The following is a 57,671-nucleotide window of genomic DNA, read 5'->3' as shown; positions in this document are numbered from 1 at the left end:
GAGGATGGTGACTTTCGTGCTCCACACTTTTAACGTGGCGTAGTTAGTCAGATCATAGGTCATGTAGCAGAAAAAGCCCATCAACGCGCCCCAGATGAGCGCAGTCTGCCACTTGCCAGTCAGTAACGCGGGCCCGACCGCAAAGATCATCGTACCCAGAATGTACAACAGATAGAAAATGATCGCCGGTCCCATTCGAAAACCGCCCTTCATGAGCAATTCGCCAATCTCTGGCTGATAGAGCCGCGTGTACATGGTCCGCAGCCAGACGCTATCGATGACCGCAAAAGCGATGCCGGTTGCGATGTAACCGACGATATATTTTACTAGCATTTCAAATTCCCCCTCATACACCGTGAAGTTGCCAAACGATGCAACCAGGGTCAAGCCAGACAAATAGCTGTAGACTAGCTCTGCAATGCCGCATCGCGAAGGCCACGCCATACTTGAATGGCCTGCACGGTTTCGGTAGCATCATGAACGCGTAAAATATGCGCGCCCTGCTCCAATGCTTTCATCGCGAGGAAGATCGACCCACCAAGGCGATCGGTTGCGCCTGCGTCATTCGCAAGCGCCGCGATCAATCTTTTGCGACTTGCGCCAAATAATAAGGCGCAACCCAATCCATGATAGATTGCCAGATTGTTGATGATCGCCAGATTATCAGCGAGTGTCTTTCCGAACCCGATACCCGGATCAACCAATATCATTTCACGCGACAACCCTGCAGCTTCGACCGCCGAAACCCGCTGTTCAAGCCAGTCGAACACATCGTACACAACATCATCATAAACGCCGTCTTTATGCGGGTCGCTGCTTTGGCTCGGGGCGTGCATCAGGACCACGGGAACATTGCTCTTGCGGGCGACTTCGACGGCGCGGTCTTCGTATAAAAGCGCGGATATGTCGTTAATCATCGTCGCGCCAGCCTGCAAAGCGCCCTCCATCACGGACGCCTTGCGCGTGTCGATGGAGATCGCGGCGCCCGCCTCAGCGAGCCGCCGGATCAGTGGCGCGACACGATTAAGCTCCTCGCTTTCCCCGATCAAAGCCGCACCGGGCCGCGTCGACTCTCCGCCAATGTCAATGATGGCCGCCCCCAAGGTCGTCATCGCGACAGCTGCTTCGGCCGCAATATCTATGTCTAAATTCTTGCCACCATCCGAAAAACTGTCTGGTGTCGCATTGATAATCGCCATGACCTGCGGTTGCTCAAGATTAACCGTACGCATGCCCATCTGCAGTGCAGCGCGGGGGGCCGTTATGCGTTCGAGCAGCAACGCGCAGCGTGCGCGCGCAGACTGCGGCAGTGCCGCCGCAAAGCCATCCCATTCGCGAACGGCGACCAACCGCCGCTGCGTCGATGCTGTGTCGCGTGTTATATATTCTATTTGCGAGAACCACAGCATGGTTCCTGCCAAACGCAAGCTCTCACCTTCGTGCCGCTGTGGGCTTTCGACAAAACCAGTCGGACGAAGATAGATTTTTGTCACGGCTCAGTTGCGAGCAAATAGGTTTGGCGCAAATCGTCAATTGGTTTCATCGCACCATCGGGCGCCGCATAATGCCAATAGGTCCACCCATTGCAGCTTGGCGCGTTTTGAATGCTAGAACCAACTTTGTGGATCGAACCATCCACGACACCGCACAAGATAGAACCGTCGGCGCGCACCGTCGCCTCAAACTGACGCTTGCGGTCGAATAGTTTCGTGCCGGGATTGAGATAACCAGCCTCGACCAATTGGCCAAAGGCGACCTTTGGCGCGGACTTGGGCGACTGCATGGTTTTGATAGCGCTTTCGTCCAGAGGCAATGCCGCTGCAATACGCTCCTCCGCGACTTCGCAATAGACGGCTTCACGCTCACAACCAATCCAGTCCCGGCCAAGACGCCGCGCAACTGCGCCTGTTGTTCCCGTTCCGAAAAACGGATCGAGCACCACGTCGCCAGGCTTCGTACAGGCCAGCAATATGCGATACAGCAATGCTTCAGGCTTTTGCGTGGGGTGCGCCTTCAAGCCATTGCGTTTCAGCCGCTCTTGCCCGCCACAAATCGGAATCAACCAATCGGAACGCATTTGAAGTTCGTCGTTCAACGTCTTCATCGCACGATAATTGAAGGTATATTTCGACTTCTCGCTTTTGGAAGCCCAAATCAGGGTTTCATGCGCATTGGTAAAGCGCGTACCTTTAAAATTAGGCATCGGGTTCGACTTACGCCAAACGATGTCGTTCAGGATCCAATAGCCTGCATCCTGCACCGCCGTGCCAACGCGGAAGATATTATGATAACTGCCAATCACCCATAAAGAGCCGTTCGGCTTCAATATGCGCCGCGCCTCCGCCAGCCATTCGCGGGTGAACTTGTCATAAATGGCAAAGCTTGCGAACTTATCCCACTCATCATCGACGGCATCAACTTTGCTATTGTCAGGCCGCAACAAATCACCGCCAAGTTGCAAATTATAGGGCGGATCGGCAAAGACCATGTCGATGGAGCAATCCGGCAAGGAGCGCATGGCCGCAATGCAGTCCATCCGCAAAATCTGATTACGCGGCAGGTCGTGTGCCGGTGCCAGCTTCGCTTTTGTTGCTGGTCTAATTTTCTCAATAACACCCATTGCCTGCTCCTTTTGGCGCGTACCAAATTGCGATGAGTCAGCGCGGCCCTTCGGTCAAGGCCATTGATGGCTCGGGATTCCCCAGATTAAAGAGCATGATGCCATCATATAGGCGGAACGAAACGAGTCCGGCACAATATGTGGAGTCTTGCGAATCTTCGCAGACTCAACCCCTAGTGGTGTTACCCGAAGGACTCACTGCCCAAAAAAAAGTTACAGCAAAAGCATTTGTGCGACTGGCGCGAAGCTTTTCCGGTGCAAAGGTGTCGGACCATGCGCCCGAAGTGCGGCCATATGGTCTGGCGTGCCATAGCCTTTGTTCTTTTCCCAACCATAATGCACATGCTGCTGCGCCGCTGCACACATCACCCGGTCCCGATGCTCTTTGGCGATAATCGAGGCTGCCGAAATACAAGGTTCTATGGCGTCACCACCTACTATCGCGCGTGCTGGCCAGCGCCATTCAGGACGGCGACCAGCGGGGGTCATATTGCCATCAACCAGCACTTCGAGGGGATCAGAACCAAGTTTTGCGCACAGGGCATCTACCGCCAGCGTCATAGCCAGCATTGTTGCGCCAAAAATGTTCAGGCGGTCAATATCCTCCACCTCGACAACGCCCACTGCCCATTGGCAACGGCGTTTGATCGTGACCTCCAGTTCCGCACGGCGCGCGGCGGTTAGTTTTTTGCTATCGTCCAGTCCAGATGGACGCGGCTTGGACAATAACACAGCCGCAGCAACCACTGGTCCCGCAAGCGGCCCACGGCCAGCCTCATCGACACCGAAAATCATATCCGCCAAGCAGGGTAACGCCTGTTTTCGCCTGCTTTATAAAGGCACACAATGTTGCCCGCAGGATCCAGCAAACGCGCCTCACGCCAGCCCCAGCTTTCATCCTGCGGCATCTGTTCAAAAGCAAAGCCTTGGCTGGCCAGCTCCGTTACCCACGCATCAAGGCGCTTACTTTCAAAATAAATTATCGTCGATGCCGCGACATCATCGCTTTGATGTATGGAAAAGGTGATACCATTGGGCGCTTCAAATCGCGCATAGCCGTTCAATGGGCTATCAACGATTAACGGAAGCCCAAGCGCCTTATAGAAGTCCAACGAGGCCGCATAATCGCGGCAAGCCACGGTTACATGATTAAGCGACGGGCCAGATACCATCGCGTCCTCCCGCACCGATGAATGTCCCATCGGGCCATGACCCTGCCCAAGTCCCGGCGCATCGCGCAAAGCCAGCCGCACGAACAGCCGCGCGCTTTCTATGGCAGGGACAAGTTCCATCCCCTGCCCAAGGCCAGTTGCGATAGCCGACGCCAATGTGCACCCTGTGCCATGCGTGCTGCGCGTGTGTATGCGCGCATCACTCCAGCGTTCGCTCTGCCCCGGCGCGAGAAGCAGTTCGTCAATTATTTCATCCCCGTCGGCATGCCCGCCCTTCAACAACAACGGAAACCTCCGTGCGAGCAAAGCATCCTTTCCGCCCAGAGCTTCCAACTCCGGCAGATTGGGCGTCGTCAGCGTGGCAAGTCGCATCAACCGCTCAAATGCGGATATGGTATCCGCATCCGCCAGCACGGCCCCGCTGGTGGCGACCATGACCGGATCGAATATAATCGGGCAAGACAGGTCCGAAAGACTGTCTGCCACCGCATGCGCGGTTTCCGCATTGCCAATCATCCCGATTTTGACAGCATCCACACCAATGTCGCTGACGACTGCGCTGATTTGGTCAATCACCATCTGCGTTGGAACCATGTGCACGGCATCGACGCCCAGCGTATTTTGCGCGGTAATCGCGGTCACCGCCGTCATGGCATGGCCACCCAGCATGGTTACCGTTTTGATATCTGCCTGAATCCCTGCGCCTCCGCCGCTGTCGGAACCAGCGATAATCAATATGCGGGCGGTCGCGCCTTTGGTCATTAGCCTGCGGCAATCCTGACCGCGTCGCAGATGCTGTCAACAAGACGCTCAACCTGCGCCGCGTCATCCCCTTCCGCCATCACGCGGATAACCGGCTCCGTTCCTGATGGGCGGATCACCAAGCGACCATTGCCCATCAGTTCGGCCTCGGCCTTTGCAATGACATCTTGAACATCTGGGTTATCAAGCGGCTTGCCGCCGGAAAAACGCACATTTTTGAGCAATTGCGGAACGGGATCGAACAAGTGTAGAACTTCACTCGCTGGCTTCCCGCTGGCGACTAGCTGGGTCAGCACCTGCAACGCGGCAATGGTACCATCGCCTGTCGTGGCGTGATCCAACATGATCATATGGCCCGATTGTTCCCCGCCTACATTGATGCCGTGCTTGCGCATTTCTTCAAGGACATAGCGGTCACCGACTTTCGCGCGAATGAGACGCAAATCCTGTGTTTCCAGATAGCGTTCAAGGCCCAAATTGGACATCACCGTCGCGACAATTCCCCCACCCGTCAACTGGCCACTGCGGTTCATGGCGCCACCAAGCAATGCCATAATCTGGTCGCCGTCTACGACGCAGCCATGTTCGTCCACGACGATCAAGCGATCCGCATCGCCATCAAGCGCAATGCCGATATCGGCGCCCGCGGCGACCACCGTTTCCTGCAATGTCACAACATGCGTTGATCCAACCTTGTGATTAATGTTCTTGCCATTGGGTTCAATGCCAATCGACGTTACTTTTGCGCCCAACTCCCAAATCGCGGTCGGCGCGACTTGATAGGCTGCACCATTGGCGCAATCGAGCACCACATGCAGACCGTCGAAACGGATATGTTCTGGCACGGATGCCTTTACCGCATGGATATAGCGGCCCCGGCTGTCTTCAATACGTCGCGCACGCCCAACATCAGCCGCGTCCGCCAATGCAAGTGGCATATCCAGCAACGCCTCAATCGCCAGTTCGTCCGCGTCCGATAGCTTAAAGCCATCGGGACCAAATAGCTTGATGCCATTATCCTCAAAAGGGTTGTGACTGGCAGAAATCATCACGCCCAGATCCGCGCGCATCGACCGTGTAAGCAAGGCGACAGCCGGCGTTGGAATCGGGCCAAATTGGACCACATCCATGCCAACGCTGGTAAAGCCAGCCACCAACGCGTTCTCAATCATATAGCCGGACAATCGCGTATCCTTGCCAATGACGACTCGATGCTTGTGTCCACCACGCAGGAAATGTGTGCCTGCGGCTTGGCCAACTTTCATCGCCATTTCCGGTGTCATGGCACCGACGTTGCTGCGTCCCCGGATGCCATCTGTTCCAAAATATTTGCGCGCCATGTGCGTCCCTGCCCTTATGCGGTCGTTATTTGATTTTTTCCTGCCGCTCAGGCTCTCCCTTGCATAGGGAGCGACGGGCTGGCAAGACCCGATGCTATGTCTAACGCTACACGTATTCTCCTCGCCCTCGTCCTTGGCCTTGCTCTTGGCATTTTCGCCGCCGCGATAGTCCCTGCCATTGGTACGCAAATTGCTTATTGGCTCGATATTGTCGGCTCCTTGTGGCTCAATGGCCTGCGGATGACCGTGGTGCCGTTGGTTGTGGCGCTGCTCATTACCGGTATCGTCAAAAGCGCCGAGGCTGCGCGCGCTGGCCCCATGGCTGCGCGAACCGTTACGTGGATTGTCGTTATGATGTGTCTTTCGGCGGCTATGGGGGCCCTGCTGACGCCGACATTGTTGTCGTTATGGCCAATGCCATCCGAAAGTGCGGCCGCATTACGTGCGGCGCTTACCGGCGCTCCAGCGGTGGCGGAGCAGCCTCCTTTGCGGGACTTTCTCGTGGCACTGGTGCCCACCAACCCCATTGCTTCAGCAGCCAATGATTCGATTCTGCCGCTTTTGATATTCACTTTAGTATTCGCTTTTGCAGTCACGCGTCTTGCGCAAGGCCCAAGGGCGCAAATGGCTGGATTTTTCAGCGCACTCGCTGACGCCATGGTCATTGTGATTGAGTGGGTTCTAAAACTCGCACCAATCGGCGTATTTGCCTTGGCCTTTGTTGTTGGCGCACGATCCGGTCTCGCAGCACTGGGCGCAGTGGCCCATTATATCGTCACAGTGTCCATCGTCGGCATTATTGTTGGCGGTTTTGCGTATCTGGTGGCGGTCTTTGCTGGCAAGGCGCGCTTTACTGATTACGCACGGCAGATCGCGCCAGTGCAGGCCTTTGCGGTATCAACCCAATCGTCGCTGGCCAGCTTGCCGCTGATGTTGAAAAAGGCAGAGGCGCTTGGTGTGCGTGAATCGACCGCAGGCTTGGTTCTGCCAATGGCCGTCGCTTTGTTGCGCGTCACTGGGCCTGCGATGAATTTGGCGGTTGCGCTGTATGTTGCCAACTGGTTTGGGGTGGAGCTCAGCGGCTTCGACTATGGCTTTGCAATCTTGATCGCTGCATTGACATCCATGGGCGCCGTGAGTCTGCCTGGCTCTGTCAGCTTCGTGACGTCCATCGCGCCTATCTGCTTGGCGCTTGGTATTCCGATTGAACCACTGGCGCTGTTGATTGCAGTCGAAACACTGCCCGATATCTTCCGCACCACAGGCAATGTGCAAATGGACGTTGCGCTGGCCACAGCCATAGAGGCATCTGAAAAGGACAAAGCTGATGCAATATCGTGAACTTGGCCACGGATTAAAGGTCTCCGCTCTGGGTGTGGGTTGTATGCCCATGATTAAGGGCGGCAACATCGTTTATGGTGAAGATGCGGACCCAGATGAGGCAATCAATACGATCCACCGCGCGATTGACCTTGGCATCAACTTTTTCGACACCGCGCAGATTTATGGCCCGTTCCAGAATGAGGAATTGGTTGGCCAAGCGATTAAGGGCAAACGCGACGGCCTCGTCATCGCCAGCAAATTCGGCTTTAAATTTGACGGCGGCAATATTGTGGGCGTCGACGGCTCTGCCATGAATGCCAAGACTGCGGTTGAAGGCACGTTAAAACGCCTCGGCATTGATTGCCTCGACCTATATTATCAGCATCGCGTCGATCCCAATATACCCATTGAAGAGACGGTCGGCGCGATGGCGGACCTGATCACCGAAGGCAAAATCAAGCATATCGGCCTGTCCGAAGCGGGACCAGACACGCTTCGCCGCGCCGCTGCTGTTGCGCCGATTTCTGCGTTGCAAAGCGAATATTCTTTGTGGGAACGGGATATTGAGGATGACATTCTGCCGACTTGCCGTGCATTAGGCATTGGGTTTGTCCCTTACTCGCCGCTCGGTCGCGGATTTCTAACAGGCGCTTTCCGTAGCCTGGATGAATTGCCCGATAATGACTGGCGGCGGCAGGACCCGCGCTTTCAGGGCGACAATTTCGCCGCCAACTTCGCGATTGTAGATGCACTGGGTGAGATTGCAGCGAAGCATGACGCGTCACACGCTCAAATCGCGCTGGCATGGATTTTAGCACAAGGCAGCGATATCGTCCCAATACCCGGTTTTAAACGCCGTGTGACGATGGAGGATAGCGCAAAGGCCAGCGATGTTTCGTTGGATACCGATGATCTTGCCAAGTTGGATGCCGCAGCCCCGCGCGGTAGCACGTCGGGTCCGCGTTATGGCGCGCAAGGCATGAAGATGGTTCGGCTTTAAAAGTCGAACCAGCGGAAGATGCCAGCGCCGCCCACGCCCCAAAAAGGGTGCGCCCATGTGGCGATGGTCCATATCAAAATGCCGGCGCCCCATGGACCGATGCCCACACGCAACAAGGCCGCAGGGCGAAAAAAGAAATGCGTCCGGCGCAGCCACTTTGCCCACTGACCGCCCATCATGTTGCGCTTCTTGATTTCTTGCGCCTTGGACCCAACCAAGGCCAAGAAGACAATGCTTCCTGAGAAGATGAAATTGTCGATGCGCGGTGCAACCAGAATATGCCCCACGCCCCACAAAGCAAAGCCCCACATCATGGGATGCCGAGTCGCCTTAAAAACCCCAGATGGCGTTTGCGCGGCCAGTGCGTCAGGCACGCCGGGGAGCGAAGGGTTGCGGATGAACGAACCTGCAAACAGCACCGCAGCCACCAGCGTAAGCGCGCTCGCGGCTATCCAAACGACGTCCCCTGCGGGCCAAAGAGCATCGGTCTTGGGTGCATGCCCGAACGCGATAATCATCCACACAAATGTAATGAGTGATATGGCCGAATAGACAGCCATAAAGCCATTAGACCCGAACCGACTGACCAAGGGTGCGCGTAACGGATGCGACATCAGAAAATGGCTACCGACGAACGACAGGCTCGCCGCAACCAATGCTAGATAATCGCCCACAACGCCACCTCCTGCTCATGCAACATCCCGTTGTTATAGCATCATTTTATTAACGGTCATATGCCTTTGGTAAATCCCCTTCTGTGGGACGCGCATATCGGTCACGCAGGCGATTCTGACGATTGGTGAGCGGTTGCTCGATACCGTCGATGATGACCGTAATGGCTGCACTCGAAAGCTCAAGCGGGTCACCATCCCAGACCACGACATCCGCAGCACGACCTGCTTTCAAGCTACCAAGACGGTCGCCGACGCCCATGATTTCGGCAGGAACCGAACTGATCGCGGCAAAAGCCTCGTCCCAGGTCAGACCCGTTGCACCGGGCACATATTGAAGGCTCACAATATTGCCCGCATATTGCGTAGTGTAGCGCAATTGGTGCGAATCCCGATCATCGATCATACCAATGGCAACTTGAACACCGGCGTCCTTCATGCGGCCAATATTACTTTGCGTAGCGCCCAGCATTTCAAATGTTGCAGGCAAATCATTGAGTGCGGACGCAATGACGGGAATGCCCGCCTGTACGAGTTCGCGAGCGACCCGCCAACCTTCGCTCACACCCACAAACACCATTTTAATCGTGGGAAATTCGCGTTTTAACTCCATAAGCCGAAGCATGTCATTTGCGCCTTCCACATGGATGAGCAAACGGGTTTCACCTTTAAGGACGGACAGCAAAGCCTTAGCGTCCTCAGCCTTCAACAAATCGTCATCAAATGTACCACGTCCAGCGGCATAATCTTGGGCCTCGCGCAGCATCGCGCGGAAGTGCAGATGCGTTCCCGCACGGCTTCCTCCTGCAGATGCGGCGCCCTCTTCACCGAACTCGGCAAATTGGAAAGCGCGGGCTTTGGTGACCGGATTACTATCTGCGCCAAGATCCGCGATTGCGCCCTGACCTGCAAAGATACTGTCCGCAGCCTGTGGTGCAACCACAGCACGGGTCACACCTGACGAACGGTTTACAGCAAAAGGCGACCGAAACGGATCAATGGCAGGCGCTACGTCTATCGCGGCAGAAAACCCACTTCGACCACCGCTCTTGTCATTGGTGCCATTGACCGCGTCCACTTCGGCTAAGCCAAGCCGGGAGAAACCGGCAAATACACCTGGTGTTACCCATTTGCCCGCAGCGTCAATCTGACGTGCGCCCGATGGTATGGCAACAGTTGCGCCAGCGGCAACGATTTTGCCGTCACGGATAACCACAGTGCCACCTTCGATAGGCGCACTGCCGTCCCCGAGGACGACACGGCCACCCGTAATGGCGATGGTTTCGGCGGCAACAGGTGTTGCAAAGGCTGCCATAGCAGCGGCGGCATAGAGGAAATGCCTCATTTTACATCTCCTTCACCTGGTTGGCCGAGTTCAAAATCGCTGACCGGACGTATTTTGGGGTTGCTTGAGTCAAACATCAAAGCGCCATCGATCCATACCTTGTCTGGACGGGCGTAGACGCTCAACGGATTGCCGTTCCACAGCACGACATCGGCCATTTTGCCAGCTTTCAAGCTGCCTGTTTTGTCCGATATGCCTAACGCCTTGGCAGGATTATAGGTCAGCCATTTGATGACTTCGGCATCGCTGATGTTGAAACCCATGCGGCGGCCATCGGCTTGCGCCTTTGCCGCTTCTTGATTCAAACGCTGGATCTGATTTTCGTCATCGGAATGGATGATAACGCAAGCACCTGTATTGTGCAGAATTGCAGCGTTTTCAGGAATGGCGTCATACGCCTCCATCTTAAAGCCCCACCAATCGGCCCAGACGGCGGAACATACTCCATTGTCGCGCAGTAGGTCGGCGATTTTGTAGCTTTCTACCGCATGGTGGAATGTCGATACCTTATAGACAAATTCCTTGGCCATATCGAGGACGAGCGCCATTTCGTCTGCGCGATAGCAGTGATTCTGGATCGAGATGTCACCATCCAGCACGCCAGCCAATGTTTCCATGCCAATGTCGCGGGTATATTCTTTGCCGCTGTCGCGCTTTTTCTTATACTCCTGCGCCTTGATCCATGTCTGCCGGTTCACGGCGATGTTACCCATGCGCGTTGAGGGCATCCTGCCCTTGCTTCCGTAGACGCGCTTCGGGTTTTCTCCGCAGGCCATTTTCATGCCATAAGGTGCGTCAGGGAATTTCATGCCCTGTACAGTGCGGGCATAAACGTTTTTCAGGACAACCGACCGGCCGCCCATGAGGTTCGCCGAACCCGGCAATACCTGCAGCGCCGTCACGCCGCCATTGGCGAGCGCACGGCTGAACCCTGGGTCTTGCGGCCATACGCTATGTTCGGCCCACACTTCGGGTGTTGTTGGCGATGTGGCTTCGTTGCCGTCGCTATGCGCCTCAACTGATGGTGTGGGATAGTCACCCAAATGGGAGTGAATATCGATGATGCCAGGCGTTACAAATTTCCCGGTACCGTCGACAACATTCACGCCCGCTGGAATGATCGTATCTGGACCGCCAACGCTGCTAATCTTGCCGCCGGTCATAAACACCACACCATTGTCGATCTTGCCGCCTTCGCCGTCATATACGGTTACGTTACGAATGGCCGTCGCGACACCAGGATAGGCCTTATATGTTGACGGAAACGGCACGGGTGCCTTTTCCGCTGGCTTCACCGCGGGGATTTCGGAAACGGTCTTTGGACCTTCGGCGTTGGAACACGCCATCAAGGCCAGTGGAGCGGCCAGGATCGACCAGCGCAAATTGCTCTTCATATGCTTATGCTGCCTTTTCTTCTGCAGTGTCTTCGTCCTTAAGTGTGTCAAGGTGCATCAGGCGCTTCACCAGAGGTGATACCAGAAGCACGACCACGCCGATGGCAATGGTGATGTAGCCGATCTGTTCATAGACGTTGATCAGGCCCTCACGGGTCATTGCGCCATCATGACCGCCTGTTGCGGCACCGATGATGCCCGCAAGGAAGTTGCCACCCGCAGTGGCGAAGAACCAAGCCCCCATGATCAGCGATGCCATGGTCGCCGGCGCAAGCCGGTTCATCGCCGACAGCCCGACTGGCGAGAGGCAAAGCTCTGCAGTTGTGGCAAACAGATAAAAGGCGAAGATGAACAACACCGGCACCAGCGTATCGGAACCAACGCTGTTCGCTCCCCAGACCAGAACGAGGTTGGCAAAGCCAATCTGCGCCAGCGCGATACCGAATTTGGCAGGGGTCGAAGGCTCCAGTCCACGTCGGCCGAGCCACACCCAAAGGCCGGCAAAAATGGGACCCAGCAGGATGATGTAGATAGGGTTGATCGACTGGAAGATCGACGCCGGCACACCCTGACGATCAACAAAGCGATCGGTGAACAGGTTCATGCTACCACCGGCCTGCTCAAACAACGCCCAAAACAGGGGCTGCAACGCCAAAAGAAAGAGTATGGCATAGATGCGGTGGCGCGCCTCTACATCTAGCTTGAACGACTGCAGCAGCACATAGCCAAGCAACAGCACACCAAGGCCAAGCAGCAACCAGCCATAAAAGCCCTGATACTGAATCAGCAGCCAGATACCGGCAACAGCAGCAAGGCCGACGCCGTAAATGCCATATTCGGTCAACTTGGTCATGGGCGCTGGCGCTTCGCCGCGGCCCATGAGCAAAGGCTTTCCGAACACGAAGACGATCAGGCCGAGCAACATGCCGAGGCCAGCTGCGCCAAAGCCATAGGACCAGCCATAGGTTTCACCAAGATAACCGGCAAAGATCGTACCAATCGCGGCACCCACGTTAATGCCCATATAAAAGATAGTATAGGCCCCGTCACGACGCACATCGGTGCGCGGATAGAGTTGGCCGACAATCACGGAAATATTAGCCTTCAGGAAGCCCGAGCCAACAATGATGAAAGCCAACGCCAACCAGAATATGTTGATCGCGGGATCCGCCTGTTTCACCAACGGGTCGGTAACGCCCGCCAAACCTTCAAATGCCATCAAGACATGGCCAAAGGTGAGCAGGACCGCACCGAATGCCACTGCCTTACGCTGGCCTAGATATCGGTCAGCAAGCCACCCGCCGAGAACCGGCGTGATGTACACAAGGCTGGTATAGGCGCCATAGATCAGGTTCGATTGACCGTCAGAAAAGAGCCAGTGCTTCGTCAGGTAAAGGATAAGTAGCGCGCGCATCCCATAATAAGAAAAGCGCTCCCACATCTCTGCAAAAAAGAGAACGTATAGACCGCGCGGGTGGCCGGCAAATTCAGGCTCCTTGCGTGTCGCGATATATGCCCCGCCGAGCAGGAAGAAAGCCAGAACTGCAGCCGCGATCGCTGTAATCCAATCCTGCTCCTGCCAAAGCGCAATGTCTTTCAGACCCATGTGCAATCCCCTCGATAATCTTTAAATAGTCGGTCTTCGCCGCCTGTTTCTCTGTTGCGTCATCTAACTGAAAAATCGGGTCTGTGAAGAATTTTGTTGCGCTTGTTGCTGCTTTTCGACGAACAGCAGGGTCATGTTCAACGATCTTTCCTTTGTCACCGCCTATCTAGAAACGCGCCGTTCCGGCAAGCCACGCGATATGATTGCGCCTGGCCCCGACGCCGCGAAGCTCGACCTGATCCTAAAAACTGCCATGCGCACACCCGACCATGGAAAGTTATTCCCCTGGCGATTTGTCGAGATTACCGATCGCACCGCCTTTGCTGAGTTGTTGAAAAAGGCGTTCTGCACCGCCAACCCGGATGCCCGCCCAGTGCAAATAGAAGCGGCGATTGCCCCAGCGCATATGGCCCCGACTCTCATCTTACTGCTGTTTGCACCTCAACAAAGCTTGAAAATTCCGCTGTGGGAGCAGGAGATGAGCGTGGGCGCGGTTGGTATGAATTTACTACACGCGGCGCATGCCCACGGCTTTGTCGGTAGCTGGATCACAGGCTGGGCAAGTTATGATTCGATTGTGCAAGCCGCCATTTGTAATGGCGAGGAGCGGATAGCGGGTCTTTTCTTCATCGGCACCCCAGCGCTGGACTTGGAAGAGCGCCCCCGCCCTGCGCCAAGCGACATCATCCGCAAATGGCCCTGACTACATAGTATCACCCATGCTTGACGCGCCCTACTGTATTATGGCAGTAAGCATGTAATGAAAAATGATGTAAAACCAGTCTATCTAAAATTGCGCGACGTGATCGCTGCAGCCATCCTTGACGGCAAATATAAAGAGGGGGAAATGCTGCCCTCGGTGCGTGCATTCGCAGCAATTCAGGGCGCAAATCCGCTGACTGTCGCCAAGGCTTATCAGCTATTTCAGGACAGCGGCTTGGTCTATGTCAAACGTGGCGTTGGCCTTTTTGTGGCCTGTGGAGCCACGGCAAAACTGCGGAGCTTTGAACGCGACAATTTCGTTCAGAATGTTTGGCCCGATATAAAGGCGCAGATGCAGCGTGCAGGCATTGATCCGGCAGAGTTGCTCGCGCTGACCTAAATACTGTCGGCAGTGGGCTTCAGGCCAGTTGATCAAAGGTAAATGGCGACATACCCCGCTCGCGTTCATTGAATACCAGCACGCGGCCAGCGGGCGGCGCGCTTCTTTGAGGGCATTCTGGTCGTGTACAAGCTGAACAGCCAAGCCCGATGGCCGTCGCCACGCCATTTATCAGGTCCATACCACGGGCAGCGGCTAAAGGTGCGGCAAGCTTTGCGTCCAAGCCGAGGCAAATCGCAAACTCCGCCTCCACGGCGCCGCTCACCGCGGTTTGCGGGTGCACGGTGCGGGACAAAGTGAACCAGCGACTGCCATCCTCCAATTCCACCAGATGCGGCAACAACGTTCCGGGCCGCGTAAATACATTATACACATTCCATAAGGGACAACGCCGATCAGTCGCCACCATTGGCGATGCGCTGGCACCGGCATAACGCTTGCTGCTTTGCCCTGCCCTATCGATGCGCAACATGAAAAACGGCAGGCCGCGTTGGCCGACGCGCTGCAACGTCGTCAGGCGGTGGGCGATCTGTTCAAACCCTGCGCCAAAGCGCCGCTGCAAAAGCATAATGTCATAACCCGTTGCCTCACACGCCCGCAGGAAGCGCGCATAAGGCATCATCACGGCAGCGGCGAAATAGCTGCTTAAATGGCGCCGATAGAGCCGTTCGGCGGCCCGCTCTGTGAAAGATGCTCCAGCAACCAGCGCGTCAATCTCCGCCTTTGCCTCTAACATACCAAGCTGCAAAGCCGCGGCAAAGGTGCGACTGGCAGGGTCAAGCAGCTCGGACAATTGCAACTGCCGTGCGTGCAGGTCTAGGCGGCGAAGCCTGTCAGGCATCACGTCAAACGGTAAAATCCTTATGGAAAGCTGATGCTTTATGCGGAGCCGTTCGGTAATCGCGCCATAAAGGTCCGCATTTGCGAGCCGCAGTTCATCAGCAAGGGTTTCCGCCTGCGAGTCCAAGTCGGCGAAATGATTGCGCCAACGCTCAATTTCACGCCGCGCGGATGCAATGGCTTCGGGTTCAACCTGCGCGCCGCCTGCTGCGGCACTGGCTCCGCCGTGTGAACCGCCCGAAAGACGGTCAAACGCCCGCGCAAACGCCTCGGCCGCATCGGGGCTGGCCGCGATCCATTCTTCCACTTGTGCACGGTCAACGGCCAAATCTGCAAACAACGGATCGCTGAGCCGGCGCCGGATTGCATCAACGCCGCCTCCCGGCGTTACACCCGTTAATGTGCGCGGATCAAAGTCATAAGACTGCGCCAGTTTCAACAACAAGGTAGCGGTTAAAGGTCGTTGATTGCGTTCAATCAGGTTGAGATAGGACGGCGAAATCGCAAGCGTGTCAGCCATCGCCCCTTGGGTCAGACCATAAGCGCGACGGATCCTGCGCACGGCATGTCCTGCATATAGTTTTTCTTCAGCCATATTTATATTGTCAATATCATTACAAAATTACAATTAAATGATAGAGTTTTACGACGATAACACAACAAATATTACAAAATTGACTCGGCTTTTCCGCGTAAGTAGCAGAACAGGAGGACATAAATCCCCACGAATGAAGGAATTGAACATGTCATATCAGACACTGATAGCCACAAATAGCGCGCAAATTGCCGCGCATAAAGGAACGTGGGATTCCATCAGCGCCGAATCCGTTGCGCGGATGCAACTGCAAAACCGCTTTCAGACAGGTCTCGATATCGCCCGTTACACCGCCAAGATTATGCGCGATGACATGGCAGCTTATGACGCGGATCCTGCACAGTATACGCAGTCTTTGGGTTGCTGGCACGGGTTCATCGCGCAGCAAAAGATGATCTCCATCAAAAAGCATTTCGGCACCACCAAGAAGCGCTATTTGTATCTGTCAGGCTGGATGATCGCCGCCTTGCGCAGCGAATTTGGTCCCCTGCCCGACCAGTCGATGCATGAAAAGACAAGCGTCCCTGCGCTTATCGAAGAACTCTACACATTTTTGCGCCAAGCCGACAGCCGCGAACTTAACATCCTCTTTCGCGACCTCGACGATGCGCGCGGACAAAAGGACACTGCACGCGCCGCCGCCATCATGGACAAGATCGAAAACCATGAAACCCATGTCGTACCCATCATAGCGGACATCGACGCCGGGTTCGGTAATGCCGAAGCCACATATTTGCTCGCAAAGAAGATGATTGAGGCGGGTGCCTGCGCGCTGCAGATCGAAAACCAAGTGTCCGATGAAAAGCAGTGCGGCCACCAAGACGGCAAAGTGACCGTGCCGCATGAGGATTTCCTCCAGAAAATCCGCGCGTGCCGTTATGCCTTCCTCGAACTCGGCGTGCCAGACGGCATCATCGTTGCGCGCACCGACTCGCTTGGCGCTGGCCTGACCAAACAGATTGCGGTGTCCACCGCAGCTGGTGACTTGGGCGATTTGTATAACAGCTTCCTCGATTGTGAAGAAATCGACCCCGCAACGGCGCAAAATGGCGATGTCATTTTGAACCGCAACGGCAAGTTGCTGCGTCCAAAGCGTTTGCCGTCCAACCTTTTCCAATTCCGTTCTGGCACTGGCGAAGACCGTTGCGTCTTAGATTGCATTACGTCTCTTCAGAACGGCGCCGACCTTATTTGGATTGAAACCGAAAAACCGCATATCGAACAGATTGCTGGCATGGTTGACCGAATCCGCGAAGTCGTTCCCAATGCAAAGCTGGCCTATAACAACTCGCCAAGCTTCAATTGGACACTAAACTTCCGCCAGCAAGTATTTGATACTTGGTCCGCAGATGGCAAAGACGTGTCCGCATATGAACGCGCCAACCTGATGAGCGCAAGCTATGATGAAACGCCTTTAGGTGTTGAGGCGGATGTTCGCATCCAGAACTTCCAGCGCGATTCCGCAAAGCGCGCCGGCATTTTCCACCACCTCATCACGCTACCAACCTACCACACGGCAGCCCTCAGCACGGACAATCTTGCGAAGGATTATTTCGGTGAAATGGGCATGCTGGGCTATGTTGCGGGTGTCCAGCGAAAGGAAATCCGTCAAGGCATCGCCTGCGTCAAGCACCAGAATATGTCGGGTTCGGACATTGGTGATGACCATAAGGAATATTTTGCCGGAGAAGCCGCTTTGAAAGCAGGCGGCAAAGACAATACGATGAATCAGTTTAACCAATCTGCATAAGGAGCAATCGATATGGCTGAACCGCAGCGCGCACGCGCCGTCCTCTCTACCGAGGACCTAACGCTTCTTCGGCAAGCATTGGTGCATTATCTTGAAGTCATTCAGGACAAGCCTGAATCGGTCAAGTTTGCGCGGCTGTATCACCGCCTTGGTAGCGCCGGCGGCAAATAAACCAGCCTATTCATTACAGTTTTTTCTGGGGAGGAAAAAAACCTTACCGCCGGCAGCAATGCCGGCGGTTTTTTTATTCCTGTAGGTCTCAAAATGCGCCTTTACTGGGCGGTCCAACCACCATCGACCGACAGGTTTGTGCCGGTAATCGCGCTCGCCTCATCTCGGCACAAAAACACCGCGAGGGCGGCCAATTGTTCGACCTGCACGAATTTCTTCTGCGGCTGATTGGCCAGCAGCACATCATTGATGACCTGATCCCGGGTTAGTCCGCGGGCTTTCATGGTATCAGGGATCTGGTTTTCGACCAACGATGTCCAGACATAGCCTGGGCAGATGTTATTCACCGTGATGCCTTCAGTCGCCACTTCAAGCGCAACCGTCTTGGTAAAGCCCGCAAGGCCATGCTTTGCCGCATTATAGGCCGATTTGAACGGCGATGCGACCAAGCTGTGCATCGATCCTGTATTGATGATACGGCCCCAGCCCTTGGCCTTCATCGCGGGCAAGGCGGCCTTTGTCGTGTGAAATGCCGAGGACAGGATGATGGACAGGATATCATCCCATTTGTCCTCTGGAAATTCGTCAACCGGCGCAACATGCTGTATTCCGGCATTATTGATCAAAATATCAGGCGATCCCAATAGGTTATTGCATTCAGAGACCATGGCCCGGATGCTGTCGGGTACAGTCATGTCGGCCGCGGAATAGTGCGCCTTTCCGCCGCTCACCTTGCTGAGTTCGGCAACATAGCTTTCTATCAGGTCAGCATCGCCAAAACCGTTTATCATCACATTTGCGCCTTGCGCGGCTAACGCCCGGGCATAGCCCCATCCGATGCCGGAGGTTGAACCAGTTATTAGTGCTGTTTTGCCTTTGAGGAACATAAGAATATGCCTTTACATTTAGGATGAGCTTGTCTTGCGCAATGTCCAGCTAAACGCAATGTTCCATCAGGACAATATACGGCGCGACGACCACGGACCGGGCGCCATGCAAACGGAGAATCCAAATAGATGCAATTATGTGCAAGGTCTGTCATAAACCCAGTATGCGTTTACAAGATTGTCATAATGTCGCCGATTTCCGCCGCCTAGCAAAGTCGCGCCTGCCTTCACCTATCTTTAATTACATTGATGGCGCTGCCGACGATGAACGCACCAAAATGCGCAACACTTCGTCTTTTGACGATTGCGATCTGGTGCCCAATGTCCTGGCGGGCGTGTCGGAGATCGATATGGGCGTGACCGTGATGGGGCAACGGATCGATATGCCGCTGATGCTCTCACCAACAGCCTTACAGCGCCTGTTCCATTGGCAAGGCGAGCGTGCCGTTGCGTCCGTCGCGCAGCAGCATAACACCTGGTTTGGTATCTCCTCATTGGCCACCGTCAGCATTGAGGAAGTCGGCGCGACCATCAAAACGCCAAAAATGTTCCAACTCTACATCCACAAGGATAAGGGGCTGAACACATCGATGATCGAACGCTGCAAAGCGGCGAAGTTTGATGCCATCGCGTTGACGGTCGATACGATAGTGTCCGGAAACCGCGAGCGATGCTTGCGCAGCGGGTTCACCTCACCCCCGCGCTTCACGCCCGCATCTGTGTTAAGCTATGCCATCCACCCAATGTGGGCCCTGAATTACCTGTTCCGCGAAAAATTCGCTCTGCCCAATCTGCAGACGCATGTCGATGCAGGTACCAATGTCGCTGTATCCGTCGCTGAATATTTCAACACTATGCTCGATACTTCAATGGACTGGACAATGGCCGAAAAGGTCCGTTCGGATTGGGGTGGTGAATTCTGCCTGAAAGGCATCATGTCCGTTGACGATGCAAAACGCGCCGTCGACATTGGCGCGACCGCAATCATGGTATCCAACCATGGCGGACGGCAATTGGACGGGTCGCGCTCCCCGTTCGATCAAATCGCCGAAATCGCCGATGCCGTGGGCGGCAAAATTGACATCATTTGCGACGGCGGCGTGCAGCGCGGAAGCCATGTATTGAAGGCACTTGCCGCAGGTGCCACTGCGTGTTCGGGCGGGCGGCTCTATCTTTACGCCTTGGCAGCAGCAGGGCAACCGGGCGTCGAGCGCATTGTCGGCAAATTGCGTGACGAAATCGCCCGCGATATGCGGTTGATGGGCGTGACATCACCGGCGCAACTTGACCGGTCCATGCTGCGCTGGCGCTAAGCTGAGGTAATAAGAAACCAAATAGCAATACCGGCCAACAAAACAGCAAAGACGCGGCGGACAATGTGCGTCCTGTTTCCGGCGGATATCCATCCATGCGCCTGCGCCGCCAGCGCGACGATAACCAGATACACAAAGGTGGCAATCGCAACATAGCTTGCCGACAGCAAAGCCGTTTGCGGCGCAACTGGCGCATTTTGTGTGATGTAGGCTGGTAAGACGGTTATAAAGAAAACCGCTGCCTTAGGGTTCAGCAAATTCAACAACAGCCCATGGCGAAACCACGCGCCGAGCGCATTTTTGCTTATGCCGTCTGCAATTGCTTCATCTTGCCCCGCCCATGTCTTCCACGCCAGCCAGAGTAAATAAGCGACGCCAGCATAGCGCAACAGGCTGAACAAAGCTGGAGAACGCGTTGCCAAAGCCGCAAGGCCAACAGCCGATGCCGCAGCCAATATCGCGAGGCCAAGCGCAATCCCGGCTACGGCCGCAAATCCAGACCTTTTTCCTTCGCTGGCGCTCGTCAGCGCCAACCATGCCATATTTGGACCGGGGGTAAGCTCGATCAGCATTGTTGTTATAAGGAAAGGTATAAAAAGTTCGGTAATCACATCACCGCATATCGCACGGCGCGACGAAATAGTCGATTGCGCTTGGCTTTGGAACGATAAGCCACCATTTAAGCGCTATGACATCCTACTCTTTTCTTGATCTGGTGCCGGTTGTGGAAGGCGGATCGGTCGCAAGCGCGCTCGCCAATGCGGCTGACCTTGCTGCAGTTGCCGAAAAGCTTGGCTTTACCCGTTATTGGGTCGCCGAACATCATGGCATGCGCGGAATTGCGGGCGCGGCCACCAGCGTCGTGATCGGGCATATTGCCGCTGCGACGCAGACCATCCGCGTTGGCTCCGGCGGCATCATGTTGCCCAACCATTCGCCCTTGGTCATTGCCGAGCAGTTTGGCACGTTGGACGCGCTGTATCCGGGGCGGATTGATCTGGGGCTTGGCCGCGCACCTGGTAGCGACCAGCGCGTCGCAGCTGCGATCCGGCGAACGCTCGACAGCGATCCCAATGCATTCCCGGGCGATGTGATGGAATTGCAAAGCTATTTCGCCGATGATGGCAAAACCGGCATCGTCGCAACGCCGGGTGCAGGCGCCCATGTCCAACTCTATATCTTGGGCAGCAGTCTCTATGGCGCACAGGTGGCAGCCGCATTAGGCCTGCCCTTCGCCTTTGCCAGCCATTTTGCGCCACAGATGCTGGATGAGGCGCTGCATATCTATCGCAGCCATTTCCGCCCAAGCGCCGTGCTTGACGCACCCCACGCCATAGCCGCGTTCAACATCATCGCTGCCGACAGCGATGCGGAAGGCGAATTTTTAGCAAGTTCATTGATGCAAAGCTTCGTTGCGCTGCGCACTGGCAACCCACGCCAATTGCCCCCACCCGTAGAAGGCTATGTCGCGTCCCTGCCCCCGCATTTTGCATCTGCGCTGCATGACGTGCTGTCCGCCAGCGCGATTGGTGCGGCTGACACGGTCAAGTCAGCCGTGCAGGAGTTTCAGGCGCGAACACAGGCCGACGAAATCATCGTCGCTTGCTCGGTTTTCGACCATGAAAAGCGCAAGCGGAGTTTGGAAATTACGGCGGAGGTTTTTGCGCGGCTTTAATAGGATGCGTTAACAAGGATTTGCCGCTCAAGTGCGAGCCTTCAACACGTGATAGGCACCAGCCTACGCTGGTGTGACATGGTGTTTATCATAGAAGCTTGAAGTTACAATTTATCGTCGCCCCAGCGTAGGCTGGGGCCTATTACGTCTATCGGTTTACACAACCGCCAGAAGCGCTATTCTGAAACGCGAGATAGGCCCCAGCCTAAGCTGGGGCGACGGGTGTTCAAAATCCCGATTTTCTAAACCTCAATACACCCGCGGCTTCGGCTTGATATACTCTGCCTCGTCGGTGAGCGTGTAATCATGCACTGGGCGGTAGTCGAGTTTGACTTTACCGCCGGAGCCGCCCCAACCGTCAAACCATGACGCCGTGTGCTTCATCCAATTGGCATCGTCCCGCTCGGGGAAATCTTCGTGCGCATGGGCGCCGCGGCTTTCCTTGCGGTTGTTTGCGCTTTCGACCGTGCAAACCGCCTGTGCCATCAGGTTATCCAGCTCAAGCGTTTCAATCAGGTCCGTATTCCAGATCAGGCTGCGGTCGGTCACATGCACGTCGGCGAGACGCTTGTTGACCTTCTGCATTTCAACGACGCCTTCTTCCAACAACGCGGTGTCGCGGAATACGGCGGCATGCTTTTGCATCGTCCGCTGCATTTGCAAACGGATCTCGGCAGTCGGGGATCCGCCCTTTGCATTGCGGAACCTGTCGACGCGGGCCAGTGCGAGGTCTGCGGCATCAGCCGGCAATGCCTTGTGCGGCGCGCCGGGTGTCAAAGACGACTTCAAATGCAAGCCCGTTGCGCGGCCAAACACAACAAGGTCAATCAATGAGTTGGAACCCAAACGGTTGGCGCCATGCACCGAAACGCAGGCAGCTTCACCAACAGCATACAGGCCCTGAACGATGACTTCGGGATCATCGCCTACCTTGTTGACGACTTGGCCATGATAATTGCACGGAATACCGCCCATATTATAGTGAACCGTTGGCGTCACAGGCAAAGGTTGGCGTGTCAGGTCAACGCCAGCAAAAATCTTACCGCTTTCGGTGATGCCCGGCAAACGCTGCGCCAATACCGCAGGGTCGATATGGTCGAGGTGCAGGTAAATATGGTCCTTATGTTCGCCAACGCCGCGCCCTTCGCGCATTTCAAGCGCCATAGAACGGCTGACCACGTCGCGTGATGCAAGGTCTTTTGCCGATGGGGCATAACGCTCCATAAAGCGTTCACCTTCGCTGTTGGTCAGGTAACCGCCCTCGCCGCGTGCGCCCTCGGTGATGAGAACGCCAGCGCCGTAAATGCCCGTCGGGTGGAACTGAACGAATTCCATGTCTTGCAATGGCAAGCCAGCGCGCAAGACCATGCCGCCACCATCGCCGGTGCAGGTATGGGCAGACGTTGCGGAGAAATAAGCACGGCCATAGCCGCCGGTTGCAAGCACAACAGCGTGGCTTTTAAACCGGTGGATGCTGCCATCTTCCATGCACATGGCTATGACGCCGCGGCATTCGCCATTTTCCATGATGAGGTCGAGCGCGAAATATTCAATGAAGAAGTCCGCGTCATATTTCAGGCTCTGTTGATACAAAGCATGCAACATGGCGTGACCGGTACGGTCGGCTGCCGCTGCGGTACGTTGTACCGGCGGGCCTTCGCCCATATTCTGCATATGGCCGCCAAAGGGGCGTTGATAGATAGTGCCGTCAGCGTTGCGCGAGAATGGCACACCGGCATGTTCCAATTCATAGACTGCGGCAGGCGCCTCACGCACCATATATTCGATGGCATCTTGGTCACCGAGCCAATCGGAGCCCTTGACCGTGTCATACATATGCCAGGTCCAATGGTCTGGCGAGTTGTTGCCCAGCGATGCCGCAATCCCGCCCTGCGCCGCAACAGTGTGCGAACGCGTTGGGAAGACTTTGGTAATACAAGCTGTTTTCAAACCTGCTTCCGCACTGCCCATGGTGGCGCGCAGACCCGACCCGCCGGCGCCGACGACGACGGTGTCATAGGTGTGGTCAATAATCTTATAAGCGTCTGACATCAGGCGGGAGCTCCGGTAAATGCGAGTTTTGCGACGACGAAAATGCCAAACACGGCGCTGGCGATGACGTAAAAGTTCAATAATGTCATGGCCGCGAACTTCAGGCCGTCATCATGGACATAATCCTCGATCAACACCTGAAGGCCCAGGCGGGCATGCGCAAAGATATTGGCGATCATCAAGATCATTGGCACTGCGACCAATGGCTGCGCCAACCACTGCGCGAGTGCAGCGTGGTCGAAACTTGGAATCATCAGCAACGATAATACAAACCAAGTGGTCAGCAAGATATTGCCAATGGCGGTCAAACGCTGTTTCAGCCAATGTTCGCCGCCATGCTTGGCCGAACCTAGGCCGCGGACGCGACCGATATATGTTCTACTGTCCATCACAAAACTCCAAGAAAGCGCGATGCCACAATCAGGGCGACCAGTGCAGTTGCAAAAATGGCTGCAACAAATGCAACCGATGCCCACAGGCGGTTGGTCTTCAATTCATAACCAGCGCCAATATCCAAGACGAGGTGGCGAAGACCCGATGCCAAATGTTGGAAGAAGCTGAAAGTCACGGCCAAGGCCACAAGGCGGAAGAACCAGTTACTGGCGATTTGCAAGGCTGTGCCATCGGCACCTGCCGAAACGACATATTGCTGGAACGTGGCATAGCTTTCCGCGCCACCCCCAATGGCCGACAACCACCACAATAAAGTCATCATTCCAGCAGTCGCGAGAACAAAGCCTGTCGCGCGGTGGAAGATTGAAATGGCCATCTGCGGTGACCAACGATACACCTGCAAATGCGGTGACAGTGGCCGGTTGGGGTTTTTCGCCATAATTTTAGCGTCCTTCATAAATGCAAGCAGTCGACGTTGCCACGCTCTTTAATCTATTAATTCTATGGTGCAAGACCTGCGCAGTGCGAAACGCGCAATCGGCTAACCAATTTAGGCAATAACTTTGGTTGAATTTTCGTCTGCGCTGTGAAAAGCAGCCCCCATGAAAACGCATATCTTGATCACTGGCGCCTCTCGCGGAATTGGCGCAGCAATCGCCGCAAGCTTTGACCCTGCCACTACGAAGGTGGTTGCCTTGTCCAGCAAGGACGGCGACCTGAATGACCCCGCGGTTCCCGCGCTGCTTTGGGCACAGGCGCTTGAGGGCTTGGGTGGCCGGATTGACGTTCTCATTAATAATGCAGGCGTCTTCGAAGAAAACCCGGTTTCACGGCCCGACCATGCATGGCTGGAAAGCTGGAACCGCACGATGCAGATTAACCTGACGGCCAGCGCGGATTTGTGCCGCCGCGCGGTGCTGCATTGGCAGACCAAAGGCGCGTCAGGCCGTATCGTCAACATCGCCAGCCGCGCCGCATATCGCGGCGATAGCCCTGCCCATTGGCATTATGCCGCGTCAAAGGCAGGCATGGTCGCGATAACCAAGACCATCGCTCGAGCTTATGCCAAAGAGGGTATTTATGCCTTCACCATCTGCCCCGGCTTCACAATGACAGGTATGGCCGAAGACTATCTGGAAAGCCGCGGCGGCGATAAATTGCTGACCGACATTCCTTTGGGCAAAGTCGCCGACCCCGAAGAGGTCGCGATCATGGCAAAATTCTGCGCTATGGAAGCGCCGCCATCGATGACCGGCGCGGTGCTCGACGTAAATGGCGCAAGCTATGTCCGGTGATTGGAAAGTCCAATTTCCCTGCACCCGTGCAGAGGCGGAGGCCATCCATGAAGACGATGAATGGTTAGCGTCGCTCGACCCCATGCCCTCTATAGTGGCGGATGAAGTTGAGGCGTTTAACGACAATAAATGGCAGTTAAATGCCTATTTCGCAGGTAAACCAACGAAGGCGGTTATCAAGGCCATTCAAAGTCGCTTGGGCAGTGCGGCAAAGGCAAAACCCATCATCGAAAAGCTCCCCGATGCCGACTGGGTCGTGATGAGCCAACAAGGGTTAAAGCCCGTCCATGCAGGTCGTTTTTATGTCCACACCAGTTCGAACAAGGGCACCGTTCCCAAAGGCGCCACGCCGTTCCTAATTGAGGCAAGCCGCGCTTTTGGTACCGGCGGCCATGAAACCACCACAGGCTGCCTGAATATGCTTGACCGCATGAAACGCGCTGGCAAACGGTTCGATTTGATCGCAGATATTGGAACGGGCACGGGGCTGCTCGCCTTTGCCGCACATCGCTTGTGGCCAAAGGCCTATTTGACGGCGTCCGACATTGATCCGGTCAGCGTCGACGTGACCGCAGATAATGCGCAGGTCAATAACGTGCCCTGTGGCGTCTCTCAGGGACAACTCGCGCTTTGTGTAGCCGAAGGTACCGCGCACCCGGTTATCATCACACGGGCGCCCTACGACCTCGTTACGGCCAATATACTTGCCGGCCCCCTGATTGAGCTTGCGCCGTCGATTGCGGAGATTGTGGACGACAATGGTTCCTTGATATTGGCGGGACTGTTGAACACACAAGCGGAGGCTGTATTGCGCGCGTATAAGCTGCACGGCTTCCGTCTGGAAAAGCGAGCCGATTGTGGTGACTGGCCGTGCCTGTGGCTCGTGAAACGCCGCGCTTATGGTTGGAAACGCCACGTGCGCGCCAGTGGCCGCACGAGCCAACCACCCGGAGATTTCGGCACGTGGTAGCGCCAAATTAGTCAGCGACCGGCGCCCAATGTATATGCTTGCGTACCGCGCGTGTGCAGAACGTCTTCTGCCAATATCTCCCCAGCTTTTATGTCGGGCAGCGTTTCCAGCTGCGCATATAGCGGCGCGAAGTCGGTCTTGACCGTGACGTTCAGCAATTGGTCGATGCTCGAAATCACAAAATAGCTCTGCTGAAAATCGTCAATCCGGTAATGCGTGCGCATGACCCGAAGCAAATCAAACGCGATCCGGTTCGGGCTTGGATCATCCAACGCAAAGATGCTTTCTGCATAGCTGGAGAATATCCCTGCACCATAAATGCGCAGGCCATCGGCTTGCTGGATCAGGCCGAACTCCACCGTATACCAATATAGCCGCGCCAGATGGTCGAGCGCACCAAAGCCCAACGACCGCAGCCCGCCTTTGCCATAGGCCACCATATAATCGGCAAATACGGGATCGGCGAGCATCGGCACATGGCCAAACACGTCGTGAAAGAGATCTGGTTCTTGCAGATAATCCAGCTGGTCTGGTGTCCGAATGAAATTACCGGCGGGAAAGCGGCGGTTGGCCAGATGGTCAAAAAACACCGCATCAGGCACAAGGCCGGGAACCGCCACAATCTGCCAACCCGTCGCCGCCATCAACCGTGCGTTCAATTCGCGATAATCGGGAATGCCGGGGCGGGACAGCTTCAGCACGTCAATACCGCGCATGAACGCATCGGCAGCACGTCCGGGTAGCATGGCGGTTTGCCGTGCAAACAATCGGTCCCAGCTTGCATGCTCATCCGCGCTGAACTTTTCCCAATTTTGGGGCACGGTCCAATCGGCATGCGCGCCAGCAGGTGGCGTTTCATAAATGTGGCTATTGGAATCCATGGCAATTGGTTACACTTGAAACCGGATTGCAGCAACTGCTGTCGCGTCCCCCGCTTGATTGGATTGCGGTAGGTTTGACCAATAGACGGGATAGGTCCCAACTTGCGCTGGTCGACAAAAAAGGTTTCACGCAGAGGCGCAGAGATCGCAGAGCTGCATTCCCCCCAGCGTCATGCTGAACTCGGTTCAGCATCCATCGTGCCACATAAACCGAAGTTTTGGTCTGATAAATGGACCCTGAAACAAGTTCAGGGTGACGGCGGGGGCGACGGGATGAAAAATTACGCCGCCAACCCGGTCCGCAGCATTAGGCGCTTTGCACGATATTAGCCCATTCTGCTTCATCAATAACCTGAATGCCAAGCGCATTTGCCTGCTTCAGTTTCGATCCAGCACCGGGGCCAGCGACAACCAGATCGGTTTTTGCGCTGACCGAACCCGCTGCTTTCGCGCCCAAGGCCTCGGCCTGCGCTTTCGCTACATCGCGGCTCACCGTCTCCAATTTCCCGGTGAAGACAATCGTTTTCCCCGTCCACGCGCTCTCACGAATGTTGGAGACATAAGCAGGCGGCTGCACCGCATTTAAAAGGTCGTTCCAAACGGAGAGATTATGGGGTTCATGGAAGAAGTCCCCCAATGCCTCGGCCACTGCGCCGCCGACCCCGTCTATCGCGGTGACATCGGCAATCGCAGCTTCATCCGCCTGCGCTAGTTTTAGGCCGACCTTGCCGATTTCTTCGACCGATCCAAACGCCTTAAACAAATCCCGCGCCGTGACCGTTCCGATATGACGGATTCCCAAACCAAAAAGCAGTTTCGCGCCGTCTGGCGCGCGCTTTGCTTCAATCGCTGCCAACAGGTTATCCACAGACTTATCCTGCCAACCATCACGCACCAATATGTCGGCGCGGCGGTTGCGCATCCGGAATATATCGGCAGGGCTCTCCAGCCAGCCCAGATCAAAAAATTCCTGAATGGTTTTCTCTCCCAGCCCCTCAATATCGAGCGCGCCGCGGCTGACAAAATGGATAAGGCGTTGCACGCGTTGCGCGGGGCAAATCAGCCCTGCTGTGCAGCGGACATCCACTTCGCCCTCTTCGGCCACCGCCTCGGAACCACATTCCGGGCAATGCGAAGGGAATTCATATGCCGGACGCACATTTTCACGTGTGAGATTTTCGACAATTTGGGGGATGACATCCCCTGCCCTTTGCACCACCACACGGTCGCCCGGACGCACGCCGAGGCGCGCTAATTCGTCGCGGTTGTGCAGCGTCACATTGGACACCACAACACCGCCGACTGTGACTGGCGTGAGGCGGCCGACCGGCGTCAACTTGCCCGTCCTGCCAACCTGGATATCAATTTGCTCCAGCGTCGTTTCCGCGCGCTCTGCGGGGAATTTATGCGCAATGGCCCAGCGCGGTGATTTGGCCACAAAGCCAAGCCGTTCCTGCCATTCCAAGCGGTCCACCTTGTAGACAACGCCGTCTATATCATAAGGCAAATCGGCCCGGCGGCGTTCGATGTCCGCATAATGCGCAAGGACGTCATCGATGTGATCAAAGCGGCGTAGCAAAGGCGAAATCGGCACACCCCAATCGGCAATCGCCGCCATCACCTGACTTTGCGTATCGGCGGGCAGCGCACTTACCTCACCCCAGCCATGCGCCAGAAAGCGTAAGGGTCGCGATGCCGTAACCTTCGCATCCTTTTGCCGCAAAGACCCCGCCGCCGCATTGCGCGGGTTGGCGAAAAGCTTTCCATTTTTTGCCATTTGCGCGTCGTTAAGCGCCGCAAAGTCCGATTTCGCCATATAGACTTCGCCGCGTATTTCGAAAACGTCTGGCACGACGCCTTTAAGCCGTTGCGGGATGTCGGGGATGTAGGCGACATTGGCGGTTACATCCTCACCCACGCTGCCGTCACCCCGCGTGGCCGCTTGTTTCAAGACACCTTTTTCATATCGCAGCGAGAGCGAAAGCCCGTCAATCTTGTCCTCTGCGGTCAACGCCACTTCAGAGTCCGTAGCAAGGTTCAAGAACCGTCGCACGCGCCCGACAAAGTCATGCACATCTTGCGCCGCAAAGGCATTGTCGAGGCTCATCATCCGCTTGGCGTGGGTGATTTTTTGAAGCCCCGAGCCTTCGACCGCCGCGCCCACTTGCGTGTTAGGGCTATCGGCGCGGATCAGGTGCGGAAATGCAGCCTCTAGTTCATTGTTACGACGCACCAATAGGTCATATTCCGCATCGGAAATTTCAGGCGCATCTTCGGCATGGTAGCGTTTATTGTGGTACACAATCTGTTTCGCCAAGCGCATAAGCTCATTGGCAGCATCCGCCTCAGATGTCACTCACTCGCTCCCGTGACAGGGTTGGCCACGTCAAACGTCACCCGGAACAAACGGTTCGGGCGTGCCAATTCATAGGTTAATGACCGACCGGCATCGATTTCAAATGCCCAAACGTTCGTGTTCGAAACCGTGCGACCTTCTTTGGTGAACATCGCCTTGGAATACGCATCAGCGGGAAATTCCTGTCGCGTCGCTGTTCCCAATATCCCGGTGTCGCCGCCATATTGCGACACAGGGTCTTCGGTGCCGTCCTTTAACATATGGCGGTGTTTCAGGCGCAGGCCGTTGTCGGTCCGCGATATGATCCAAGTCCGTGAGCGATCTTCGCCAACATCGAAGGAAATCTGAATTTCGCGGTCGGTGCAGGTGCGGACATGGGCCTGCATCTTGGCCGTGGCAAAGCTTGCGTCGCTGTCATCGCCTGCGGCCAGTTTGCCGATGAAGCTCTTGCCGCACAGCGTGAACATGTCTGCGAAAAACCTGTCAGCTGGTTGTGCAGATGGTTGCGGCGTCGCATAGGCGCTGGCCGACAAAGCCACCAAAATCCCAAATGTCTTCATACCGTCTCCAATAAACGCACAGCCTGCGCCCGTGCCTCGTCTGTTATCTCTGCACCGGACAGCATACGGGCGATTTCTTGGCGGCGGGCTTCAGCGTCCAGCAAGGTGACACCTGTACGGGTCACTGTGCCTTGGCTCGATTTCGCGATGAAATAGTGCGCCTTTCCTTTGGCGGCGACCTGCGGGCTGTGCGTGACGGCCAATAACTGTGTGCGGGTCGCAAGGCGCGCAAGGCGCTCGCCAATCGCCGCAGCAACCGCGCCACCCACGCCCCGGTCGATTTCATCAAAGATAATCGTGGCAGCGCCGCCCTCTTCGGCCAATGCGACTTTCAACGCCAGAATGAAACGCGACAATTCCCCACCCGATGCGATCTTCGCCAAGGGTGCGAAAGGTGCACCGGGGTTGGTCGAAATGAGGAACTCGACGCGATCCATGCCAAAGGCCGTCCAGCGGTCTTCCGGCAGTCGCTCGACTGCGGTCTGAAATTGCGCCGCATCCAGCTTTAATGGCGCAAGCTCATTCTTCACCGCCGCGTCCAACTTAACCGCAGCCGCTGTACGGACCGCAGACAATGCGTTTGCAGACTCGACATAGGCACTGTGCTTGGCCTTGACCTCAGCCTCCAGCACCGCAAGTCCCTCGCCGCCTGCCTGTATCGAATGCAACTGCGCCGTCAGCTTTTCCTGCAACGCGATAATGCCGTCGGGCGCAATATTGTGCTTGCGGGCCAGTGCGCGTAGCTCAAACAAGCGCTCCTCAATCTCATCAAGCCGTGCAGGCTCATATTCAATCGCGCGCGCGGCGGCGTTTAACTTATCTTCCGCCTCGCTCGCCTCGATCACCGCGCGGTCCAATGCGGTTAGCGCCTCGGCCAGTAACGGGTGCGCGTCGGCCAGACGGTCCAGTTTGCGCGCCGCGCCGCGAATGAGCGCCAAGCCGCTTTTCGGGCCATCAAAGCTTTCCAGCACGGCCTTCAGGTCTTCGGCAATGCGCTCGCCCTTTTGCATGTCGGACCGCTCGCCAGCGAGCTGCTCTTCCTCGCCCGGTTGCGGTTGGAATGCGGCGAGTTCGGCGACGGCATGCTCCAACCATTCGCGGTCGCGCGCTGCGTTTTCAAGCGCCTCACGCGCAATATCCAATCGCGATTTGGCATCCTGCCACGCGGCAAAATTGGCCGATACGGTTGCCGTATCACTCCGGCCAAAGGCATCCAGTAATCCGCGATGTCCCCGCGGGTTCAACATGCCGCGATCATCATGCTGGCCGTGAATTTCAACCAATGCCGCGCCCAATTCCCGCAAAAGCGCTGCGGAACAAGGTTGGTCGTTGATAAACGCCTTGCTGCCGCCATCGGCCTTCACCGATCGGCGGATGATTAACGGCTCATGGCTATCAATATCAATGTCATTGTCGGCCAAGAACGCCGCAACATAAGCGGGTGTATCAAAGCTTGCCGTCACCTGCGCCTTGTCCGCGCCGGACCGCACCAAACCGCTATCGGCGCGCGCGCCAAGGGCAAGGCCAAGCGCATCCAACAATATGGATTTACCGGCTCCGGTTTCACCGGTGAGCACACCAAGACCGCTTGCAAATTCCAAGTCCAGTGCCTCGATCAGCACCACATCGCGGATCGAAAGCCCCGTTAGCATGGCATTACGCGGCGGGTGCGTTCTTCTGCATCAAGTCATAGGCACGCGCATACCATTCGCTGCCGGGATAATTGGCACCCAGAACGGCCGCCGCCTTCTTTGCCTCTTCGGGCACGCCCATTGCAAGATAGCTTTCGGTCAGACGATACAGCGCCTCTGGCGCGTGGGTCGTGGTGTCATATTTATCGACCACTTCACGAAAGCGCAGCGATGACGCCAGCCACAAGGCACGCCGTTGGTAGAAACGGCCAATTTCCATTTCCTTGCCGGCCAGATGGTCGCGAACAAGGTCAATCTTCAACGTGGCATCCGACGCATAACGTGATGTCGGGTAACGGCGCTGCACTTCACCCAAAGCGGCTAATGCTTGCTCCGAAATCTTCTGGTCACGCGTCACATCGCTGATCTGCTCATAATAAGACAAAGCAATCAGATAATAAGCGTAGCCCGCGTCCTTGTTGCCCGGATGGATCGACAAGAAACGGCGCGATGACTGGATCGACTCATTATATTTCTGCGCCATATAATAGCTAAACGCGCTCATAAGCTGCGCACGGCGGGCCCAGGGCGAATAAGGATGCTGACGCTCTACCTCGTCAAATAACGCCGCTGCGACTTCATATTGCTTTTTATCAAGCTTGTCCTTTGCGGCCGCATAGAGCGTATTTACGTCACGCGCGACATAACGGGTGTTGCTACCCGGCTTTGCTCCACCGCCACCCAAACCGAATGCAGCGCAACCGGAAAGCAGGGAAGATGCGGCCAACACCGCGACGGACACAAGGAATTTTTTGTTCATGAATGTTCCCTAGATAATCTTGTCCGCCCCGCCAAGCCTTTTGCTTGGTAAGGCGCATAAACTCGCATGAAGCGTGGCCGAAATATTCTGTATCGGTGATGAACTGCGGCCCCATTAGCCATAAAAAAAGGGGCCGCCGAAGCCGCCCCTTTCCTCTCCAATCCTTTACGGATTTAATCTTTCAGGAACGCAGGCACATGGTCGGGATCGCCCCCGCCCTTGTTTTCGCCCTCTGAACGGTCTTGGCGTGGGCCACGGTCGCCGCGGCCTTCACCACGTCCACCGCCATCACGACGGGGTCCACGGTCGCCACGGCCTTCACCGCGTCCACCACCGCCGCCTTCACGACGGGGACCACGATCGCTGCGCTCGCTCTTTTCGCGGGGCGGGCGTGTGTCTTCGAGCTCTTCACCGGTTTCCTGATCAACAACGCGCATTGACAGGCGCACCTTACCGCGTGGGTCGATTTCGAGAACCTTGACCTTAACGTCCATGCCTTCGCTAACGACGTCCGTAACCTTCTCTACGCGCTCATTGCGCATTTCGCTGACGTGGACGAGACCGTCCTTGCCACCCATGAAGTTTACGAATGCGCCGAAATCAACCAGATTGACGACCTTACCGTCATAAATCTTGCCGACTTCTGCTTCTTCAACGATGCCCGAAATCCACTTACGGGCCGCTTCGATTTGCGCGATGTCAGACGACGAAATCTTGATAAGACCTTCGTCATCAATGTCGACCTTTGCACCGGTGGTCGCAACGATTTCACGAATGACCTTGCCGCCGGTGCCGATGATGTCGCGGATTTTCGCTTTGTCGATCTGCATGGTTTCAATGCGCGGCGCATGCGCGGACAATTCGCCACGGGCTTCGCCCAAGGCTTTGGCCATTTCACCCAGGATATGCGCGCGGCCTTCCTTGGCTTGGTTCAACGCAGCTTCGAAGATTTCGCGGGTAATACCGGCAATCTTAATATCCATCTGCATCGTGGTGATGCCTTCAGACGTACCTGCTACCTTGAAATCCATGTCGCCGAGATGATCTTCGTCACCCAAGATATCCGAAAGGACTGCGAAATCCTTGCCTTCAAGGATCAAGCCCATCGCGATGCCCGAAACCGGACGCTTGATTGGAACGCCAGCGTCCATCATCGCAAGGCTGCCGCCGCACACCGACGCCATCGACGACGAACCATTGGATTCGGTAATGTCGCTGGTGATGCGGATTGTGTAGGGAAATTCATCCTTGGTTGGCAACACAGCGTGCAGCGCACGCCATGCAAGCTTACCATGGCCGATGTCGCGGCGGCTTGGTGCGCCAAAGCGACCAACTTCACCAACGCTATAGGGTGGGAAGTTGTAATGCAGCATGAAGTTTTCATAATGCAGGCCACCAAGGCCATCGATCATCTGCTCTGCGTCCTTGGTGCCCAAGGTGCAGGTTGCGATGGTCTGGGTTTCACCACGGGTGAACAATGCCGAACCATGTGAACGTGGCAAGAAGTGCGTTTCCGCCAAAATAGGACGGATTTGCGATGTTGTGCGTCCGTCGATGCGCGTGCCGTCCTTCAGGATGGCGCCGCGCACGATTTCGGCTTCCAGCTTCTTCATCAACTTGCCTGCGGCCAACTGATCCTGTGGGCTTGCGTCGGAGAAAGCTTCCTTTGCCGCTGCACGCGCTGCATTCAGGGCGTTCGAACGTGCCGACTTATCGGTCAACTTGTACGCAGCGGCAATATCCTTGCCGATAAGCTTCTTCAGCTTATCCTTCGCGGCCGAGAGATCGGCCTGCTCTGCCATCGCCCAAGGCTCCTTCGCAGCTTGCTCGGCAAGCTTGATGATAGCCTTAACGACTTCCTTACATGCATCATGTGCAAACAGAACGGCACCGAGCATGATTTCTTCCGAAAGCTCATTCGCTTCGGATTCCACCATCATCACGGCGTCATAGGTTGCAGCAACGACGAGGTCGAGGTCGCCTTCGGCAACCTGTTCGTCCGTTGGGTTCAGGATATATTCGCCGTTCAGGTAACCAACGCGCGCTGCGCCGATTGGGCCCATGAATGGAACGCCCGAAATGGTCATTGCTGCCGACGCGGCGACAAGTGCCAGTATGTCGGGCTCATTCTCGCCATCATAGCTAAGAACCTGCGCGATTGCGTTGATTTCGTTATAGAAACCTTCTGGGAACAGCGGACGGAGTGGACGGTCGATCAGACGCGATACCAGCGTTTCCTTTTCAGTCGCACCACGTTCACGCTTGAAAAAGCCACCCGGAATACGGCCGGCTGCGGAATATTTTTCTTGATAGTGAACGGTGAGCGGGAAGAAATCCTGCCCTTCTTTCACCGACTTTGCGGCGGTAACCGCGCAAAGCACAACAGTTTCGCCAAGCGATGCCATAACAGCGCCGTCAGCTTGACGGGCAACTTTGCCCGTTTCGAGTGTCAGGGTTTGTCCGCCCCACTCGATGGATACAGTCTTCGTGTTAAACATAAATTTTCCTTTGACCCGCATGCCCAATGCGATGCGGGGCCTCTTGAGTTGCGGAAATACCGATCCGCCGCGGATGGGGCATTTTCGAGCCCCGATGACAGTCCAGCCTCATTGCTGGAATGCCCTTTTCATGCGCACCCGAAATTCATTTTTGGAGGGCGCAAAACGAAAACGGCCCGCCAAAGCGGGCCGAGAGTGAATTTACTTACGAAGGCCAAGCTTCGCGATGAGGGCGGTATAACGCGCCGCATCGATTTTTTTCAGATAGTCGAGAAGCGAACGACGCTTGTTAACCATTTGCAGAAGACCACGACGCGAATGATTATCCTTATGGTGGTCTTTAAAATGGGACGTCAGGGCATTAATACGGTCGGTCAGGATGGCAACTTGCACTTCTGGTGATCCGGTATCGTTAGGCTCGCGAGCGTGCTCTTTGATGACCTGGGCTTTACGTTCTGCAGTAATAGACATATTTTTCCTTCGAACATCATGGAGTTAAGTTAAAGCCACGGACGGTTTTCAATATCCCGTCGACGTTCTGCACCAATGCGATAGGCCGCAAATCTGCGTCCCTCGCCCAATGTAGCCCATCTTTCATGGCAATCCCGGTCAAGACGCGGCCCTGTTGGACCGCCCTTGCCTGTTCCGGGGAGAGATTAAGAGCCGGGATGTCGACCAGCCCTGCCTCTATCGGCAAGATAATGTCTTCTTGGGCGGCTCCATGGCCGAATGCATTCAGTTTGTCTAGCGAAATCGCGCTTTGCACGCTGAACGGCCCCGCGCGCGTGCGGCGCAACATAGAAACATGCCCGACTGTACCGACTGCATACGCAATGTCCCGCGCCAAACTGCGGATATAGGTGCCCTTGGAGACATCGGCGGTGAGTGTGACGGCGTTCAACGCGCCAGTGGTCGCATCCGTTTGTATACAAAGGTCATGCACCGTCACGGCACGCGATTTCATCTCCACGACCGCACCTGCCCGCGCCAAGTCATAGGCCCGCTTACCGTCAATCTTTATAGCCGAATAAGCAGGCGGAATTTGCGCGATGGGACCGGTAAATTGGGCAAGCGCAGCTTCAACTTGCGCCAAGCTTGGGCGGTGATCGGATGTCGCAACGACATCCCCTTCTGCATCCAAGCCGCTGGTTTCTGTCCCAAAGCAGATTGTAAAGTCATAGGTCTTCGATGCGTCCAGCATACGGCCACACAATTTGGTCGCTTCGCCCAAAGCAATCGGCAGAACGCCCGTGGCCAGCGGGTCAAGCGTTCCGCCATGACCCACCTTGACCTTGCCAAAGCCCGCTTCACGCAAATTTCGCTTTACGGCAGAAACCGCCTGCGTTGACCCCAACCCAAGCGGTTTATCTAGAATGATCCAGCCATGCATGCTGATCTATCGCCCTGCCCGCGCCTCGTTAAAATGCTTGCGGCACATGGCGATATAGCGGTCATCACCGCCAATTTCGGTTTGCGCGCCGTCGACCACTGCTTTTCCGAACTCATCCACACGCAAGTTCATTGTGGCCTTGCGTCCGCAATCACAGACACCTTTAAGCTCAACGAGACTGTCTGCTATTCCAAGCAAGGCAGCAGATCCGGGAAACAGTTCGCCTTGGAAATCCGTACGCAGGCCGTAACACACAACCGGAATTCCCGCCTTGTCGGCGAGTGCCGCGGCTTGCCAAACCTGCTCTTTGCTCAAAAACTGCGCTTCGTCGATCAATACGCACGCCAAAGGCGTTTCATCATGCTGGGCAAGCACCGCTTTTTCGATATCGGTTGCCGTGTCAAAGCGGCTAGCGTCGCCTGCAAGGCCAATACGCGAGCTAATCGCACCATAGCCGGGCCGATCATCAATAGCTGCGGTCCAGAGCATGACCTTCATGCCGCGCTCACCATAATTAAATGCCGCCTGCAACAAGGTTGAGGACTTACCAGCGTTCATCGACGCATAATAGAAATAAAGCTTAGCCATTATTCGCCAGCGTCCTTGACTTGAATGGGCGTTGCATCACCAGCCTGTTTTGCGAGCTTGCGGTCAAAGGTCAGGAAAGAATCATGACCCGCCGCTTCAACCAAATGAAGCATGTCACCAACATCCGCGCCGTCTGCATATCGTGTCAAAGCCCAAGACAGGAGGGCAGGATCAGACACAATAACGTCTGGCATCGCAATAAGCGCAAGCAATGCCGACGAAATCGCCTTTGGCGATTGATTGTATCGGGATTGCAACAGCCACGCGGTTTCCAAGATAACCGAATTGCTAACAAAGGCACCGTGCATCAATATTGCACGTGCGCGCGGCGACTGTTCGCGGTCGTCGTCCAGAAAATATCTGGCCAGAATGTTCGTATCGACAACGTCCATTTAATCGTCGAATTTGGGTGATTTTTTGAACATGTCAGCGATGGCTTGCTTTTCCTGTTCATCCGTAAAGCGAGGTCCTTCATATTGAATGGCCTGACGGATTGCCGCGTCGCATTCTGCAAAGCTGCGCTTTTGGGAGCCCGACGCTATTTTTAGGAACATACCGCCGCCAGTCTCGATGATATCCAAGGCAGTGCCGGGCACCAGCTTAAGCCTATCGCGCACATCCTTAGGTATGACGACTTGGCCTTTTGACGATACGGTGGTTTGCTGGTTCATAAAAGGTAAGATACGTCTTACCTAAACCCGTGTCAATCCTCACCGTCAGTCAAGTCCTGCTGGACCTTGGGCGCGCTTAATAAGGTTTCGATATGCGTTGCTTGGTCAAAACTATCGTCCGCTAGGAATTTCAGTTTTGCGGCATATTTCATGCTGACCCGTGCGGCGACTTCCTTTTGAAAGAATGCGGTGTTGGTGCGAAGTGCTTTCAACACCACCGCCTCATTCACCCCAAGCAGCGGTTTGATAAACGCTGTCGCATGGCGCAAGTCTGGGGACATACGCACTTCGGTTACGCTTACGCTATGGCTATTGAGGACGTCATCATGCACCTCACCGCGCGCGAGCAATTCGGACAATATATGCCGGAATTGTTCCCCAACGCGCAGCAGGCGAACCGAACGGCCTTCGGGGCCCGTATCATTATGTTTAGCCATGATATTCCCCGTTTAGGACCAAGCTAAAATCACAACGTCCGTTCACGCTCCTCGACCTCAAAGACTTCGAGCATATCGCCTGCCTTGACATCGTTGGTATCCGCCAAGACGACGCCACATTCCATACCGGCGCGGACTTCGTCGACATTGTCCTTGAAACGACGCAGCGATGCGATCGTCGTTTTCGACACGATGACGTCTTCGCGGGTAAGACGCGCGTGCAGACCCTTTTTGATGACGCCCTCGGTGACCAAAAGACCAGCAGCCTTGTCGCGCTTGCCCGATTTGAACACATCCTTGACCTCGGCGCGTCCAACAACTGTTTCGATGATTTCTGGTCCCAATTCGCCCGCCATTTCTTTGGCGATGTCAGCGGTCAGGTGATAGATCACGTCGAAATATTTCAACCGCACACGGTCACGCTTCGCCAAAGCAGCTGCTTTGGCATTGGGCCGCACGTTGAAGCCGATAAGTGGCGCATTAGACGCCGCCGCCAGCAACATGTCAGATTCGGTGATGCCACCAACGCCCGCCAACAATACGCGGACCTTGATGTCGTCGGTCGAGATATTGTTGAGTGCGGTGACGATAGCTTCGACCGAACCTTGCACATCGCCCTTGATAACCACAGGATACTCCATCGCGCGCGTGGCGGACAGATTATCAAACAGATTTTCCAAATTGGGCGTGACTTGCGCCGTGCGGACCTTAGTCGATTGTTCCTTGCGATACAAAGCCACTTCGCGCGCACGCGCTTCGTTTTCCACCACGGTCAGAACGTCCCCTGCCGATGGAACACCGGTCAAGCCAAGCACTTCAACTGGGGTTGCAGGGCCAGCTTCGGATACTTGCTGTCCCTTTTCATTGACCAAAGCACGAACTTTCCCACTTTGGGCGCCGACGACGAATATGTCCCCGCGCTTCAGCGTGCCGCGCTTCACAAGCACGGTTGCGACAGCGCCGCGGCCCTTATCGAGCTGCGCTTCGACCACAACGGCCTCCGCCGCGCGGTCTGGATTGGCTTTCAGCTCCATGAGTTCGGCCTGCAAGGAAAGCTTTTCAAGCAAAGTATCAAGGCCCGTTTTCTTCAACGCTGAAACCTCAACGTCCTGAACATCGCCGCCCATCGCTTCAACGATAACTTCATGCTCAAGCAAACGCTCGCGCACCTTTTGTGGGTTTGCGCCTTCTTTATCAATCTTATTGATCGCAACGATCATCGGCACATTTGCCGCCTTGGCGTGCTTAATGGCCTCAATTGTCTGCGGCATCAGGCCATCATCGGCAGCCACCACCAAAATGACAATATCGGTTACCGATGCACCGCGCTGACGCATTTGCGTGAATGCTTCATGGCCCGGTGTATCGAGGAACGTGATGACCGAGCCATCCTTTGCCTTCACCTGATAAGCGCCAATATGCTGCGTAATGCCGCCAGCTTCGCCGGATACGACATTTGCACCGCGCAAAGCATCCAGCAACGACGTCTTACCATGGTCGACATGGCCCATGACGGTCACGACCGGCGGACGCGGCTTCATGGTTTCGGCGCCGTCTACATCGTCATCATGGAAAATGTCGACGTCAGCATCCGACACGCGTGTGATGTTGTGGCCAAACTCTTCGACCAGCAACTCTGCCGTGTCTTGGTCAATGGTTTCGTTGATCGTAATAGGCATGCCCATTTTGAACAATGCTTTGACCAAGTCGCTGCCTTTTTCCGCCATACGGTTGGCAAGTTCCTGCACCGTGATGGTTTCCGGCACGACAACGTCCCGTGTTTGCTTCACCTGTGCCTGACGACTACCGCCGCCATGCAAGCGCTTTTCTTTCTCACGGGCACGCTTCAGCGCGGCCAGTGATCGCGCACGCGCGCCGTCATCACCTTCAAGTGCACGGGTAACCGTAAGCTTACCGGATTGGCGACGGTCATCCGCGGCACCGCGCGTTGGACGGTTTGGAGCCTTTTTGATTTCCTCACGCTCGCGCTCTGAGCGCTTGGGTGCTTCTACGGGGGTAAAGCGACGCGGCGCCGGCGCTGCACCGTCTTGATTGCTTTCTTCCGCAGCGAGTTCATCCACATGCGTTGCCGCCGGAACGACGGCTTCAACGGCGACGACTGGGGATGGCGGCGGCGATGCAGCAGCCTCCTCACGGTTGGACTGGGCACGTTGGCGCTCTTCTTCGGTGCGCTGCGCACGTTGCTCCGCTTCACGGCGGCTGCTTTCCTCAAGCATAGCCAAGCGGGCCTCTTCGGCTTCGCGAAGCAGCTTTGCCTGACGCTCCTGACGGCTGAGCATGTCATTGCCTGAGGGGCGTGACTTTGGCGCTGGCGCGGTCACAGCAGCAGGCGCGGGCGTTACTGGTGCCGCTGCAGGGGGCGGCGGGGGAGGAGGCGCGGCGACTTCGGGGTCGGGCGCATAACCGGGCTTACCGACGAGCTTTTTGCGCTTCACCTCAACCACAACCTTGTTGGTACGGCCATGGCTGAAGGTCTGTTTCACTTCGCCGGACTCAAGCGAGCGGCTCAAAGTGAGGGGCTTGCGCGTCAAAGTCGGCTTATTATTATTTTCATCACTCATTGAAACAGAACCCGTCCTTACTCAGTCAATTGCGGAGATGTCAGCGTCATTGCCCCGCAAGTCCGCAGCCAAAGCAGCGGAATCGAATGGCGCATTACTGCATCCTTTGAAATTTAGCCAGCGTCCAAGATGATGCATCACCCGCTCCGCCGCTTTTTGGTTAATCAAGGCAACATGCACAGCATTTTGCCGTCCAAGCGCTGCCGACAGTGCATCCCGGTCTACAGGCAGCTTCACGCCGCCCTTTCCGGAGCCCTCAGCGTCTTCGCCAACGCGCCATGCCTGGTCACGTTTGCCGCTGCCATCTGCGCTTGCATCCGATGCGTGCAACAATAGCTTCACTTGGCCACTGCGTGACGCGGAATCTATCTTCTCTGCGCCTAAGATAAGATGCCCTGCCCGCGCTTCCAAGCCGAGGCGGTCCAAAAAGGCCTTTTCTAAGCCGCGATCAATGCGACCCGTTAGGTCATCGATGATATCAATCTTGTCGGTTTTGAACGCCCGCCGCAGCAATCCGGCAAGTTTGCCCTTGGCGAGCGCCTTGGACAATTCTTCACCGGAAACGCCAATCCACGCGCCACGACCGGGCGCCTTTGCGAATAGGTCAGGCGCAATACTGCCATCGGGGCCAAGGGCAAGCCTGATGAGCTGGGCACGAGTCCCATGCTCACCTGACAATATGCACTTCCTTATTGGGGAGTGTCGGTTCTCATTGAGAGTTGTCCGCTGCAACCGCGTCCTCCTCTTCGAACCAATGTGCGCGAGCAGCCATGATGATTTCATTACCCTGCTCTTCAGACAGACCGAAGGTCGCCAATATGCCTGCCTTGTCTTCCGTACGGTTACGCCGCACTTCGCGATCGCTCCGTTCGTTGCGCCGCGGCTCGCGTGCCTTCTGGATCAGTTCATCGGTGGCAAGGTCTGCCAAATCGTCAAGCGTCTTGATGCCCGCCTTGCCCAAAACGACCAACATCGCCTCGGTCAATATCGGCAATTCAGCGACGGCGTCTTCCACACCCAACGCACGGCGCTCGGTCCGGTTTGCTTCCTCGCGGCGATCCAGCGCTTCTTGTGCGCGGCTCTGCAATTCTTCGGCCAAGCCGTCGTCAAAGCCTTCGATGGCGGCGATTTCAGCGGAATCGACATAAGCGACTTCTTCCAACTCGCTAAAGCCTTCCGCGACCAGCAATTGTGCAAGCGTTTCGTCAACATCCAGTTCTTGCTGGAACATTTCGGAACGCTCGACAAATTCCTTCTGCCGTTTCTCGCTCGATTCCGCTTCAGTCATGATGTCGATACCACGACCCGTAAGCTGCGACGCCAAACGGACATTCTGTCCGCGACGGCCAATGGCAAGGCTCAATTGATCGTCCGGAACGACCACTTCGATACGACCTTCTTCTTCGTCGATGACAACACGGCTGACCGTTGCGGGCTGCAGCGCGTTCACGATGAACGTCGCGGTGTCTTCCGACCATGGAATGATGTCGATCTTTTCGCCCTGCATTTCCTGCACGACGGCCTGCACACGGCTACCCTTCATGCCGACGCATGCGCCTACAGGGTCAATGCTGCTGTCATAGCTGATGACGCCAATCTTGGCGCGGCTGCCTGGGTCGCGCGCAGCAGCCTTAATCTCGATGACACCGTCATAGATTTCGGGCACTTCTTGCGCGAACAATTTCTTCATGAAATCTGGATGAGCCCGGCTCAGAAGGATTTGTGGCCCGCGATTTTCACGCTGCACCTTCATGATGAGTGCGCGAACGCGGTCGCCGCCGCGGACAACTTCGCGCGGGATTTGCTGGTCGCGGCGAATAACGCCTTCTGCGCGGCCAAGGTCCACGACGACATGGCCAAATTCAACCGACTTTACGACGCCCGTGATGATTTCGCCGGTACGGTCCTTAAATTCTTCAAACTGGCGCTCACGCTCTGCATCGCGCACTTTTTGAAAGATAACCTGCTTAGCGGATTGCGCATCAATACGGCCCAAGTCCACAGCGGGAAGCGGATCGACGATGAAGTCGCCGATAACGGCGCCCTTTTGCAGCTTGTCCGCCTGCTTCAGGTCGACTTGCTTGAAATAATCTTCAACATTTTCAACAACTTCCACAACGCGCCACAGACGCAAGTCACCGGTTTGGGTGTCAAGCTTCGCACGGATGTCGTTTTCGGCCCCATAACGTGCCCTAGCCGCACGCTGGATCGCTTCTTCAAGCGCTTCGATAACAATCGACTTGTCGATCATTTTTTCGGTGGCGACCGCGTTGGCGATTGCAAGCAATTCAGCCTTGTTGGCGGCAATACTACTGGCCATGTTTTAGTCTTCCTGTGCTTCGTCGTGAATGGGTTCAGCCTCTACTTCGTCCGCCCCATCGCTGTTGATGGGGGCAGTCGACGCAATAAGGCGGTCTGTCAAGAGCAGCTTGGCGTGGCCAAGTGCGGAAAATGGGAAGGTAAGCCGTCCGGCCTTGCGGTCATCGACATGAATATTTTCGCCATCGACCCCGGCAAGGTCACCGCGCATATTCTTGCGGCCATCCATTGGCTCGCTCAGTTCGATCTTGGCCTCATGCCCCACCCAGTCCGAAAAATCGGCAAGACGCGTCAATGGCCGGTCAATACCGGGCGAGCTAACTTCAAGACGATAGGCCTCAACAATTGGATCAAGTTCGTCAAACAGATCAGAAATACGATGCGAGAGCGCTGCACAATCGTCAATATTGAGTTGCCGTGTCTCTGGACGCTCGGCCATCACTTGCAAGGTCGGCTCGTCGCTACCTTGCGCGCCGTTGGAAAACCATGCAACGCGCACCAAGGCAAAGCCAAGCGCTTCCGCCTCGGGCGCAATCAAACTGCTCAGTTTATCCAGATCAGGCAAAATCAGACTTTCTTATTCGGCATGCAATACCATTCCGCGCCGGCCCCAGTGGCGCCAGCCCTTCCAAGTTCTCACAATGTAAGGATGAAGTCCGTATAGCCCCGAAAACTTTCATATGCAAGTGTCTTGCACATCACGCCTTCACCCACCAATTGGGAGAGGTAGTTATAAAATGGAGCTTTGGATCATGTCAAAATTGTCTTTTCTGATGGGCGCATCTTTTCTGGCCGCCGCCTGCCAGCCTTCGGCGAGTGACGCCGCCCTTGCAGACACCAGCGCGGTACCTTTTGACGTCGCCGTCGTTGCGGATTTTGAGGAACCTTGGGCCATGACATTCGTCCCCGGCACGGCTTATGCGCTCGTGACAGAGAAAAAAGGCAAGCTCAAGTTGTGGCAGAATGAAGGCGATGCTGTTGATGTCGAAGGCGTTCCTGCAGTTGCGTATGGCGGCCAAGGCGGACTTGGTGATGTGATCCTCCACCCCGACTTTGCCAACAACAAATTGGTCTATCTCAGCTTTGCTGAGGCCGGTGAAGGTGGCTTTGGCGCGGCAGTGGTCCGTGGCAAGCTGGACCTCACAAGCACAAAGCCGATGCTGACCGATGTCCAAATCATTTGGCGCCAGGAACCAAAGGTTTCGGGGCGAGGCCATTTTGGCCATCGCCTCGCCTTCGGGCCGGACGGCAACTTGTATATCAGCAGCGGCGAGCGGCAGAAGTTCGATCCCGCACAGGATCTCAACCAAAATCTTGGCAAGATTGTGCGCCTAACCGACGGCGGCATGGTCCCATCGGACAATCCCTTCTTCGGCCAAGGCAGCGTGAAGTCGCAAATCTGGTCTTATGGCCATCGCAATCCATTAGGTATTGCCTTTGATGCGAAGGGCCGTTTGTGGAACCAAGAAATGGGCCCCGCTGGCGGTGATGAATTAAACCTTGTCAAAAAGGCAACAAACTACGGCTATCCAACTGTGTCGAATGGCGACCATTATGACGGCCGGAACATTCCCGACCACGCAGCAGGTGATGGTTTTGAAGCGCCCAAGGTTACATGGAACCCGGCCATTTCACCTGGCGGCCTCATGATTTATTCTGGTGACATGTTTAAGGCTTGGAAAGGCAGCGCGTTTATCGGCGGCCTTGGTGCCAAGGCTTTGGTGCGCGTGAAACTGAACGGCGAAAATGCCACTAAGGCAGACCAATGGGACATGGGCGCGCGTATCCGCGAAGTCGAACAGGGCCCCGATGGCGCTATCTGGCTGCTGGAAGACGAACGCGCTGGTTCACAGGGTCGCTTGCTGAAGCTTACGCCGAAGAAATAACTTGCTTGGCGGCGGCGTTTTACTGCGCCGCCGTCACTGTTCCCGTTAAATCGGCCAGAAATGACCGCACACGTTTGGCGTTCATACCCAAGTCGCTCTGCCCAACACGGCTGACAGAGCGCATATCGACAATGCTGCCCTCGCCCGTAGCCGACGGACGGACGCGCAGCACGACATCATCCTTGAACTGGAAAAACGCACTGGTTTCTGTTGCTTCCAAACGCCCTTCTTCGGGCAACGAAATAGCCACATTCCAACCACGCGCTTTGGCTAAACGCTCCGCCTTAGCAACAACCATAGGCGCGGGTTCATTCACACGCACCGAACGGATGTCGCCATAAGCTTTTTGATGCACCATCGCCCAACGTTGTTCCGGCGTCAGGCCGCGCATCTTCGCATCGTCCGCACCCGGAACATTATCAAAATTATCGGCACGCAATTGTAATGTTTGAAAGGCCGGAGGATCGGCAAGATCGGTCGACACATCGTGGATCGCAGGGACAGTGAGCGCCTTCACAAGAAACGTCCCGACCCAACCAACATAAACCAAAGCAACCAGCATCCCAACCCAGCGCCGCGCACGCAATGGTGGGGTGGTGGATTTACGCACGCGCCACTCTTGCACCAGACCAATCAAAATGGCCGCAATCCCAAGAAGAAAGGCCGCAGCAACGCCCTTCAGACCCGATGTAAAGGCCCAAAAACCCCAACCTGTGCCAACTGCCGCAACCGCGCCCCAGACCAAAGCACCAACGCCTGCAATCAAAACCACATAGCCAAGAATATCTTTTTGGGCACGCGGTTGCGCGGAAGTATCTGACCATGGTGCGTCTGTTGCCGCATGGGGCGTTTGCTGATCGGTCAAATTCTCTCTCCTGCGTGACGAAACCATCTAAGTGGCGCATGCTAATGGATGTTCCGTCGAAAGGCAATTTGCGGCGGCTTAATTGTTAACGACAACATATTCGATTGGACAAACAACCTCCACAATGACAGGGGACGCCGCTATTGTGTCCCATATTCCGGCAAGATTAATGCATAACACGCCCCTTTCAGGCATATCCGCAGATGCGTTGAACGCTTTACTCGATGATGCGTTCGGTGCGGACCGGCATATGCGCACAGCCTATTTGCTGCGCAAAGGCATGGTGGCCATCAATCATCTGTCCTTTGGAATTCTGGACGAAGGTGAACTGGTGGCAAGCATTCAATGCTGGCCAGTGCGCGTGGACAAAGCTGAATTGATCTTGGTCGGGCCAGTCGCTGTCGCCACCCATCGCCAGAATGAAGGGCTTGGAACACAATTGATGCAATTGATGCTGAACGCCGTAACACCGCAGGATGCGCCAATGGTGATGATTGGTGATCCGGAATATTATGGCCGCTTTGGTTTTGAGGCGGAAGGCACATCTGGCTGGACCTTGCCGGGTCCTTGGGAACCACGGCGATTGCTTCTGCGCAATAGCGAAATGGTTGCATTACCAACGCACGGCATGCTTGGGCCAAATGACTAAGCTTTGACGATTGGCCTTATTGGACCTATCGCGTTCCTATGCCTTATGAAGCACCCGATCTAGCAAAGCTTACGCTATCCGATATTGCGGAACTTGTTGCAGCCCGAAAATTGCCTCCGGTGGAAAGCTGGGAGCCCGCCAATGTGGGCGACAGCGAAATGCGGATCGCGTCGGACGGCAAATGGTTCCATCAGGGCGGGGAGATAACACGACCGTCCATGATCCGTGCCTTCTCCAGCCTATTGCGCCGCGATGCCGATGGGCGATATTGGCTTGTGACGCCACAGCAAAAGCTCTCGATCATTGTCGACGACGCGCCGTTCATTGCGGTAGAATTGCAAAGCGAAGGCGAAGGACCAGAACGCAGCTTGGCGTTCCGCCTGAATAGCGACGACCTTATTTTCGCCGATGCCGATCACGCCATCGAAATGCGCGGCGGGATGTTATATGTGCATGTGCGCGGCGGGCTGTTCGCAAAACTTGCTCGCCCCGTCTATTACGAACTCGCCAATTTGGCGCTTGCGGAAAGTCCGGAAGCGCCCAGCATTTGGAGCAAAGGCGCGCAATTCCAACTGGCTGCGCCTGCATGAACTGGCGGAACAGGTTGCAAGCGGCGCTTGATCCCGCGCTCAGCATAGAGATTGAAGACGAACGGCACTTTGCCGTGGACACCCACCGTGCGGCGGCGGTCCTGATCCCCATAACAGATCGGGCAGAACCTGGTGTCATCTTGACTCAGCGCCCCACATGGTTGCGCAGCCATGCGGGCCAAGTGGCCTTTCCCGGTGGTAAGGTTGATGAAAGCGATGAAAATGCAATCGCGGCGGCTTTGCGTGAGGCGCATGAAGAATTGAACATCCCGCCCGCGACGGTTGAAGTCATCGGCGTAGCGGACACCTATTTCTCCGGCAGCGGATACAGCATCGCGCCCGTTGTTGGCATCATACCACCGGACCTTGAGCTTCAGCCCAACCCCGAAGAAGTCGATGCCTATTTCGAAGTGCCGCTTGCCTTCTTGCTTGATCCTACCAATTCAATTCGAAAAGAAGCCGCTTGGAATGGGCAACAACGCAGCTATTATGACATGCAATGGGGCGAACGACGGATATGGGGCGTGACGGCGGGGATCATCGCCAATCTCGTGCGGCGGTTGGCATGACGCCGGTCCGCCTGCCCGATGCCGAATGGCAGCATGCCAATGGCCTGAAAAGCGTTTTGGCGGCGCTGGATGATGTTTATGGCGGCCCCCGTTATGTCGGCGGCGCGGTGCGCGACACGCTGGTCGGTTTGCCCGTATCTGACGTTGATATCGCAACGGCGTTATTACCAGATGAAGTCATCAACCGTTTGGAAGCGGCTGGTATCAAGGCCATACCCACTGGCATTGAACATGGAACGGTCACCGCCGCCGTGGACGGCAAGAATTACGAGATCACAACATTACGCCGCGATGTTGCAACCGATGGCCGCCGCGCGACGGTTGCTTTTGCCACGGACTGGCAAGAGGACGCAAGCCGCCGCGACTTTACGATCAACGCTTTATACGCCGATCCAAAAAGCGGGGAAGTCTTCGACTATTTTGATGGTTTGGGTGATCTGGAGGCGCGCAGACTGCGGTTTATTGGCGATGCCCATCAACGGATTGCCGAGGATTTCTTGCGCATCTTGCGCTATTTCCGGTTCCTTGCCCGATATGGCGGCGGGCAGATTGATACCGACGCCATTGAAGCCTGCGCCAATGGCGCGCATGGGCTGACCGCCCTGTCCCGCGAACGCATCGCGCAGGAGCTGACCCGTTTATTAGGATTGAATAATCCAGTCGCATCGGTCGATCTTATGATCCGGAACGGTATCTTCACGCCGTTTCTGCCTGAATTATCGGGAAGTGCCGCTAATGACTTGCGACAACTTGTGCAGCGTGAAGCGCAATTTAAGCAGCCCGTGTCTCTGCCGGCACGCTTTCTGGCGCTTTTAACCCGCGACTATGTTGCCGTTGATAAGGTTGCGGCGCGGTTGAAACTGTCGAACAAAATGCGCGAGGGCCTTGCCCAACGGCTCCGCGTAGGGGTCCCGAACCCCTTTAATGTCCGTGCTATCGCCTATGGGGCCGATATCGACAGCGCGCGCGATGCCGTGATGCTATATGCTGGCGATGCAGATGTGCCGGAATGTCTCGCGCGGCTGGAGCAATGGGACATTCCTACCCTCGTCATCAAGGGCGGCGAATTGATCAGCATGGGTTTACCGCCCGGTCCGCTCGTCGCAAAAACGCTGCAAGCCATTGAAGCTGCGTGGATACAGGAGGACTTTCCGGATGTCGCACGCCAGCGCGAACTGGCGGTGCAAGGGGTAAAAGCGGCTTTAGCCGACCCTAATCAATCAAATTGATTGTTACGCGGAAAACCCTGCGGCGGTAATCGGCCAGCGGCGCCGCGCGCGACACGCCATAATGACATGTCATTCTCCGTCCGCATCCGTCCGCTGTCGCCACCCATGGTCCAGCTCAATCCTTCGCTCATGCGGAAACACACCGCATCTGCAAGCCCGCCGTCCTTATACCGCTGCAAGGTGACGCCCTGCCCTTTGGACATTTCGGGGATCTCGGTCATCGGGAAAACGACCAATTTCCGGTTATCGCCCACCACGGCAACATATTGATCGCGCAAGGCCGCTTCATCCGAAGTTTCCGGCGGCGCAAGGCGGACGACCTTTAACCGCGTGCCTGGCTTCAATGTCACAACGCCGCGTCCTTTGCGCGTTTCGGCGATCACGTCGCTCATTCGCGCGATAAAGCCCTTACCCGTCGTAGCTGCCAGCAACATCCGGCCGTCAGCAATGGCCGGGAGAGTAGCGACAATGTCATTGCCAGCTTCAATGTCGATCATAGTGCTCACAGGTTCACCGAAGCCCCGCGCACCGGGAAGCTTGTCGGCACCCAAGGTGTAAAAACGGCCATTGGCGGTGGCAATCAGGATCTTGTCCGTCGTTTGGGCATGGAAGGCGAAAGCGGGCCCATCCCCTTCCTTAAATTTGAAATCCGCGCGCGCCGATAGGTCCGCATGGCCCTTCATCGCCTTGATCCAGCCGCGCTTTGACATGATGACAGTCACGGGTTCGCGTTCCACAAACGCCTCAAGCGAAATCTCGCGCGCTTGCCCTGCCTCTTCCAAGCTTGTCCGGCGGCGTCCAAGCGCCGTTTCTTCGGCGTAATTCTTCCGCAGTGCCGACAGGTCTTTCTTCAACCGTTTCTTTTGGAGCGCCGGGCTCTCGATCAACTTTACGAGATCTTCCCGCTCAGCCTCTAACGCTTCAAGCTCCCGCCGCAGCTCCATTTCCTCGAGTCTGCGCAACGACCGCAAACGCATGTTCAAAATGGCCTCGGCCTGACGGTCATTCAATTGGAACTCCGCCATCATGACGGGCTTGGGTTCGTCCTCCGTGCGGATAATCTCGATAATGCGGTCAAGATTAAGGAAGGCGATGATATAGCCTTGAACCAGCTCCAGCCGCGCATCGATTTTCTCAAGCCGGTGATGGGATTTACGGACGAGCACTTCAATCTGGTGCCGCAACCAGTGCAACAGGACTTCGCCTAAGCCCATGACCTTGGGCGTGCGGTCAGAATCCAACACATTCATGTTCAAAGAGAAACGCGTTTCCAAATCGGTCAGGCGGAACAAGGCGTTTTTCAGATCTTCGGGGTCAACATTGCGGCTTTTTGGCACAAGCACAATGCGGACATGCTCGTCGCTTTCATCGCGAATATCATCGAGAATGGGCAGCTTCTTATCGGCGATGAGCTGCGCGATTTGTTCAATCAGCTTGCCCTTTTGCACTTGATAGGGAATTTCAGACACAACCAATTGCCATGTCCCACCGGGCAGTTTTTCAACGCCCGTTGGCTCCCATCCCTTGTCATCCTGCCAACCGTTCGAAAAACGCGCACGAACACGCATGGCGCCACGGCCGGAGGCATAAGCAGCACTAATGACTGCATGGCTATCCACCAGAACGCCACCCGTCGCAAAATCGGGACCACGCACGATTTCCATCAATTGGTCATGGCTGGCCTGCGGATTGTCAATCAACAGCATGGCCGCATCGATAATCTCGGCGGCATTATGCGACGGGATGCTTGTCGCCATGCCCACGGCAATCCCACTGGCCCCATTGGCCAACAAATTCGGGAACAGGCCAGGCATGACCTCTGGCTCTTCATCTTCGCCATTATATGTGGGCCGAAAATCGGTCGCGTTCTCATCGAGCCCGTTCATCAGCTCAATGGCTGTCTTTGTCAGCCGCGCTTCGGTATAACGGTAAGCAGCAGCATTATCGCCGTCGATATTGCCAAAATTCCCTTGTCCATCGACCAAAGGATAGCGAAGGGAAAATGTCTGCGCGAGGCGCACCATGGCGTCATACACAGACTGGTCGCCATGCGGGTGATATTTACCGATCACATCACCAACGACGCGCGCGCATTTCTTATATCCGCTGGCTGGATCAAGCTTCAACAGGCGCATCGCCCACAATAAACGCCGATGCACTGGTTTAAGCCCGTCACGCAAATCTGGCAAAGAGCGCGCCGTGATCGTCGACATTGCATAGATCAAATAACGTTCCGACAAAGCCGCATCAAACGGCGCATCGACTATCGCATCAAACGGATCTTCTGCTGGAGCATCAACAATATCAGACATGAACAAGCCGATAGCGGGCCAACCCGCTGTCGCAAAGCGAGGATTTCAGCAATCCACAGCTAAATGTAGTTTTTCGAATATAAGTGCGTTGCCACAAAGCCACACATCCATGGCAAAATATTTCAATTTTGCGACTTTGCTGGAACTTACGATATTAAAGTGCCAGATTCGCAGAAGTAAACCAAATATATGCATGACAACGGGGAAATAAAATGAAGACGCATAAGCTCATTTCAGCACTGGCAGTGACGGTTTCGACAACTGCTCTTTTTGTAGCTGCGGCAAATCCAGCCTTTGCTCAAGATAGCGCACCGCAAGATGCGGCCGTCGAAGAAGCAACTGGCGTAGATGCAATTATCGTCACCGGTACGCGCCGTACTGACCGTACCGTGGCGGACAGCACGGTTCCCGTCGACATCATTTCGGCTGATGCCTTGCTAAACAGTGGCCAGACCGAAACAAACAAGTTGCTGAACCAGCTTGTGCCATCGTTCAACTTCCCACAGCCTTCGCTGACGGATGGAACGGACTCGCTGCGCCCTGCAACACTGCGCGGTCTTGCGCCTGATCAGGTTCTGGTGCTCATCAACGGCAAGCGTCGTCACCAGTCTGCTCTCGTCAACTTGAACGGTTCTGTCGGCCGTGGCTCGACCGCCGTCGATCTCAACACCATTCCGCCATTGGCGATTGAGCGCCTCGAAGTGCTGCGCGACGGTGCAGCTTCGCAATATGGTTCCGATGCTATTGCTGGCGTCATCAACGTCCAATTGAAAAAAGGCATGGGCGGCCGCGCGCAGGCGACATTTGGCAAGTACATCACGGAAATGGAAGATGTTGGTCAGGTCAACACCGTGTCCTTGACGACTGGGTTGTCTGACAACCCGATCATTGCCTACACCGGCAAAGATCGTAAACGGAACGACGGCGACACCTATACATTCGCTTCGAACTTTGGTCTGCCATTGGGCGAAAGCGGTTATCTGAACCTTACGGCAGAGTATAAGGACCGCTCGCCCACAAACCGTTCTGGTCCAGATATCCGCCGCAACTATTTCGCAGCTGGCGATCCACGCGAAGCGACCTTTAACCGCTATGCCCACCGTTATGGTGATGGTGTATCAAAAGACCTGAACTTCTTCGTGAACGCAGGTTATGAATTTTCCGACACGGCAGAATTCTATACCTTCGGTAGCTATGGCGTACGCGACGGTAATGGCGCAGGTTTCTATCGTCGCGCTTCCGATGTGCGTAACCGCGACTGGGCAGCATCTACCACCAGTTTCATTCCTCTCTACGCAGACGGATTTTTGCCGTTAATCGCGAGTAACATTGTCGATGTTTCTGCTGCGGCGGGCTTTCGCGGTACCACAGGCGGCTGGGACTATGACCTCTCGACGGTCTACGGATCGAACCGTTTGGATTATACGATCGAAAACACAGTCAACACGTCACTCGGCGGCGTAGCCAGCGCCCGTCGTTTCAATTCAGGCGGACTGCGGTCCGGCCAAACCTCGATTAACCTCGATATGCGACGTGATCTGGACATCGGCATCGGCAAGAGCGTTTCTTTCGCTTTTGGCGGCGAATATCGGAACGAAAACTACAAGATTGTTGCTGGCGAACTGCAAAGCTACGTCAACGGACCGTTCTCAGCAGCGCCATTCAATGCGGCTGGCGGCGCCCAGGTGTTTCCTGGTTTCCGTCCGGCCAACGAAACCGACGTATCGCGTGACAGCTTTGCTGGCTACGCCGAACTTGACGCGGACCTCACAGACCAGTTGACGCTTCAATTGGCCGGCCGTTACGAGCATTTCAGCGACTTTGGCGACACCATCAATGGTAAAGCCGCGGCGCGATTTGAAGTGATTGATGGCGTTGCTGTGCGTGGTTCGGTTTCGACTGGCTTCCGCGCGCCTAGCCTTGCACAGCGATCCTATGCCGCGACATCCACGAACAATGTTGGCGGCGTTTTAATTGAAATCGGGACATTCCCGGTATCATCGCCAGTTGCTGTCGCTTTGGGTGCGCAGCCGCTCAAGCCAGAAAAATCCATCAATTTGGGCGCAGGCGTTACCTTTACCCCAATTAGCGGACTGAGCATCACGGCGGATTACTATAATATTGAAATTAACGACCGCATCACGCTGACGGAAAACCTGCAGGGTTCAGATGTTCTGGCGTTGCTGACCGCAGCAGGCGTCACCGGCGTCAGCTCGGCACGCTTCTTCATCAATGGTATCGATACCAAGACCACCGGTCTCGATGTTGTCGCAAGCTACCGCGTACCCGAATTTGGTCTTGGCCAATTCCGGGTGAGCGTTGGTTATAATTTGAACGACACGAAAATCACAGATCGTCGCGTATTTTCTGGTTTCACCGCGCAACGCCTGTTTGCCCGTCAGGAAAGCTTCCGCCTCACCGAAGGGCAGCCGAAGAACAAGCTGAACGTCGGTCTGGATTGGGATTATGATAACTTCGGTATGACGCTGCGCACCAACCGTTATGGTGAAGTGTTCTTGCCAAGTGGATTCACCACCGTGACGGGAACAAACCCAACAAGCGATATCACGAAAGCGCCCGGCTCTGTCCCAGGTGACATCTTCTTGTCGCCAAAATGGGTCACAGATCTTGAATTCCGCTTTAAGCCAGTGGAGTCTGTCTCTGTCGCATTTGGTGCAAACAACCTTCTCGACACATATCCAGACCGCCTGCCCTTTGGTACAGTTGATGGCGTGAACTATGGCTTTAACAACGCGTTCTTGCCTTACAGCTCGCAGTCGCCATTCGGCTTCAGCGGACGGTTTGTTTACGGTCGTGTGTCGATCGATTTCTAATCGCTCAAGAACTTGAACATGAAGGGCGCGGCGTAAAACCCGCGCCCTTCTTTTTTGTAAGGCGTTTTGACGCCAAACCATACGCCTGCTAACGGGACCACGACTCCCGATATCAGCCGAAAGCGTTTCTTATGATCCCACGTTATTCCCGCCCCGACATGGTCAAGATTTGGGAGCCGGAGAACCGTTTCCGCATTTGGTTTGAAATTGAAGCGCACGCCACAGATGCGTTGGCCCAACGCGGCGTTGTGCCTGCATCCGCCGCCCAAGCCCTGTGGAAATGGTGGGAGACAAACCCTTCTATCGACGTTGCAGCTATTGACGCGATCGAAGCCGTTACCAAGCATGACGTTATCGCCTTCCTGACATGGGTTGCCGAACAAGTCGGCGACGAGGCGCGATTCATGCATCAAGGGATGACGTCCTCCGATGTGCTCGACACGTGCCTAGCGGTCCAATTGACGCAAGCGACCGACCTTTTGTTGGCTGATATGGATGCCCTGCTGGCCGCCATCAAAACCCGCGCGATAGAGCATAAGTTCACGCCGACCATTGGCCGCAGCCATGGCATACATGCTGAACCCGTGACCTTTGGTATGAAGCTGGCACAAGCTTATGCGGAATTTGCCCGCGGCCGCGAACGTTTGGTTGCGGCACGTGCAGAAATCGCCACCTGCGCGATTTCGGGCGCTGTCGGTACCTTCGCCAATATCGACCCCGAAGTTGAGGCGCATGTCGCTTCCAAACTTGGCCTTGCGGTTGAGCCTGTCTCGACTCAAGTCATCCCGCGCGATCGTCATGCCATGTATTTTGCGACTCTGGGTGTCATCGCCTCCTCAATTGAGCGGCTAGCGACCGAAGTGCGTCATTTGCAGCGCACCGAAGTGCTGGAGGCGGAGGAATATTTCTCGCCGGGTCAAAAGGGCAGCTCGGCGATGCCACATAAGCGCAATCCCGTACTCACCGAAAACCTGACGGGCCTTGCCCGCATGGTGCGTGGCTATGTCACCCCGGCGCTCGAAAATGTCGCTTTGTGGCATGAACGCGATATCAGCCATTCCAGCGTTGAACGCTATATCGGCCCCGATGCGACCATCACGCTCGATTTCGCGCTGGGCCGCCTGACGTGTGTTGTGGACAAGTTGCTGATCTACCCAGAGCGGATGCAAAAAAATCTCGACCGCATGGGCGGACTTGTCCATTCGCAGCGCGTGCTGTTGGCACTGACGCAGGCGGGCATTAGCCGTGAGGACAGCTACCGTATCGTGCAGCGCAATGCGATGAAGGTTTGGGAGACAGATGGTGCAGAGTCGTTAATGGAACTGCTGAAAGCTGACCCAGATGTCACCGCAAAAATGACTGCATCGGAAATCGAAGATCGTTTCAATCTTGATTATCATTTCAAGCATATCGACACAATTTTCGACCGCGTATTTGGCTAATCACGCCGCCCTTGTTTGAAGCATATTAGAAGAAAAGACACTAACCCCTACCCAAAGGGGTAAAGTTTCCATAAGATGTGCATCAGAAGGAGAAACCGCACGATGCGCTTTCTAAAAACGCTGATTTGGGTAACGATCATTGTCGGTTTGATTGTGTTCGCCACCAAAAATTGGGCCCCTGTGTCGGTCAGCCTTTGGGGTGGGCTTCGACTCGACACCAAATTGCCCGCGCTGGTTACCGTTGCATTCCTTCTCGGATTTTTGCCTTTGTACCTTTTGCACCGGACACAAATATGGCGCTTGAAGCGGCGCATAATGACGCTTGAGGGCAACCAGCGGACACCAGCCCCGCCACCTGCCTCTCCGCCGCCTGCTTACACTGCTGTGGATTCGATATGACCAACCCGATCTTCGTCGCCATTGACACGCCATATCTGGAAGACGCGCTGGAATTGACCCGCCGTATCAAGGGCCAAGTTGGTGGGGTGAAACTCGGCCTCGAATTTTTCTGCGCCAATGGCCATCACGGCGTGCATGAGGTGCAGAAATTGGGCCTGCCAATTTTTCTCGACCTAAAATTACACGACATTCCCAATACTGTTGCCAAGGCGATGCAGGCAATCAACACGCTTGAACCCGCCATCGTCACCATCCACGCCGCCGGTGGCCGCGCGATGATGGAGGATGCCAAAGCTGCCGCAGGCCTGCATACCAAAGTGGTGGCGGTGACTGTCCTGACCAGCTTGGACGATCATGATCTCAACCGTGTGGGCGTACCCGACAGTCCAGAACTTCAGGTTGCCCGCTTGGCCGCGCTCGCGCAGGAAGCTGGCCTTGATGGCATTGTCTGTTCGGGACATGAAGTAAAGGCCGCGAAAACGGCATGGAAGGATGGCTTCTTCGTCGTCCCCGGCCTTCGCCCCGCTGGCGGAACCGCCGCCGACCAGAAACGCACTGTGACGCCCAGACAAGCCCGTGACGATGGCGCGAGCATTTTGGTCATTGGGAGGCCGATTACGAAAGCAGAGAGCCCTGACGATGCTGCACGGGCGATTATGGGCACGCTTTAAGTCATTCGCATTCCCCGTCATACTGAACTTGTGTTGGCATAACGAACTGCCGCCGTCCCTCTCGTCACCCTGAACTTGTTTCAGGGTCTATTTTTCTTTACAAAATGTGGGTCGCGGCGGCGCGATGGATGCTGAAACAAGTTCAGCATGACGGGAATGTTTTGGTTCGCTAAGGTGCAATCATGCCATCAAACATTAAAATCTGCGGCCTCAGCGACGAAGCTAGCGTTGATGCCGCCGCCAAAGCAGGCGCATCGCATATTGGCCTCGTCCATTTCGAAAAAAGCCCGCGTCATGTTGGATTGGAACACGCCGCAGCACTTCAGATGCGTGCGCCAGCCTCGCTAAAGGTTGTCCTTCTGCTGGTGAATGCCGAACCCGGCCTGACCGCCAAAGCGATTGAGGTCATCAAACCCGACATACTGCAATTTCATGGCTCCGAGAGTGCACAATGGCTCCGTACCCTAAAAAGCACTTTGGACATCGAAATCTGGAAGGCCTTGGGCGTTCGGGATGCTGCATCGCTCAAAACTGCAGATGAATATGTCGATGCAGCCGATCTCATCTTGTTCGACGCACCCGCACAGGTTTTGCCCGGCGGTAGTGGCATGCGTTTTGACTGGTCTTTGCTGAACGAGCATACACACAAGCTTCCATGGGGCCTTGCGGGCGGCCTGACCCCCGGCAACGTGAAGGAGGCTTTGCGCCAAACACGCGCGCATTTGATCGACACATCATCCGGCGTAGAATCCGCGCCGGGCATCAAGGATGTGGACAAGATTGCGGCCTTCTGCCAAGCGGTGCGGGACTATGACAATCACTGAACGCTCCCCGAACTCGTTTCGCAACCAACCTGATGAACGCGGCCATTTTGGGCAGTTTGGCGGGCGCTATGTCGCCGAAACGCTCATGCCGCTCGTGCTCGATCTGGAACGCGAATATCGCGCGGCGCAACAGGATCCGGCCTTTGCCGCGCAGTTTGATGATCTACTGGAACATTATGTCGGCCGCCCCTCGCCGCTTTATTATGCCGAGCGCCTGACCGAGGAAGTCCGCAAGGACGCGCCGGCAGGCAAAGGCGCGCAAATCTGGTTCAAACGCGATGAATTGAACCACACCGGCGCACACAAGATCAACAATTGCATTGGTCAGATTTTACTCGCCATTCGTATGGGCAAGACGCGCATCATAGCGGAAACCGGCGCTGGCCAGCATG

General features: G+C 55.7%; 54 protein-coding genes and 1 pseudogene (1 of these 55 running past the window's edge). 21 read left to right on the top strand and 34 right to left on the bottom strand.

What is annotated here, in order from left to right:
* From Q0O33_RS06200 to glmM, 6 genes are all read right to left on the bottom strand, one after another.
* Positions 1-333: the 5' portion of a DUF2177 family protein gene (locus Q0O33_RS06200; RefSeq protein WP_295497367.1), read on the bottom strand. The gene continues 87 nt to the left of window position 1, outside the view; only the first 333 of its 420 coding nucleotides appear in the window; its start codon is at positions 331-333; its stop codon lies beyond the left edge, outside the window.
* Between the two features lie 74 nt (positions 334-407).
* A complete protein-coding gene (folP, locus tag Q0O33_RS06195; RefSeq protein WP_295497365.1) occupies positions 408-1,493 on the bottom strand; it encodes a dihydropteroate synthase in 1,086 nt (361 codons plus the stop codon).
* Positions 1,490-2,620 carry a DNA methyltransferase gene (locus tag Q0O33_RS06190; RefSeq protein WP_295497363.1) on the bottom strand — a complete coding sequence of 377 codons (1,131 nt, stop codon included), beginning with the start codon at positions 2,618-2,620 and terminating at the stop codon, positions 1,490-1,492. Before Q0O33_RS06190 ends, folP begins: the two co-directional genes overlap by 4 nt.
* 213 nt (positions 2,621-2,833) lie before the next feature.
* Complete coding sequence (locus Q0O33_RS06185; protein ID WP_295497381.1) at positions 2,834-3,415, bottom strand: ribonuclease HII; 582 nt, start codon at positions 3,413-3,415, stop codon at positions 2,834-2,836.
* Positions 3,412-4,554 carry a bifunctional hydroxymethylpyrimidine kinase/phosphomethylpyrimidine kinase gene (gene thiD / locus Q0O33_RS06180; RefSeq protein WP_295497361.1) on the bottom strand — a complete coding sequence of 381 codons (1,143 nt, stop codon included), beginning with the start codon at positions 4,552-4,554 and terminating at the stop codon, positions 3,412-3,414. Before thiD ends, Q0O33_RS06185 begins: the two co-directional genes overlap by 4 nt.
* Positions 4,554-5,894: a phosphoglucosamine mutase gene (glmM, locus tag Q0O33_RS06175; RefSeq protein WP_295497359.1), complete on the bottom strand. Its 1,341-nt coding sequence runs from the start codon at positions 5,892-5,894 to the stop codon at positions 4,554-4,556. Before glmM ends, thiD begins: the two co-directional genes overlap by 1 nt.
* 96 nt (positions 5,895-5,990) lie before the next feature.
* Here glmM and Q0O33_RS06170 point away from each other — a divergent pair, with 96 nt between their 5' ends.
* A complete protein-coding gene (locus tag Q0O33_RS06170) occupies positions 5,991-7,235 on the top strand; it encodes a dicarboxylate/amino acid:cation symporter (protein WP_295497356.1) in 1,245 nt (414 codons plus the stop codon).
* Positions 7,222-8,217, top strand: coding sequence for an aldo/keto reductase (locus Q0O33_RS06165; RefSeq protein ID WP_295497355.1), 996 nt, complete (start codon positions 7,222-7,224; stop codon positions 8,215-8,217). The genes Q0O33_RS06170 and Q0O33_RS06165 overlap by 14 nt, the downstream gene beginning before the upstream one ends.
* On the opposite strand, the gene Q0O33_RS06160 is transcribed toward Q0O33_RS06165, so the two are convergent.
* Genes Q0O33_RS06160 through Q0O33_RS06145 form a run of 4 tightly spaced genes read right to left on the bottom strand, consistent with a single transcriptional unit; the run spans position 8,214 to position 13,227 of the window.
* Entirely contained in the window at positions 8,214-8,891 is a 678-nt protein-coding gene (locus Q0O33_RS06160) for an NnrU family protein (RefSeq protein WP_295497353.1), read from the bottom strand. The genes Q0O33_RS06165 and Q0O33_RS06160 overlap by 4 nt on opposite strands.
* A gap of 49 nt (positions 8,892-8,940) precedes the next feature.
* Entirely contained in the window at positions 8,941-10,233 is a 1,293-nt protein-coding gene (locus Q0O33_RS06155) for an amidohydrolase family protein (protein WP_295497351.1), read from the bottom strand.
* Complete coding sequence (locus Q0O33_RS06150) at positions 10,230-11,627, bottom strand: amidohydrolase (protein ID WP_295497349.1); 1,398 nt, start codon at positions 11,625-11,627, stop codon at positions 10,230-10,232. Before Q0O33_RS06150 ends, Q0O33_RS06155 begins: the two co-directional genes overlap by 4 nt.
* A gap of 4 nt (positions 11,628-11,631) precedes the next feature.
* Positions 11,632-13,227 carry a peptide MFS transporter gene (locus Q0O33_RS06145; protein WP_295497378.1) on the bottom strand — a complete coding sequence of 532 codons (1,596 nt, stop codon included), beginning with the start codon at positions 13,225-13,227 and terminating at the stop codon, positions 11,632-11,634.
* A gap of 139 nt (positions 13,228-13,366) precedes the next feature.
* On the opposite strand from Q0O33_RS06145, the gene Q0O33_RS06140 reads away from it, so the two are divergent.
* On the top strand, positions 13,367-13,936 hold the full coding sequence (locus tag Q0O33_RS06140; protein ID WP_295497347.1) for a nitroreductase: 570 nt from the start codon (positions 13,367-13,369) through the stop codon (positions 13,934-13,936).
* Positions 13,937-13,993: 57 nt separating this feature from the next.
* Positions 13,994-14,335 (top strand): GntR family transcriptional regulator, encoded by a 342-nt coding sequence (locus tag Q0O33_RS06135; protein ID WP_295497345.1) that lies wholly within the window; start codon positions 13,994-13,996, stop codon positions 14,333-14,335.
* A 19-nt stretch (positions 14,336-14,354) separates the two neighbouring features.
* Here Q0O33_RS06135 and Q0O33_RS06130 read toward each other — a convergent pair whose 3' ends face one another.
* Complete coding sequence (locus tag Q0O33_RS06130) at positions 14,355-15,770, bottom strand: short-chain fatty acyl-CoA regulator family protein (protein WP_295497344.1); 1,416 nt, start codon at positions 15,768-15,770, stop codon at positions 14,355-14,357.
* Between the two features lie 148 nt (positions 15,771-15,918).
* On the opposite strand from Q0O33_RS06130, the gene Q0O33_RS06125 reads away from it, so the two are divergent.
* Positions 15,919-17,520, top strand: coding sequence for an isocitrate lyase (locus tag Q0O33_RS06125; protein ID WP_295497342.1), 1,602 nt, complete (start codon positions 15,919-15,921; stop codon positions 17,518-17,520).
* Between the two features lie 12 nt (positions 17,521-17,532).
* Positions 17,533-17,691: a hypothetical protein gene (locus Q0O33_RS06120; protein WP_295497340.1), complete on the top strand. Its 159-nt coding sequence runs from the start codon at positions 17,533-17,535 to the stop codon at positions 17,689-17,691.
* A gap of 101 nt (positions 17,692-17,792) precedes the next feature.
* Here the strand turns inward: Q0O33_RS06120 and Q0O33_RS06115 are convergent, their stop codons facing one another.
* On the bottom strand, positions 17,793-18,578 hold the full coding sequence (locus tag Q0O33_RS06115) for a 3-hydroxybutyrate dehydrogenase (RefSeq protein WP_295497339.1): 786 nt from the start codon (positions 18,576-18,578) through the stop codon (positions 17,793-17,795).
* Between the two features lie 164 nt (positions 18,579-18,742).
* On the opposite strand from Q0O33_RS06115, the gene Q0O33_RS06110 reads away from it, so the two are divergent.
* Complete coding sequence (locus Q0O33_RS06110; protein WP_295497338.1) at positions 18,743-19,891, top strand: alpha-hydroxy acid oxidase; 1,149 nt, start codon at positions 18,743-18,745, stop codon at positions 19,889-19,891.
* Here the strand turns inward: Q0O33_RS06110 and Q0O33_RS06105 are convergent.
* Positions 19,888-20,463, bottom strand: a complete 576-nt coding sequence (locus tag Q0O33_RS06105) for a LysE family translocator (RefSeq protein ID WP_295497336.1) — start codon at positions 20,461-20,463, stop codon at positions 19,888-19,890. The two genes, Q0O33_RS06110 and Q0O33_RS06105, sit on opposite strands and share 4 nt — an antisense overlap.
* 116 nt (positions 20,464-20,579) lie before the next feature.
* On the opposite strand from Q0O33_RS06105, the gene Q0O33_RS06100 reads away from it, so the two are divergent.
* Complete coding sequence (locus Q0O33_RS06100) at positions 20,580-21,566, top strand: LLM class flavin-dependent oxidoreductase (RefSeq protein ID WP_295497334.1); 987 nt, start codon at positions 20,580-20,582, stop codon at positions 21,564-21,566.
* A 249-nt stretch (positions 21,567-21,815) separates the two neighbouring features.
* On the opposite strand, the gene sdhA is transcribed toward Q0O33_RS06100, so the two are convergent.
* From sdhA to sdhC, 3 genes are read right to left on the bottom strand one after another with little or no spacing between them, the layout of a single operon-like run.
* Positions 21,816-23,618: a succinate dehydrogenase flavoprotein subunit gene (sdhA, locus tag Q0O33_RS06095; RefSeq protein WP_295497332.1), complete on the bottom strand. Its 1,803-nt coding sequence runs from the start codon at positions 23,616-23,618 to the stop codon at positions 21,816-21,818.
* Positions 23,618-24,007, bottom strand: a complete 390-nt coding sequence (gene sdhD, locus Q0O33_RS06090; RefSeq protein WP_295497330.1) for a succinate dehydrogenase, hydrophobic membrane anchor protein — start codon at positions 24,005-24,007, stop codon at positions 23,618-23,620. The genes sdhA and sdhD overlap by 1 nt, the downstream gene beginning before the upstream one ends.
* Entirely contained in the window at positions 24,007-24,450 is a 444-nt protein-coding gene (gene sdhC / locus Q0O33_RS06085) for a succinate dehydrogenase, cytochrome b556 subunit (protein WP_295497328.1), read from the bottom strand. The genes sdhD and sdhC overlap by 1 nt, the downstream gene beginning before the upstream one ends.
* 163 nt (positions 24,451-24,613) lie before the next feature.
* Between sdhC and Q0O33_RS06080 the strand changes: the two genes are divergently transcribed.
* Positions 24,614-25,306: an SDR family oxidoreductase gene (locus Q0O33_RS06080; protein ID WP_295497327.1), complete on the top strand. Its 693-nt coding sequence runs from the start codon at positions 24,614-24,616 to the stop codon at positions 25,304-25,306.
* Complete coding sequence (locus tag Q0O33_RS06075; RefSeq protein ID WP_295497326.1) at positions 25,296-26,276, top strand: 50S ribosomal protein L11 methyltransferase; 981 nt, start codon at positions 25,296-25,298, stop codon at positions 26,274-26,276. The genes Q0O33_RS06080 and Q0O33_RS06075 overlap by 11 nt, the downstream gene beginning before the upstream one ends.
* Before the next feature lie 11 nt (positions 26,277-26,287).
* Here the strand turns inward: Q0O33_RS06075 and phhA are convergent, their stop codons facing one another.
* From phhA to rimP, 16 genes are all read right to left on the bottom strand, one after another.
* Positions 26,288-27,157 carry a phenylalanine 4-monooxygenase gene (gene phhA / locus Q0O33_RS06070; RefSeq protein WP_295497324.1) on the bottom strand — a complete coding sequence of 290 codons (870 nt, stop codon included), beginning with the start codon at positions 27,155-27,157 and terminating at the stop codon, positions 26,288-26,290.
* Positions 27,158-27,464: 307 nt separating this feature from the next.
* Complete coding sequence (gene ligA / locus Q0O33_RS06065; protein ID WP_295497376.1) at positions 27,465-29,480, bottom strand: NAD-dependent DNA ligase LigA; 2,016 nt, start codon at positions 29,478-29,480, stop codon at positions 27,465-27,467.
* Between the two features lie 29 nt (positions 29,481-29,509).
* Positions 29,510-30,073 (bottom strand): hypothetical protein, encoded by a 564-nt coding sequence (locus Q0O33_RS06060; protein WP_295497322.1) that lies wholly within the window; start codon positions 30,071-30,073, stop codon positions 29,510-29,512.
* Positions 30,070-31,725 carry a DNA repair protein RecN gene (gene recN, locus Q0O33_RS06055; RefSeq protein ID WP_295497320.1) on the bottom strand — a complete coding sequence of 552 codons (1,656 nt, stop codon included), beginning with the start codon at positions 31,723-31,725 and terminating at the stop codon, positions 30,070-30,072. Before recN ends, Q0O33_RS06060 begins: the two co-directional genes overlap by 4 nt.
* A 4-nt stretch (positions 31,726-31,729) precedes the next feature.
* On the bottom strand, positions 31,730-32,524 hold the full coding sequence (locus Q0O33_RS06050) for an outer membrane protein assembly factor BamD (protein WP_295497318.1): 795 nt from the start codon (positions 32,522-32,524) through the stop codon (positions 31,730-31,732).
* Positions 32,525-32,697: 173 nt separating this feature from the next.
* Positions 32,698-35,022 (bottom strand): polyribonucleotide nucleotidyltransferase, encoded by a 2,325-nt coding sequence (gene pnp, locus Q0O33_RS06045; RefSeq protein WP_295497316.1) that lies wholly within the window; start codon positions 35,020-35,022, stop codon positions 32,698-32,700.
* Positions 35,023-35,223: 201 nt separating this feature from the next.
* Positions 35,224-35,493 carry a 30S ribosomal protein S15 gene (gene rpsO / locus Q0O33_RS06040; protein ID WP_125230333.1) on the bottom strand — a complete coding sequence of 90 codons (270 nt, stop codon included), beginning with the start codon at positions 35,491-35,493 and terminating at the stop codon, positions 35,224-35,226.
* A 16-nt stretch (positions 35,494-35,509) separates the two neighbouring features.
* The gene (gene truB, locus Q0O33_RS06035) at positions 35,510-36,412 is read right to left on the bottom strand and encodes a tRNA pseudouridine(55) synthase TruB (protein ID WP_295497314.1); all 903 of its coding nucleotides are present in this window, start codon (positions 36,410-36,412) and stop codon (positions 35,510-35,512) included.
* A 6-nt stretch (positions 36,413-36,418) separates the two neighbouring features.
* Entirely contained in the window at positions 36,419-37,000 is a 582-nt protein-coding gene (locus tag Q0O33_RS06030) for a thymidine kinase (protein ID WP_295497311.1), read from the bottom strand.
* Positions 37,000-37,392, bottom strand: coding sequence for a type II toxin-antitoxin system VapC family toxin (locus Q0O33_RS06025; RefSeq protein WP_295497309.1), 393 nt, complete (start codon positions 37,390-37,392; stop codon positions 37,000-37,002). Before Q0O33_RS06025 ends, Q0O33_RS06030 begins: the two co-directional genes overlap by 1 nt.
* Complete coding sequence (locus Q0O33_RS06020) at positions 37,393-37,671, bottom strand: AbrB/MazE/SpoVT family DNA-binding domain-containing protein (RefSeq protein WP_295497307.1); 279 nt, start codon at positions 37,669-37,671, stop codon at positions 37,393-37,395.
* Between the two features lie 32 nt (positions 37,672-37,703).
* Positions 37,704-38,108: a 30S ribosome-binding factor RbfA gene (gene rbfA / locus Q0O33_RS06015; RefSeq protein WP_295497305.1), complete on the bottom strand. Its 405-nt coding sequence runs from the start codon at positions 38,106-38,108 to the stop codon at positions 37,704-37,706.
* A gap of 29 nt (positions 38,109-38,137) precedes the next feature.
* A complete protein-coding gene (gene infB, locus Q0O33_RS06010) occupies positions 38,138-40,690 on the bottom strand; it encodes a translation initiation factor IF-2 (RefSeq protein ID WP_295497303.1) in 2,553 nt (850 codons plus the stop codon).
* Positions 40,691-40,711: 21 nt separating this feature from the next.
* Positions 40,712-41,422, bottom strand: coding sequence for a DUF448 domain-containing protein (locus Q0O33_RS06005; protein WP_295497300.1), 711 nt, complete (start codon positions 41,420-41,422; stop codon positions 40,712-40,714).
* Entirely contained in the window at positions 41,400-43,010 is a 1,611-nt protein-coding gene (gene nusA, locus Q0O33_RS06000) for a transcription termination factor NusA (protein ID WP_295497298.1), read from the bottom strand. The genes Q0O33_RS06005 and nusA overlap by 23 nt, the downstream gene beginning before the upstream one ends.
* 3 nt (positions 43,011-43,013) lie before the next feature.
* Positions 43,014-43,574: a ribosome maturation protein RimP gene (rimP, locus tag Q0O33_RS05995; protein WP_295497296.1), complete on the bottom strand. Its 561-nt coding sequence runs from the start codon at positions 43,572-43,574 to the stop codon at positions 43,014-43,016.
* Positions 43,575-43,761: 187 nt separating this feature from the next.
* On the opposite strand from rimP, the gene Q0O33_RS05990 reads away from it, so the two are divergent.
* Positions 43,762-44,895 (top strand): PQQ-dependent sugar dehydrogenase, encoded by a 1,134-nt coding sequence (locus Q0O33_RS05990; RefSeq protein ID WP_295497294.1) that lies wholly within the window; start codon positions 43,762-43,764, stop codon positions 44,893-44,895.
* A 19-nt stretch (positions 44,896-44,914) separates the two neighbouring features.
* Here Q0O33_RS05990 and Q0O33_RS05985 read toward each other — a convergent pair whose 3' ends face one another.
* A complete protein-coding gene (locus tag Q0O33_RS05985; protein WP_295497293.1) occupies positions 44,915-45,760 on the bottom strand; it encodes a DUF1499 domain-containing protein in 846 nt (281 codons plus the stop codon).
* 169 nt (positions 45,761-45,929) lie between these two features.
* Between Q0O33_RS05985 and Q0O33_RS05980 the strand changes: the two genes are divergently transcribed.
* The 4 genes from Q0O33_RS05980 to Q0O33_RS05965 are packed head-to-tail and all read left to right on the top strand — an operon-like array spanning position 45,930 to position 48,797.
* Positions 45,930-46,409: an N-acetyltransferase gene (locus Q0O33_RS05980; protein ID WP_295497291.1), complete on the top strand. Its 480-nt coding sequence runs from the start codon at positions 45,930-45,932 to the stop codon at positions 46,407-46,409.
* 38 nt (positions 46,410-46,447) lie between these two features.
* Positions 46,448-46,999 carry a DUF1285 domain-containing protein gene (locus tag Q0O33_RS05975; RefSeq protein WP_295497289.1) on the top strand — a complete coding sequence of 184 codons (552 nt, stop codon included), beginning with the start codon at positions 46,448-46,450 and terminating at the stop codon, positions 46,997-46,999.
* Positions 46,996-47,568 (top strand): CoA pyrophosphatase, encoded by a 573-nt coding sequence (locus Q0O33_RS05970; RefSeq protein ID WP_295497288.1) that lies wholly within the window; start codon positions 46,996-46,998, stop codon positions 47,566-47,568. The genes Q0O33_RS05975 and Q0O33_RS05970 overlap by 4 nt, the downstream gene beginning before the upstream one ends.
* Complete coding sequence (locus Q0O33_RS05965) at positions 47,565-48,797, top strand: CCA tRNA nucleotidyltransferase (protein ID WP_295497287.1); 1,233 nt, start codon at positions 47,565-47,567, stop codon at positions 48,795-48,797. The genes Q0O33_RS05970 and Q0O33_RS05965 overlap by 4 nt, the downstream gene beginning before the upstream one ends.
* On the opposite strand, the gene parC is transcribed toward Q0O33_RS05965, so the two are convergent.
* Complete coding sequence (parC, locus tag Q0O33_RS05960) at positions 48,785-51,109, bottom strand: DNA topoisomerase IV subunit A (RefSeq protein WP_295497286.1); 2,325 nt, start codon at positions 51,107-51,109, stop codon at positions 48,785-48,787. The two genes, Q0O33_RS05965 and parC, sit on opposite strands and share 13 nt — an antisense overlap.
* A gap of 212 nt (positions 51,110-51,321) precedes the next feature.
* Here parC and Q0O33_RS05955 point away from each other — a divergent pair, with 212 nt between their 5' ends.
* From Q0O33_RS05955 to Q0O33_RS05930, 6 genes and pseudogenes are all read left to right on the top strand, one after another.
* Positions 51,322-53,943 (top strand): TonB-dependent receptor, encoded by a 2,622-nt coding sequence (locus tag Q0O33_RS05955; RefSeq protein ID WP_295497285.1) that lies wholly within the window; start codon positions 51,322-51,324, stop codon positions 53,941-53,943.
* 131 nt (positions 53,944-54,074) lie between these two features.
* Positions 54,075-55,385 carry an adenylosuccinate lyase gene (purB, locus tag Q0O33_RS05950; protein ID WP_295497284.1) on the top strand — a complete coding sequence of 437 codons (1,311 nt, stop codon included), beginning with the start codon at positions 54,075-54,077 and terminating at the stop codon, positions 55,383-55,385.
* A 102-nt stretch (positions 55,386-55,487) separates the two neighbouring features.
* Positions 55,488-55,784 carry a hypothetical protein gene (locus Q0O33_RS05945; RefSeq protein ID WP_295497283.1) on the top strand — a complete coding sequence of 99 codons (297 nt, stop codon included), beginning with the start codon at positions 55,488-55,490 and terminating at the stop codon, positions 55,782-55,784.
* A complete protein-coding gene (gene pyrF, locus Q0O33_RS05940) occupies positions 55,781-56,455 on the top strand; it encodes an orotidine-5'-phosphate decarboxylase (RefSeq protein WP_295497282.1) in 675 nt (224 codons plus the stop codon). The genes Q0O33_RS05945 and pyrF overlap by 4 nt, the downstream gene beginning before the upstream one ends.
* Before the next feature lie 182 nt (positions 56,456-56,637).
* Positions 56,638-57,279, top strand: a complete 642-nt coding sequence (locus Q0O33_RS05935) for a phosphoribosylanthranilate isomerase (protein ID WP_295497281.1) — start codon at positions 56,638-56,640, stop codon at positions 57,277-57,279.
* Positions 57,266-57,671 (top strand): annotated as a pseudogene (locus tag Q0O33_RS05930) (tryptophan synthase subunit beta); the annotation flags it as partial. The gene Q0O33_RS05935 and the pseudogene Q0O33_RS05930, both read left to right, overlap by 14 nt.

The sequence above is a fragment of the Sphingorhabdus sp. EL138 genome, from assembly GCF_945862485.1.
Lineage (GTDB): Bacteria > Pseudomonadota > Alphaproteobacteria > Sphingomonadales > Sphingomonadaceae > Sphingorhabdus_B.
The sequence above is the reverse complement of the archived record's forward strand: the minus strand, read 5'-3'. Positions and strand labels throughout refer to the sequence as shown.

Bases quoted from the DNA above. Each gene is read 5' to 3' on its own strand.
- Q0O33_RS05955 (WP_295497285.1), top strand. From the start codon at position 51,322: ATGAAGACGCATAAGCTCATTTCAGCACTGGCAGTGACGGTTTCGACA.
- Q0O33_RS06120 (WP_295497340.1), top strand. From the start codon at position 17,533: ATGGCTGAACCGCAGCGCGCACGCGCCGTCCTCTCTACCGAGGACCTA.
- Q0O33_RS06125 (WP_295497342.1), top strand. From the start codon at position 15,919: ATGTCATATCAGACACTGATAGCCACAAATAGCGCGCAAATTGCCGCG.
- pyrF (WP_295497282.1), top strand. From the start codon at position 55,781: ATGACCAACCCGATCTTCGTCGCCATTGACACGCCATATCTGGAAGAC.
- recN (WP_295497320.1), bottom strand. From the start codon at position 31,725: ATGCTAACGGGGCTTTCGATCCGCGATGTGGTGCTGATCGAGGCACTG.
- infB (WP_295497303.1), bottom strand. From the start codon at position 40,690: ATGAGTGATGAAAATAATAATAAGCCGACTTTGACGCGCAAGCCCCTC.
- Q0O33_RS06110 (WP_295497338.1), top strand. From the start codon at position 18,743: ATGCGTTTACAAGATTGTCATAATGTCGCCGATTTCCGCCGCCTAGCA.
- Q0O33_RS05975 (WP_295497289.1), top strand. From the start codon at position 46,448: ATGCCTTATGAAGCACCCGATCTAGCAAAGCTTACGCTATCCGATATT.
- rbfA (WP_295497305.1), bottom strand. From the start codon at position 38,108: ATGGCTAAACATAATGATACGGGCCCCGAAGGCCGTTCGGTTCGCCTG.
- sdhA (WP_295497332.1), bottom strand. From the start codon at position 23,618: ATGTCAGACGCTTATAAGATTATTGACCACACCTATGACACCGTCGTC.
- sdhC (WP_295497328.1), bottom strand. From the start codon at position 24,450: ATGGCGAAAAACCCCAACCGGCCACTGTCACCGCATTTGCAGGTGTAT.
- thiD (WP_295497361.1), bottom strand. From the start codon at position 4,554: ATGACCAAAGGCGCGACCGCCCGCATATTGATTATCGCTGGTTCCGAC.
- Q0O33_RS05945 (WP_295497283.1), top strand. From the start codon at position 55,488: ATGCGCTTTCTAAAAACGCTGATTTGGGTAACGATCATTGTCGGTTTG.
- rpsO (WP_125230333.1), bottom strand. From the start codon at position 35,493: ATGTCTATTACTGCAGAACGTAAAGCCCAGGTCATCAAAGAGCACGCT.
- truB (WP_295497314.1), bottom strand. From the start codon at position 36,412: ATGCATGGCTGGATCATTCTAGATAAACCGCTTGGGTTGGGGTCAACG.
- Q0O33_RS06105 (WP_295497336.1), bottom strand. From the start codon at position 20,463: ATGCTGATCGAGCTTACCCCCGGTCCAAATATGGCATGGTTGGCGCTG.
- Q0O33_RS06170 (WP_295497356.1), top strand. From the start codon at position 5,991: ATGTCTAACGCTACACGTATTCTCCTCGCCCTCGTCCTTGGCCTTGCT.
- Q0O33_RS06020 (WP_295497307.1), bottom strand. From the start codon at position 37,671: ATGAACCAGCAAACCACCGTATCGTCAAAAGGCCAAGTCGTCATACCT.
- Q0O33_RS06030 (WP_295497311.1), bottom strand. From the start codon at position 37,000: ATGGCTAAGCTTTATTTCTATTATGCGTCGATGAACGCTGGTAAGTCC.
- glmM (WP_295497359.1), bottom strand. From the start codon at position 5,894: ATGGCGCGCAAATATTTTGGAACAGATGGCATCCGGGGACGCAGCAAC.
- Q0O33_RS06115 (WP_295497339.1), bottom strand. From the start codon at position 18,578: ATGTTCCTCAAAGGCAAAACAGCACTAATAACTGGTTCAACCTCCGGC.
- Q0O33_RS06060 (WP_295497322.1), bottom strand. From the start codon at position 30,073: ATGAAGACATTTGGGATTTTGGTGGCTTTGTCGGCCAGCGCCTATGCG.
- nusA (WP_295497298.1), bottom strand. From the start codon at position 43,010: ATGGCCAGTAGTATTGCCGCCAACAAGGCTGAATTGCTTGCAATCGCC.
- Q0O33_RS06130 (WP_295497344.1), bottom strand. From the start codon at position 15,770: ATGGCTGAAGAAAAACTATATGCAGGACATGCCGTGCGCAGGATCCGT.
- Q0O33_RS06185 (WP_295497381.1), bottom strand. From the start codon at position 3,415: ATGATTTTCGGTGTCGATGAGGCTGGCCGTGGGCCGCTTGCGGGACCA.
- Q0O33_RS05965 (WP_295497287.1), top strand. From the start codon at position 47,565: ATGACGCCGGTCCGCCTGCCCGATGCCGAATGGCAGCATGCCAATGGC.
- Q0O33_RS06190 (WP_295497363.1), bottom strand. From the start codon at position 2,620: ATGGGTGTTATTGAGAAAATTAGACCAGCAACAAAAGCGAAGCTGGCA.
- Q0O33_RS06050 (WP_295497318.1), bottom strand. From the start codon at position 32,524: ATGAACAAAAAATTCCTTGTGTCCGTCGCGGTGTTGGCCGCATCTTCC.
- phhA (WP_295497324.1), bottom strand. From the start codon at position 27,157: ATGGATTCCAATAGCCACATTTATGAAACGCCACCTGCTGGCGCGCAT.
- Q0O33_RS06025 (WP_295497309.1), bottom strand. From the start codon at position 37,392: ATGGACGTTGTCGATACGAACATTCTGGCCAGATATTTTCTGGACGAC.
- purB (WP_295497284.1), top strand. From the start codon at position 54,075: ATGATCCCACGTTATTCCCGCCCCGACATGGTCAAGATTTGGGAGCCG.
- Q0O33_RS06140 (WP_295497347.1), top strand. From the start codon at position 13,367: ATGTTCAACGATCTTTCCTTTGTCACCGCCTATCTAGAAACGCGCCGT.
- Q0O33_RS05980 (WP_295497291.1), top strand. From the start codon at position 45,930: ATGCATAACACGCCCCTTTCAGGCATATCCGCAGATGCGTTGAACGCT.
- sdhD (WP_295497330.1), bottom strand. From the start codon at position 24,007: ATGGACAGTAGAACATATATCGGTCGCGTCCGCGGCCTAGGTTCGGCC.
- Q0O33_RS05935 (WP_295497281.1), top strand. From the start codon at position 56,638: ATGCCATCAAACATTAAAATCTGCGGCCTCAGCGACGAAGCTAGCGTT.
- parC (WP_295497286.1), bottom strand. From the start codon at position 51,109: ATGTCTGATATTGTTGATGCTCCAGCAGAAGATCCGTTTGATGCGATA.
- pnp (WP_295497316.1), bottom strand. From the start codon at position 35,022: ATGTTTAACACGAAGACTGTATCCATCGAGTGGGGCGGACAAACCCTG.
- ligA (WP_295497376.1), bottom strand. From the start codon at position 29,480: ATGCGCTTGGCGAAACAGATTGTGTACCACAATAAACGCTACCATGCC.
- Q0O33_RS06150 (WP_295497349.1), bottom strand. From the start codon at position 11,627: ATGAAGAGCAATTTGCGCTGGTCGATCCTGGCCGCTCCACTGGCCTTG.
- Q0O33_RS06080 (WP_295497327.1), top strand. From the start codon at position 24,614: ATGAAAACGCATATCTTGATCACTGGCGCCTCTCGCGGAATTGGCGCA.
- Q0O33_RS05990 (WP_295497294.1), top strand. From the start codon at position 43,762: ATGTCAAAATTGTCTTTTCTGATGGGCGCATCTTTTCTGGCCGCCGCC.
- Q0O33_RS06100 (WP_295497334.1), top strand. From the start codon at position 20,580: ATGACATCCTACTCTTTTCTTGATCTGGTGCCGGTTGTGGAAGGCGGA.
- Q0O33_RS06165 (WP_295497355.1), top strand. From the start codon at position 7,222: ATGCAATATCGTGAACTTGGCCACGGATTAAAGGTCTCCGCTCTGGGT.
- Q0O33_RS06135 (WP_295497345.1), top strand. From the start codon at position 13,994: ATGAAAAATGATGTAAAACCAGTCTATCTAAAATTGCGCGACGTGATC.
- Q0O33_RS06075 (WP_295497326.1), top strand. From the start codon at position 25,296: ATGTCCGGTGATTGGAAAGTCCAATTTCCCTGCACCCGTGCAGAGGCG.
- Q0O33_RS06155 (WP_295497351.1), bottom strand. From the start codon at position 10,233: ATGAGGCATTTCCTCTATGCCGCCGCTGCTATGGCAGCCTTTGCAACA.
- Q0O33_RS05970 (WP_295497288.1), top strand. From the start codon at position 46,996: ATGAACTGGCGGAACAGGTTGCAAGCGGCGCTTGATCCCGCGCTCAGC.